At 61.7% G+C, this 55,070-nt stretch carries 57 protein-coding genes (2 of these 57 cut by a window edge); 30 read left to right on the forward strand and 27 right to left on the reverse strand.

What is annotated here, in order from left to right:
- Both ABIE28_RS12400 and ABIE28_RS12405 read right to left on the reverse strand, forming a co-directional pair.
- Positions 1–524: the 5' portion of a spermidine synthase gene (locus ABIE28_RS12400; protein ID WP_354063353.1), read on the reverse strand. Its footprint begins 154 nt before the window's first position; the window shows 524 of its 678 coding nt (coding positions 1–524); the start codon lies at positions 522–524; its stop codon lies beyond the left edge, outside the window.
- Positions 525–589: 65 nt separating this feature from the next.
- Positions 590–1,201: a biotin transporter BioY gene (locus ABIE28_RS12405; protein ID WP_354063354.1), complete on the reverse strand. Its 612-nt coding sequence runs from the start codon at positions 1,199–1,201 to the stop codon at positions 590–592.
- Positions 1,202–1,366: 165 nt separating this feature from the next.
- On the opposite strand from ABIE28_RS12405, the gene ABIE28_RS12410 reads away from it, so the two are divergent.
- The gene (locus ABIE28_RS12410) at positions 1,367–2,209 is read left to right on the forward strand and encodes an MBL fold metallo-hydrolase (RefSeq protein WP_354063356.1); all 843 of its coding nucleotides are present in this window, start codon (positions 1,367–1,369) and stop codon (positions 2,207–2,209) included.
- On the opposite strand, the gene ABIE28_RS12415 is transcribed toward ABIE28_RS12410, so the two are convergent.
- Complete coding sequence (locus ABIE28_RS12415; RefSeq protein ID WP_354063358.1) at positions 2,202–3,017, reverse strand: DUF1499 domain-containing protein; 816 nt, start codon at positions 3,015–3,017, stop codon at positions 2,202–2,204. The genes ABIE28_RS12410 and ABIE28_RS12415 overlap by 8 nt on opposite strands.
- A 425-nt stretch (positions 3,018–3,442) precedes the next feature.
- Positions 3,443–4,102, reverse strand: coding sequence for a pyridoxamine 5'-phosphate oxidase (gene pdxH / locus ABIE28_RS12420; RefSeq protein WP_502913386.1), 660 nt, complete (start codon positions 4,100–4,102; stop codon positions 3,443–3,445).
- 71 nt (positions 4,103–4,173) lie between these two features.
- Here pdxH and ABIE28_RS12425 point away from each other — a divergent pair, with 71 nt between their 5' ends.
- The gene (locus ABIE28_RS12425; protein ID WP_354063362.1) at positions 4,174–5,142 is read left to right on the forward strand and encodes a DnaJ C-terminal domain-containing protein; all 969 of its coding nucleotides are present in this window, start codon (positions 4,174–4,176) and stop codon (positions 5,140–5,142) included.
- 148 nt (positions 5,143–5,290) lie between these two features.
- On the opposite strand, the gene ABIE28_RS12430 is transcribed toward ABIE28_RS12425, so the two are convergent.
- Positions 5,291–6,223 (reverse strand): L-threonylcarbamoyladenylate synthase, encoded by a 933-nt coding sequence (locus tag ABIE28_RS12430; protein ID WP_354063364.1) that lies wholly within the window; start codon positions 6,221–6,223, stop codon positions 5,291–5,293.
- A 104-nt stretch (positions 6,224–6,327) separates the two neighbouring features.
- On the opposite strand from ABIE28_RS12430, the gene ABIE28_RS12435 reads away from it, so the two are divergent.
- From ABIE28_RS12435 to ABIE28_RS12450, 4 genes are all read left to right on the forward strand, one after another.
- Positions 6,328–7,275, forward strand: coding sequence for a histone deacetylase family protein (locus ABIE28_RS12435; RefSeq protein WP_354063366.1), 948 nt, complete (start codon positions 6,328–6,330; stop codon positions 7,273–7,275).
- A 10-nt stretch (positions 7,276–7,285) separates the two neighbouring features.
- Positions 7,286–7,528, forward strand: a complete 243-nt coding sequence (locus ABIE28_RS12440) for an exodeoxyribonuclease VII small subunit (protein WP_316359246.1) — start codon at positions 7,286–7,288, stop codon at positions 7,526–7,528.
- A 143-nt stretch (positions 7,529–7,671) separates the two neighbouring features.
- Entirely contained in the window at positions 7,672–8,274 is a 603-nt protein-coding gene (locus tag ABIE28_RS12445; protein ID WP_354063368.1) for an SCO family protein, read from the forward strand.
- A complete protein-coding gene (locus ABIE28_RS12450) occupies positions 8,271–9,005 on the forward strand; it encodes a TlyA family RNA methyltransferase (protein ID WP_354063369.1) in 735 nt (244 codons plus the stop codon). Before ABIE28_RS12445 ends, ABIE28_RS12450 begins: the two co-directional genes overlap by 4 nt.
- Before the next feature lie 138 nt (positions 9,006–9,143).
- On the opposite strand, the gene aroC is transcribed toward ABIE28_RS12450, so the two are convergent.
- The 3 genes from aroC to ABIE28_RS12465 form a co-directional block, all read right to left on the reverse strand.
- Positions 9,144–10,259: a chorismate synthase gene (aroC, locus tag ABIE28_RS12455; protein WP_354063371.1), complete on the reverse strand. Its 1,116-nt coding sequence runs from the start codon at positions 10,257–10,259 to the stop codon at positions 9,144–9,146.
- Positions 10,260–10,514: 255 nt separating this feature from the next.
- Complete coding sequence (locus ABIE28_RS12460) at positions 10,515–11,126, reverse strand: histidine phosphatase family protein (RefSeq protein WP_354063373.1); 612 nt, start codon at positions 11,124–11,126, stop codon at positions 10,515–10,517.
- A gap of 45 nt (positions 11,127–11,171) precedes the next feature.
- Positions 11,172–11,981, reverse strand: coding sequence for an enoyl-ACP reductase FabI (locus ABIE28_RS12465; RefSeq protein WP_354063375.1), 810 nt, complete (start codon positions 11,979–11,981; stop codon positions 11,172–11,174).
- 102 nt (positions 11,982–12,083) lie between these two features.
- Here ABIE28_RS12465 and ABIE28_RS12470 point away from each other — a divergent pair, with 102 nt between their 5' ends.
- On the forward strand, positions 12,084–13,499 hold the full coding sequence (locus ABIE28_RS12470) for an FAD-binding oxidoreductase (RefSeq protein WP_354063376.1): 1,416 nt from the start codon (positions 12,084–12,086) through the stop codon (positions 13,497–13,499).
- A gap of 202 nt (positions 13,500–13,701) precedes the next feature.
- On the forward strand, positions 13,702–14,259 hold the full coding sequence (locus ABIE28_RS12475) for a hemerythrin domain-containing protein (protein WP_354063378.1): 558 nt from the start codon (positions 13,702–13,704) through the stop codon (positions 14,257–14,259).
- Between the two features lie 192 nt (positions 14,260–14,451).
- Here ABIE28_RS12475 and ABIE28_RS12480 read toward each other — a convergent pair whose 3' ends face one another.
- Positions 14,452–15,183 carry an SOS response-associated peptidase gene (locus tag ABIE28_RS12480; protein WP_354063380.1) on the reverse strand — a complete coding sequence of 244 codons (732 nt, stop codon included), beginning with the start codon at positions 15,181–15,183 and terminating at the stop codon, positions 14,452–14,454.
- 67 nt (positions 15,184–15,250) lie between these two features.
- Between ABIE28_RS12480 and ABIE28_RS12485 the strand changes: the two genes are divergently transcribed.
- The 7 genes from ABIE28_RS12485 to ABIE28_RS12515 all read left to right on the forward strand — a co-directional run bounded on the left by ABIE28_RS12485 (position 15,251) and on the right by ABIE28_RS12515 (position 19,718).
- A complete protein-coding gene (locus ABIE28_RS12485) occupies positions 15,251–15,649 on the forward strand; it encodes an NUDIX hydrolase (RefSeq protein WP_354063381.1) in 399 nt (132 codons plus the stop codon).
- A gap of 127 nt (positions 15,650–15,776) precedes the next feature.
- A complete protein-coding gene (locus tag ABIE28_RS12490; RefSeq protein ID WP_354063383.1) occupies positions 15,777–16,142 on the forward strand; it encodes a TIGR02301 family protein in 366 nt (121 codons plus the stop codon).
- 114 nt (positions 16,143–16,256) lie between these two features.
- Positions 16,257–16,535: a hypothetical protein gene (locus ABIE28_RS12495; RefSeq protein WP_354063385.1), complete on the forward strand. Its 279-nt coding sequence runs from the start codon at positions 16,257–16,259 to the stop codon at positions 16,533–16,535.
- 60 nt (positions 16,536–16,595) lie between these two features.
- Complete coding sequence (locus ABIE28_RS12500; protein ID WP_354063387.1) at positions 16,596–17,150, forward strand: hypothetical protein; 555 nt, start codon at positions 16,596–16,598, stop codon at positions 17,148–17,150.
- Positions 17,151–17,623: 473 nt separating this feature from the next.
- Positions 17,624–18,454, forward strand: a complete 831-nt coding sequence (gene ygfZ / locus ABIE28_RS12505) for a CAF17-like 4Fe-4S cluster assembly/insertion protein YgfZ (protein WP_354063389.1) — start codon at positions 17,624–17,626, stop codon at positions 18,452–18,454.
- Positions 18,455–18,533: 79 nt separating this feature from the next.
- Entirely contained in the window at positions 18,534–19,136 is a 603-nt protein-coding gene (locus ABIE28_RS12510; RefSeq protein ID WP_354066447.1) for an HD family hydrolase, read from the forward strand.
- Between the two features lie 111 nt (positions 19,137–19,247).
- The gene (locus tag ABIE28_RS12515) at positions 19,248–19,718 is read left to right on the forward strand and encodes a hypothetical protein (protein WP_354063391.1); all 471 of its coding nucleotides are present in this window, start codon (positions 19,248–19,250) and stop codon (positions 19,716–19,718) included.
- Between the two features lie 38 nt (positions 19,719–19,756).
- Here ABIE28_RS12515 and ABIE28_RS12520 read toward each other — a convergent pair whose 3' ends face one another.
- From ABIE28_RS12520 to ABIE28_RS12530, 3 genes are all read right to left on the reverse strand, one after another.
- Positions 19,757–20,800: a cell wall hydrolase gene (locus ABIE28_RS12520; RefSeq protein ID WP_354063393.1), complete on the reverse strand. Its 1,044-nt coding sequence runs from the start codon at positions 20,798–20,800 to the stop codon at positions 19,757–19,759.
- 259 nt (positions 20,801–21,059) lie between these two features.
- Complete coding sequence (locus ABIE28_RS12525; RefSeq protein WP_354063395.1) at positions 21,060–21,614, reverse strand: hypothetical protein; 555 nt, start codon at positions 21,612–21,614, stop codon at positions 21,060–21,062.
- A gap of 74 nt (positions 21,615–21,688) precedes the next feature.
- Positions 21,689–23,953 carry a putative PEP-binding protein gene (locus ABIE28_RS12530; RefSeq protein WP_354063396.1) on the reverse strand — a complete coding sequence of 755 codons (2,265 nt, stop codon included), beginning with the start codon at positions 23,951–23,953 and terminating at the stop codon, positions 21,689–21,691.
- A gap of 118 nt (positions 23,954–24,071) precedes the next feature.
- Here ABIE28_RS12530 and ispH point away from each other — a divergent pair, with 118 nt between their 5' ends.
- Positions 24,072–25,043 (forward strand): 4-hydroxy-3-methylbut-2-enyl diphosphate reductase, encoded by a 972-nt coding sequence (gene ispH, locus ABIE28_RS12535; RefSeq protein ID WP_354063398.1) that lies wholly within the window; start codon positions 24,072–24,074, stop codon positions 25,041–25,043.
- A 67-nt stretch (positions 25,044–25,110) separates the two neighbouring features.
- Positions 25,111–25,554, forward strand: coding sequence for a ribonuclease HI (gene rnhA, locus ABIE28_RS12540; RefSeq protein WP_354063400.1), 444 nt, complete (start codon positions 25,111–25,113; stop codon positions 25,552–25,554).
- 160 nt (positions 25,555–25,714) lie between these two features.
- Here rnhA and ABIE28_RS12545 read toward each other — a convergent pair whose 3' ends face one another.
- A complete protein-coding gene (locus ABIE28_RS12545) occupies positions 25,715–26,695 on the reverse strand; it encodes a DUF808 domain-containing protein (RefSeq protein WP_354063401.1) in 981 nt (326 codons plus the stop codon).
- Positions 26,696–26,760: 65 nt separating this feature from the next.
- Here ABIE28_RS12545 and ABIE28_RS12550 point away from each other — a divergent pair, with 65 nt between their 5' ends.
- Positions 26,761–27,099, forward strand: a complete 339-nt coding sequence (locus tag ABIE28_RS12550) for a hypothetical protein (RefSeq protein ID WP_354063403.1) — start codon at positions 26,761–26,763, stop codon at positions 27,097–27,099.
- A 42-nt stretch (positions 27,100–27,141) separates the two neighbouring features.
- Here ABIE28_RS12550 and glyS read toward each other — a convergent pair whose 3' ends face one another.
- The 3 genes from glyS to ABIE28_RS12565 all read right to left on the reverse strand — a co-directional run bounded on the left by glyS (position 27,142) and on the right by ABIE28_RS12565 (position 31,713).
- Positions 27,142–29,166: a glycine--tRNA ligase subunit beta gene (gene glyS, locus ABIE28_RS12555; RefSeq protein WP_354063405.1), complete on the reverse strand. Its 2,025-nt coding sequence runs from the start codon at positions 29,164–29,166 to the stop codon at positions 27,142–27,144.
- A 66-nt stretch (positions 29,167–29,232) separates the two neighbouring features.
- The gene (locus tag ABIE28_RS12560) at positions 29,233–31,149 is read right to left on the reverse strand and encodes a DUF2207 domain-containing protein (RefSeq protein ID WP_354063407.1); all 1,917 of its coding nucleotides are present in this window, start codon (positions 31,147–31,149) and stop codon (positions 29,233–29,235) included.
- A 6-nt stretch (positions 31,150–31,155) separates the two neighbouring features.
- Positions 31,156–31,713 (reverse strand): LemA family protein, encoded by a 558-nt coding sequence (locus ABIE28_RS12565; protein ID WP_354063409.1) that lies wholly within the window; start codon positions 31,711–31,713, stop codon positions 31,156–31,158.
- A 307-nt stretch (positions 31,714–32,020) separates the two neighbouring features.
- On the opposite strand from ABIE28_RS12565, the gene rnk reads away from it, so the two are divergent.
- Positions 32,021–32,431: a nucleoside diphosphate kinase regulator gene (gene rnk / locus ABIE28_RS12570; RefSeq protein WP_354063411.1), complete on the forward strand. Its 411-nt coding sequence runs from the start codon at positions 32,021–32,023 to the stop codon at positions 32,429–32,431.
- A gap of 15 nt (positions 32,432–32,446) precedes the next feature.
- Here rnk and ABIE28_RS12575 read toward each other — a convergent pair whose 3' ends face one another.
- The 4 genes from ABIE28_RS12575 to ABIE28_RS12590 are packed head-to-tail and all read right to left on the reverse strand — an operon-like array spanning position 32,447 to position 35,323.
- Positions 32,447–33,370: a glycine--tRNA ligase subunit alpha gene (locus ABIE28_RS12575; protein WP_354063413.1), complete on the reverse strand. Its 924-nt coding sequence runs from the start codon at positions 33,368–33,370 to the stop codon at positions 32,447–32,449.
- A gap of 52 nt (positions 33,371–33,422) precedes the next feature.
- A complete protein-coding gene (locus ABIE28_RS12580) occupies positions 33,423–33,656 on the reverse strand; it encodes a hypothetical protein (RefSeq protein ID WP_354063415.1) in 234 nt (77 codons plus the stop codon).
- Positions 33,653–34,495, reverse strand: coding sequence for a S49 family peptidase (locus ABIE28_RS12585; RefSeq protein WP_354063417.1), 843 nt, complete (start codon positions 34,493–34,495; stop codon positions 33,653–33,655). The genes ABIE28_RS12580 and ABIE28_RS12585 overlap by 4 nt, the downstream gene beginning before the upstream one ends.
- Positions 34,496–34,543: 48 nt before the next feature.
- Positions 34,544–35,323 carry a tRNA1(Val) (adenine(37)-N6)-methyltransferase gene (locus ABIE28_RS12590; protein ID WP_354063419.1) on the reverse strand — a complete coding sequence of 260 codons (780 nt, stop codon included), beginning with the start codon at positions 35,321–35,323 and terminating at the stop codon, positions 34,544–34,546.
- Between the two features lie 176 nt (positions 35,324–35,499).
- Here ABIE28_RS12590 and ABIE28_RS12595 point away from each other — a divergent pair, with 176 nt between their 5' ends.
- Complete coding sequence (locus tag ABIE28_RS12595) at positions 35,500–36,435, forward strand: polyprenyl synthetase family protein (protein WP_354066448.1); 936 nt, start codon at positions 35,500–35,502, stop codon at positions 36,433–36,435.
- A gap of 99 nt (positions 36,436–36,534) precedes the next feature.
- Here the strand turns inward: ABIE28_RS12595 and ABIE28_RS12600 are convergent, their stop codons facing one another.
- The 3 genes from ABIE28_RS12600 to ABIE28_RS12610 form a co-directional block, all read right to left on the reverse strand.
- Complete coding sequence (locus ABIE28_RS12600) at positions 36,535–37,410, reverse strand: 4-(cytidine 5'-diphospho)-2-C-methyl-D-erythritol kinase (protein ID WP_354063421.1); 876 nt, start codon at positions 37,408–37,410, stop codon at positions 36,535–36,537.
- A 4-nt stretch (positions 37,411–37,414) separates the two neighbouring features.
- Positions 37,415–39,157, reverse strand: coding sequence for a tetratricopeptide repeat protein (locus tag ABIE28_RS12605; RefSeq protein WP_354063423.1), 1,743 nt, complete (start codon positions 39,155–39,157; stop codon positions 37,415–37,417).
- 106 nt (positions 39,158–39,263) lie between these two features.
- A complete protein-coding gene (locus tag ABIE28_RS12610) occupies positions 39,264–40,910 on the reverse strand; it encodes an electron transfer flavoprotein-ubiquinone oxidoreductase (RefSeq protein ID WP_354063425.1) in 1,647 nt (548 codons plus the stop codon).
- 122 nt (positions 40,911–41,032) lie between these two features.
- Here ABIE28_RS12610 and ABIE28_RS12615 point away from each other — a divergent pair, with 122 nt between their 5' ends.
- The 3 genes from ABIE28_RS12615 (at position 41,033) to moaB (ending at position 44,023) form a co-directional block, all read left to right on the forward strand.
- Positions 41,033–41,839 (forward strand): uracil-DNA glycosylase, encoded by an 807-nt coding sequence (locus ABIE28_RS12615; RefSeq protein ID WP_354063427.1) that lies wholly within the window; start codon positions 41,033–41,035, stop codon positions 41,837–41,839.
- A 344-nt stretch (positions 41,840–42,183) separates the two neighbouring features.
- Positions 42,184–43,509, forward strand: a complete 1,326-nt coding sequence (locus ABIE28_RS12620) for an MFS transporter (RefSeq protein ID WP_354063428.1) — start codon at positions 42,184–42,186, stop codon at positions 43,507–43,509.
- Positions 43,487–44,023 (forward strand): molybdenum cofactor biosynthesis protein B, encoded by a 537-nt coding sequence (gene moaB / locus ABIE28_RS12625; protein WP_354063430.1) that lies wholly within the window; start codon positions 43,487–43,489, stop codon positions 44,021–44,023. Before ABIE28_RS12620 ends, moaB begins: the two co-directional genes overlap by 23 nt.
- A gap of 42 nt (positions 44,024–44,065) precedes the next feature.
- On the opposite strand, the gene ABIE28_RS12630 is transcribed toward moaB, so the two are convergent.
- Positions 44,066–45,565, reverse strand: a complete 1,500-nt coding sequence (locus ABIE28_RS12630; protein WP_354063432.1) for an MDR family MFS transporter — start codon at positions 45,563–45,565, stop codon at positions 44,066–44,068.
- 417 nt (positions 45,566–45,982) lie between these two features.
- Here ABIE28_RS12630 and ABIE28_RS12635 point away from each other — a divergent pair, with 417 nt between their 5' ends.
- Entirely contained in the window at positions 45,983–47,131 is a 1,149-nt protein-coding gene (locus ABIE28_RS12635; protein ID WP_354063434.1) for a PA0069 family radical SAM protein, read from the forward strand.
- A 6-nt stretch (positions 47,132–47,137) separates the two neighbouring features.
- Here ABIE28_RS12635 and ABIE28_RS12640 read toward each other — a convergent pair whose 3' ends face one another.
- Together ABIE28_RS12640 and ABIE28_RS12645 are read right to left on the reverse strand one after the other, a co-directional pair.
- The gene (locus ABIE28_RS12640; protein ID WP_354063435.1) at positions 47,138–47,821 is read right to left on the reverse strand and encodes an HAD family hydrolase; all 684 of its coding nucleotides are present in this window, start codon (positions 47,819–47,821) and stop codon (positions 47,138–47,140) included.
- A gap of 93 nt (positions 47,822–47,914) precedes the next feature.
- A complete protein-coding gene (locus ABIE28_RS12645) occupies positions 47,915–48,502 on the reverse strand; it encodes a hypothetical protein (RefSeq protein ID WP_354063437.1) in 588 nt (195 codons plus the stop codon).
- Positions 48,503–48,582: 80 nt separating this feature from the next.
- On the opposite strand from ABIE28_RS12645, the gene ABIE28_RS12650 reads away from it, so the two are divergent.
- The 4 genes from ABIE28_RS12650 (at position 48,583) to ABIE28_RS12665 (ending at position 52,293) form a co-directional block, all read left to right on the forward strand.
- Positions 48,583–48,756, forward strand: a complete 174-nt coding sequence (locus ABIE28_RS12650; RefSeq protein WP_354063439.1) for a hypothetical protein — start codon at positions 48,583–48,585, stop codon at positions 48,754–48,756.
- Positions 48,757–48,781: 25 nt separating this feature from the next.
- Positions 48,782–49,438 carry a ribonuclease HII gene (rnhB, locus tag ABIE28_RS12655; RefSeq protein WP_354063440.1) on the forward strand — a complete coding sequence of 219 codons (657 nt, stop codon included), beginning with the start codon at positions 48,782–48,784 and terminating at the stop codon, positions 49,436–49,438.
- A 237-nt stretch (positions 49,439–49,675) separates the two neighbouring features.
- A complete protein-coding gene (locus tag ABIE28_RS12660) occupies positions 49,676–50,809 on the forward strand; it encodes a site-specific DNA-methyltransferase (RefSeq protein ID WP_354063442.1) in 1,134 nt (377 codons plus the stop codon).
- Positions 50,810–51,450: 641 nt separating this feature from the next.
- Complete coding sequence (locus ABIE28_RS12665; RefSeq protein ID WP_354063444.1) at positions 51,451–52,293, forward strand: NAD(P)H-binding protein; 843 nt, start codon at positions 51,451–51,453, stop codon at positions 52,291–52,293.
- Between the two features lie 200 nt (positions 52,294–52,493).
- Here ABIE28_RS12665 and ABIE28_RS12670 read toward each other — a convergent pair whose 3' ends face one another.
- Positions 52,494–53,546, reverse strand: a complete 1,053-nt coding sequence (locus tag ABIE28_RS12670) for an A/G-specific adenine glycosylase (RefSeq protein ID WP_354066449.1) — start codon at positions 53,544–53,546, stop codon at positions 52,494–52,496.
- Positions 53,547–53,728: 182 nt separating this feature from the next.
- Here ABIE28_RS12670 and ABIE28_RS12675 point away from each other — a divergent pair, with 182 nt between their 5' ends.
- Both ABIE28_RS12675 and ABIE28_RS12680 read left to right on the forward strand, forming a co-directional pair.
- Positions 53,729–54,241: a DUF721 domain-containing protein gene (locus tag ABIE28_RS12675; RefSeq protein WP_354063445.1), complete on the forward strand. Its 513-nt coding sequence runs from the start codon at positions 53,729–53,731 to the stop codon at positions 54,239–54,241.
- Between the two features lie 119 nt (positions 54,242–54,360).
- On the forward strand, positions 54,361–55,070 hold the 5' portion of the coding sequence (locus ABIE28_RS12680; RefSeq protein ID WP_354063447.1) for a thioredoxin domain-containing protein. The gene runs 79 nt beyond the window's last position; 710 of the gene's 789 nt are visible here — the first part of the coding sequence; its start codon is at positions 54,361–54,363; the stop codon falls past the right edge of the window.

Here is a 55,070-nt window from a genome sequence, read left to right on the forward strand (position 1 = left end):
TCGCGCAGTGCCCGCAGCGTGCGGCGCAGGCCGGACACCGTATAGAGCTTGTCGTTGGAATCGCGTGTCAGCCCCTCAGGGCCGTTATCAACATCGAGCAGGATGGCGTCGAACAGCTTTTCGCCATTCAGCACGGCGCCCACATCGGCCTCGCGAATCGTCACCCGTGGGTCGGAGAGGCTTTCGCCGAACACTTCGGCCATCGGGCCACGCGCCCAGGCCACGACCGCCGGTACCAGTTCGGCCACGGTAATCTTCGCATCGGCCGGCAACAGGGCCTGTGCCGCGCGCAGGGTAAAGCCCATGCCGAGCCCGCCGATCAGCATATGCGGCTTGGGCTGCTTGCTGATCCGCTCCCAGGAGAGGCTGGCCAGCGCTTCCTCGGAGCCGCTCATGCGGCTGTTCATCAGCGAGGTTGCCCCCGCCATGATGGAAAACTCGGTGCCGCGCCGCATCAGGCGCAGGTCGGCTTCGCCACCGGGCACGCTGACGGTATCGAGGAGTGTCCAGGGTTTGACCGGCATGAATGTCTCGCAAAAAACAGAAAGCCGGCCTGTTGGGCCGGCTTTCATCAAGAGGTTAGAAGCGTTCAGCGCTTGCCGAACAGGCTCCAGGCGCCCGAAACGGTCAGCGCAGCCAGAGCCATCTTGAGGATGTCCCAAACGATGAATGGCTGTACGGCACCGGCCCATGCGGACGCGACGACGTTGTTCTGGTCGATCCAGCCAGCATTTCCCGACAGGGCCAGCAGCCAGACAAAGCCCAGTGCCAGCAGCACAGCTTCGCCGAATACCATGGCAGCAAACAGGGTCAGTGGCTTGGCCGAAGCGCCCTTGTCGGCAGCGTAGCCAACGATGGCAGCCAGCACGAGGAAGCCGAGCAGGAAGCCGCCGGTCGGGCCGACGAGGTAAGCAAGACCGCCGCCAGTGGCGAACACTGGCAGGCCGAGCGCGCCTTCAAGCAGGTAAAGAGCGACAGTGGCAACACCGATGCGGAGACCGAAAGCGGCCGTAAGCGCAACAATGGCGAAGCTCTGCAGAGTAACTGGAACGGGCCAGACCGGCACGTTGATCTTGGCGCAGAGAGTGATGAGCAGCGTGCCGAGTACGACAGTTGCGAGATTGGATGCCAGCTTGGCTGCCTCGCCCTTGGGCTGGAAAACGCCGAGCAGCGTATTGGGCGTGGTCAAAGTCACTGCCATTTCATACCTTCCATGCTTTCTGAACCGGCGTCCCCTCTCGGGCCGCGCATGTCGTTCAAATCATGACTTGTTTAGTCTCTCGGTAAAGTGAGTGCAATGGCGTCGGCACCTACAGCTCTGGCCTTTGATAGAAGTTTTGTTCCTCAAACGGGGCAAGCGGTGCCTGTGGCCGATGGCATAACGCGCATCACCGCCCCCAATGCCAGCGCCTATACCTATACCGGCACCAACAGCTTTTTGCTGGGACATGAGCGCCTTGCGCTCGTCGATCCCGGCCCTGAAGACGCAGACCACAGCGCCGCTCTCATCCGCGCCATTGCGGGGCGACCGGTCGATTCCATCATCTTGTCGCATACCCATCGCGACCATAGCGCCGCCGCTGCCGAGATGGCCCGCACGCTGAACGCCCCCCTCTGGTTTGGCGGTCCGCACCGCCTGTCGCGGCCACTGCGGCGATTCGAACGCAACCCGATCCGCTCATCATGCGACTGGGATCTGGTGCCGGACCGGGTGCTGGTGGATGGTGAAACCATCACGGCCGGCGATATCGACATTATCGTTCGCACCACGCCGGGCCATTGCGCCAATCATCTGGCCTTCGGCATCGGCGACGATCTGCTGAGCGGCGATCACGTCATGGGCTGGAATTCAACGCTGGTATCGGTGCCCGATGGCTCGATGGCCGACTATTTCGCCTCGCTCGACAAGGTCATCGCCCTGCCCTATCGCCGCTATATCCCTGCGCATGGCGGGCCGATTGTCGATGGTCCAACCTATGCCACCGCCCTGCGCGAGCACCGCCAGTTGCGCAACAGCCAGGTGCTGGCCGCCATCGGCAATGGCGCCCACACCGTTCCAGCCATTGTGCGCGCGATCTATCCCAAGCAGTCGCTCGCCGTCCGCATGGCGGCGCGGATGACCATCACGGCACATGTGGAATACCTGGAAAGCCTTGGTTCCCTAACAGTCGCCCGTGGCCTGCCGGGCACGCGCATCACCCTTAGTTAGCGGGCGGGGCGGGCTCGTCATCATCGTCGTCTATGGGCTGATTGGCGTTGGGATTATCGCGCAGCAGCGTGGTCACGGCATCATCGAGCTGCGCCAGAAAATCGGTGATGCGCGTCCCGTTCGAGCCGAAATCATGCAGCGCATTGAGCGAAGCCGAGCGCATATCGACCACCGCCGTCGTCGCCGTACCTGTCACCCGCACGACCACCTCTTCGCGCCAGCCCGGCAGCGTCACGATCTGGGCGTTGAGCTGACCGACATCCAAACCCTCGACCGGCTCGCGCAGCATCTTGATGTCCCAGCCATTGCTTGCCACCAGCGAACGTACAATGCCAAAGGTCGGCACCAGCCCCAGCGGATAGGTGCGGGTTTCGACATTGGGAAAAATCACGGCGCGCTGGGCCGAGGTCAGCATTTTGGGTGTCGGCATGGATGCCGTGCCCGGCTCGAACACCAGTGGCATCGGCCCCCGATCGGCCGTCGCGATATCGGTGACGGCAGGATAGCGCAGCGCCAGATTGCCGTACCAGGCGAAGGGCATCAGGCACAGGCCGCCCAGCACGATCCCCATCAGCGCCCGGCTCCACCCCTGATCGCCGGAAAACCACAGGCGTCCCAGCGCCACGATCCCGGCAAGAACGGCCAGCGCCGCGACAAGCCCGGCCGACAGTACCGCCACCAGAAACAGGTCGCTGGTGATCAGGCGCAGATGATGCAGCAGCACCGAAATGACGAGCAGCGGCACAGCCACGCCGCCAAACCGGCGCGCCCAGATGGCCCATCTCGATGTTCTGATGACTATGCGCAAATGCCGAACCGCCGCGAATTCAGTTGGAGCGCGAGTTTAGCCGCAAGGTATTGCGCGAAATTGAAGATTTGGGCGGGGTGGGGAAAATGGGGGCACGCCCTCGTGGTTCGAGGCTTTGCAAAGAGCAAAGCACCTCACCATGAGGACTACTTTAGCTGAGGTGTATCAACAGCCCTCATGGTGAGGTGGGAGCGCAGCGACCCTCTGCCCAATCCATCAGTCGACCACCCTCCCCCTTGCGGGGAGGGAAGCGAGATAGGACTTAGCCCTTCGCTAAGTCCGTAATCGAGCAGGAAGGGGGTAATCTCTCCGAGAGCGAGGAGTCCGCGACTCACCCTCACCCTTGATCCCTCCCCGCAAGGGGGAGGGTGTCGACTGGGAATTCCGGGCCCACGACCTAGTGGTTGTGACTAGAGGCGTGCCCCCTACGGATACAACCGATCACTCACCCAGCCATCGCCATCGCGCTCAAACCGAACGCGATCATGCAGCCGGAACTCGCCGTCTTTCCAGAACTCGATGCTCGTCGGCACCAGCCGATACCCGGACCAGTGCGCCGGACGCACCACCGGTCCCTCACCGACTTCCGCCGTCAATGCCGCTACCCGGTTGAGCAGCGTCTGCTTGGAATCAAGCGGGCGCGACTGGTCCGAGGCCGAGGATGCAATCTGGCTGCCCACGGGTCGGCTACCGAAATAGGCATCTGCCTCTTCGGCCGTCACCACCTCGACCGGACCACGCATCCGAATTTGGCGGCGCAGCGACTTCCAGTGCATCACCATCGCGGCCTGCGGATTGACTGCCAGCTGGTTGCCCTTGGCGCTTTCGAAATTGGTGAAAAAGCAGAAGCCGCGGGCATCGCGCCGGTTCAGCAGCACCATGCGCACGTCAGGCAGGCCAGCCGCATCAGCCGTGGCCAGCGCCATGGCGTGCGGATCGTTGGGCTCGGCTTCCTTGGCGTGGGCGAACCATTCTTCGAATACGGCAAAGGGGTCGAGATCGGCGCGGTCGCCATCATCGAATAGCCGCTCGGTCAGGGTTTGGAGCAATTCGTTTTCATCCCATCGTTGCGCGAAACTGGACATTGGCAGGGTCGGTCGCCATATAGGACTCGAACCTTGGGCGAAGCAACGCCCCACACCTTTGAACGGACAACATGCGCGATCCCTATACCGTGCTTGGGGTACCAAGATCGGCGAGCGAGAAGGACATCAAGTCCGCCTATCGCAAGCTGGCCAAGAAGTATCACCCCGATCAGAACCCGGAAGACCCCTCGGCACACTCAAAGTTTGCCGAGGCGACAAATGCCTATGACCTGCTGAACAATACCGACAAGCGCGGCCAGTTCGACCGTGGCGAAATCGATGCGGACGGCAATCCCAAGTTTGGTGGGTTCAATCCCGGTGGATTCGGCGGCGGTCAGCGCGGCGCGCGGCCTGGTGCCGGAGCTGGTGGCGCAGGCGGCTTTTCGGCCGAGGACATCCTCAAAGAATTCATGAGCGGCTTTGGCGGTCAGCCACGCGGTGGCGCAGGCGCCGGTCGTGGCCCGGCAGGCGGCGCGCAGTGGGACCCGTTTGCGGGTGGCGCAGCGGGCGGCGCAGGCGCTGGTCGCAGCATGAAGGGCGAGGACGTCGTCGTCACCGCCGCCGTGTCGCTCGAAGACGCTCACAAGGGCGGCTCTATCCCGGTGCGCATGCCGTCGGGCAAGGTGCTGTCGGTCAAGCTGCCTGAAAAGGTCGAAGAGGGTCAGCAGATCCGCCTCAAGGGTCAGGGTTCGCCCGGCTTCGGCGAGCCCGGCGATGCGCTGGTCACCGTTCGATTCGAAAAATCCAAGCAGTTCCGTCGCGACGGCGCCGATATCCGCACCGATGTGGCCATCACGCTTTATGAAGCGGTGCTGGGCGCCAAAGTGCGCGTGCCGACGCTCGATGGTTCGGTTGAACTCAACCTGCCGCCCGGCATCGACACCGGCAAGGCCCTCCGCCTCAAGGGCAAGGGGCTCTACAGCGACGGCGATCTGTACGTGAACATCAAGGTTGTCCTGCCACCCGGCGGCGACCCAGACCTCGAAGCCCTGGCCCGCTTCATGCGCGACCAGAAGCCGTACAAGGTTCGGGATAACTAAACCCAGCATACATAAAGCGCTGCCCTCGGAGTTGATCCGAGGACAGCGCAGAGTTTGTCTTCCACGTAGAGCAAATGTTGTCGCCCCAATAACCCTCATAGTGAGGTGCTTTGCCCCTCGCAAAGCCTTGAAACCCGAGGGCGTGGCACTACCCTCTTGGCGCTGCAGCCCGCTGCAGCCGATCATTGATTGCCTCGCCAAGCCCCGTCTCCGGGATCGGCGCCACGGCAATCGCCCCAACGCCCAAGCCATCAAGCTCATGCAGCATCGAAAACAAGTTCCGCGCCGCCTCGCGCAGGTCACCCGTCGCCGACAAATTCCGCAACGGCCCTGTAAACTCCGGCCCAGCGCCGAACCCAAGATACGCCTCGCCATCACGCGGTTCGGCATTCAGCCGCATCGACGCGTTCGGCGCATAGTGGCTGAGCAGCATGCCGGGCGCTGAAATCGCCGCGCCCTCCTCGACGCTTTCAACCGTCACCCCAATCGCCCGCTCGATTTCCTCGCGCGCCACCGCCCCTGCCCGCAACTGCACCAGCCGGTCGCCATCGACCCGCACGATGGTCGATTCCACCCCCGCATGGCATGGCCCGCCATCGAGCACCGGCACCGCTCCGCCAAAGCCGCGCCGCACCTGCTCCGCCGTCGTCGGCGATAGTTTCCCCGATGGATTGGCCGACGGCGCGGCCAGCGGCCGCCCGACCGCCGCGATCAGCTCCAGCGCCATCGAATGATCCGGAATACGGATCGCCACCGTATCGAGCCCCGCCGTCGCCACATCGGCCAGTCCATTGCCAGCGTTGGCCGGCAGCACCAGCGATAGCGAGCCAGGCCACAGCGCTGCCACCCGGCGCGCCAGCGGCGAAAATTCGACCAGCGTTTCGGCCATAGCCAGATCGGCGCAATGGATGATCAGCGGGTTAAAGCGCGGACGGCCCTTGGTTTCGTAGATCGACAGCACCGCATCGACATTGGTCGCGTCGGCCCCAAGCCCATAGACGGTTTCGGTCGGGAAGGCGCACAGCTTGCCCGCCCGCAGCAATGCTGCGGCTTCCGCTACGGATTTCGGTTCATTGGACATCTAGAGACCGCTTCTACACATGGCTGTTGTTTGACAACGCCACCGTGGCACGTCAAGACGAAGGCCCCATATAGACGCCACCTGTAGTCGGAGACATCCCCCGCGTGACAACGCTGCTCGTCAGCCAGCCGAATTTTGCCGACCATGTTACGCCGCAGGGTCACCCCGAGCGCGCCGACCGCATCCACGCGGTTGAGGAGGCTCTGTCTCGCTCGCGTTTTGATGGCCTATTGCGCCGTGACGCGGTCAGTGGCGACCTGCATCTGGCAGAACTGGTGCATGACGGCAAATATCTGGCCCGGCTGCGCGAGGCGCGCCCGGCCGAAGGCATTGGCCAGCTTGATGGCGACACGTTCATTTCCGCCAATTCCATGGCCGCTGCCGCTACCGGGCTTGGCGGGGCGCTGTCGGCGCTCGATTCCGTGCTGCTGGGCGAAGTCGATAACGCCTTTTGCGCCATTCGTCCGCCGGGCCACCATGCCGAAATTCACCGGCCAATGGGCTTTTGCCTGATCAATACTGCCGCCATCGTCGCCCGCGAAGCGCAGCGTAAATACGGCGCCGAACGTATCGCCATCGTCGATTTCGACGTGCATCACGGCAATGGCACGCAGGACATTTTCAAAGCGGACCCGACGGTGTTTTATGCCTCTAGCCATCAGATGCCGCTGTTTCCGGGTACTGGCGCACCGACCGAAACCGGCGTCGGCAACATCACCAATGTCCCACTCGATGCCAATAGCGACGGCGAAGCCATGCGCGACGCCTATCTCACGCGCATCATTCCGGCCCTGATCAACTTCTCGCCCGACCTGCTGATCATCTCGGCCGGCTTTGACGCCCATGAGCGCGACCCGCTGGCGCAACTGCGCTGGACCTCGTCGGACTATAGCTGGCTCACGGGAAAGTTGATGGATGCGGCCGACCGCACCTGTGGCAATCGCATTGTGTCGCTGCTCGAAGGTGGCTATGACCTCAAGGGCTTGGCCGGGGGCGTTTCGCACCACGTGGCCATGCTGATGGACGGCGCCGTCGGGCGTCTGGAAGACTAGGAATCTCGCTATGGCCGACAATGACGACATCAAGACCCTGAGCTTTGAGGCGGCCCTCGCGCAGCTCGAAGAAATCGTCGGCAAGCTGGAATCGGGCCGGGCCCCACTGGCCGAGTCCATCGCCATTTATGAGCGCGGCGAAGCGCTGAAAGCCCATTGCGAGACGCTGCTGCGCACCGCCGAAGCCCGCATCGAAAAGATCACGCTCAGTCGCGACGGCAAGCCAACCGGCACCGAACCGCTCGACGCGTGATTGTGCCCGCCCTCGTGGTTCGAGGGTCGCTTCGCTCCCACCTCACCATGAGGGCTAATTTCGCCTCCGTGGTTTAGTAGCCCTCATGGTGAGGTGCGAGTTCTTACGAGCCTCGAACCACGAGGGCGTGCCACAGAGGCAAAATGACCAAGAAATCCCTTCGCAATTTCCGTATCATCCTGTGGGCGCTGGTGGCCGTTGTCGCGCTGGGCGCGACGGCGCTTTATGTGATCCAGCCCCCGAGCCGTCCGCTGGGCGTGACGGGCCAGGAATTTGCGCTCAACTCCTCCCGTGGCGGCGCCTTCACGCAGGCTGACCTGCGCGGCACGCCGAGCCTTGTCTTCTTCGGCTTCACCTTCTGCCCCGACGTGTGCCCAACCACGCTGGCGGAAACCACCGCCCTGCGATCCGAACTGGGCCTCACCGACGATGATCTGCGCATCATCTTCGTCTCGGTCGACCCCGAGCGCGATACGCTCGACATGGTCAAAAGCTATGTCGAAGGCTTTGATCCCTCGATCATCGGCCTTGTCGGCAGCAGCCTCGAGCAGACCGAGAATGCCAAAAAAGCGTTCGGCGTGTTTTCCGAGAAGGTCGAGAGCGAGCCCGGCGACCCCTATTATCTGGTCAACCACACCGCGCTGACCTTCCTGATCAAGGCAGACGGCACCTTCCAGGGCACCATTTCCTACGAGGAATCGCACGACACCGCCCTCGCCAAGGTCAAACGCCTGGTTCAGGGATGAGCGAGCGTATCCGCCTCGATCTGGCGCTGGAACAGCGCGGCCTGCTCCCCAGCCGCGCCCGCGCACGTGACGCGATCCTGCGCGGCACCGTCACCATCAACGGGATCACCGCCGTCAAGCAGAACCAGATGGTCGGCCGCGACGACAAGCTTGCGCTGAGCGATCCCGCCGCCAATTACGTGTCCCGCGCCGCGCTCAAGCTGGTTGCCGGCCTTGATGCCGGCAGTATCGATCCGACGGGCAAGATTTGCCTCGATGTCGGCTCCTCCACCGGCGGCTTTACGCAGGTGCTGATGGAGCGCGGCGCCAAGCGCATCTACGCCGTCGATGTCGGTCATGACCAGTTGCACCAGCGCCTCAAGGGCAGCGACCGCGTCGTCAGCATGGAAGGCGTCAACGCCCGCGACCTGACGGCAGAAACGATCCCTGAACAGATCGATCTGCTGGTATCGGATGTGAGCTTTGTGTCGGTCATCAAGGTGCTCGCCGCACCGCTCGCGTTGTGCACCGCGACGGCTGAGGCGGTGATCCTCTTTAAGCCACAATTTGAAGTGGGCCGGCAGAATGTCGGCAAGGGCGGGATCGTGTCGAGCGAAGCCGCCATCGAGACCGCACTGGTCGAAGTCATCGCCTTCATGCAGGAGCAGGGCTTCACGCATCGCCACTCGGTGACATCGCCAATTGCCGGCGGTGATGGCAATGTCGAGACGGTGCTGGTGTTTGGGCGGTAAGCGTTGCCACGCCCTCGTGGTTCGAGGGTCGCTGCGCTCCCGCCTCACCATGAGGTCTACTCTTGGTGAGGTATTTCAGTAGCCCTCATGGTGAGGTGCGAGTTCTTCACGAGCCTCGAACCACTAGGGCGTGCAACCTCAGTTCCGTTCAAACCCCACAGCGCCATCGCGCCCGGTCTGCCCACGATGGCGTAGCGCGTGGTCGGCCAGCACCAGCGCCATCATCGCCTCGCCCACCGGCACCGCGCGAATACCAACACACGGGTCATGCCGACCCTTGGTGATGATGTCGGTATCCTGATTGCCCGTCGTCACGGTCTGGCGCGGGGTGATGATCGACGAGGTCGGCTTGACCGCAAAGCGGCACACCACCGGATCGCCGTTGGAAATGCCGCCCAGAATGCCGCCGGCATGGTTGGACAGGAAATAGGGCCTGTCGGCCCCTGCCCGCATTTCGTCAGCATTTTCGACACCGGTGAGGCTTGCCGCTTCGAAACCCGCGCCGATTTCCACCGCCTTGACGGCGTTGATGCTCATCATGGCCGAGGCCAGGTCGGCGCTCAGCTTGCCATAGATTGGCGCGCCCCAACCGGCTGGCACGCCCTCGGCGACGACTTCGATCACCGCGCCAACGGAATTACCGTCCTTGCGGATGCCATCGAGATAGTCCGCCCACAGTGCTGCCGCCACCGGATCGGCGCAGAAGAACGGGTTCTGGTCGACCTGGTCCCAGTCGAAATTTTTGTAGTCGATCTTGTGCGGCCCAACCTGCACGAGGCTGGCGCGAATGGTGATCCCGGCGAGCACCTGACGCGCCACGGCCCCTGCCGCTACACGCGCCGCAGTTTCGCGGGCCGAGGTCCGACCACCGCCGCGATAGTCGCGAATGCCGTATTTGTGGTCATAGGTATAGTCGGCGTGGCCCGGACGGTATTTGTCGCGGATTTCGGCATAGTCCTTGGAGCGCTGATCGGTGTTTTCGATCACCAGCGAAATCGGGGTGCCGGTCGTGCGCGGGCCGTCGGTGCGCTCGTCCTCGAACACGCCAGAGAGGATTTTGACCTCATCGGCCTCGCGGCGCTGGGTGGTGTATTTGGACTGGCCCGGCTTGCGGCGATCAAGGTCGCGCTGGATGATTTCGGGGGTCAGCACGAGGCCCGGAGGGCAGCCATCGACCACAACGCCCAGTGCGGGCCCGTGGCTCTCGCCCCAAGTGGTGAAGCGGAAAAGCTGTCCGAAGGTATTGAAAGACATGGCGCGGCCCCGTTGTTGAGGGCTTTCTAGGGAGCGCTGGCCGTCAGGTCAATCAGCCTATTGGCCTCAGGTCCTGCTCACCAAAGCTTCCCTACCCACAGGACTTCCCCACCCACCGGGGCTTCCCTCGCGCTTGACCCGAGGGCCACTCACCGCCGCACCGTGCTGGCAGAGGCCCTCGGATCAAGTCCGAGGGAAGCGATTGTGGGTTGGCAACATAGTGCATGGCCGGGCACTCACGCCCCCATCGCCCCACTAACCCCGCAGCAATTCCATATTGCCGGGCGTAAAATGCATGATGGCATCCTGGGGCGGCGCCCAGTTGATCACTTCCAGCACGGGCGCATGTTCGATCAGTACGCGCAGTGTGCGGGCGATGCCGCCATGGGCCACGACCACCGACGGTCCCTTGAGCACGCTGGCAAATTCGGCCAGACGCGCTTCGACGTCGCGGTAGTTTTCGCCATTTTCAGGGCGATAGTCCCAATAGTCTTCGGTGCGATCGCCCGGTGCGATGGCCATATTGGCCGGCAGCTGCTCGAACAGTTCGCCTTCCAGCACGCCGAAGGAAATCTCCATCAGCCGCACGTCATACTGCACGTCGGGCAGATGCGCATCGAACCCGGCGCGGACGCGATCCATCGTTTCGCGGGTGCGTCCGAGTGGCGAGGCGTGCCACTCGAAGCTGTTGGGATCAAGGCCGCGCGCCGCAAACAATGCGGCGAGCGTCTTGCCGTTCTGATTGGCCTGGCCACGCCCTTTGTCGTTGAGCGGAATGTCCTTGCGCCCCTGATAGCGGCGCTCGGCATTCCATGGCGTTTCACCATGCCGGATGAAGTAGATTTCCGGCCAGACCAGGGCTGTCATGTGCAATCCCGCGCCGCTATGCCGACGCGTCCTATAAAGAGAAGTCTATTCGCCGGCGGCTGGCTCTACATTGTCGAGCAGCTTCATGCCGACAACGTTGAAGCCTGCGTCAACGTAATGGATTTCGCCGGTCACACCACTGGCGAGATCGCTCAGCAGGTATGTTGCAGCGCCACCAACGTCGTCGATCGACACGTTCTTGCGCATGGCCGAATTGGCTTCCTGCCAGTGCAGCATGTCGCGCAGGCCGGAGATACCCGAAGCGGCAAGGGTCTTGATCGCGCCGGCCGAGATGGCGTTGACGCGGATTCCGGCCTTGCCCAGATCGACGGCGAGGTAGCGAACCGATGCTTCAAGCGCGGCCTTGGCAACGCCCATGACGTTGTAGTTCGGCACATATTTGACGGCGCCATAATAGGTCAGCGTCAACAGCGAGCCGCCTTCGCTCATCAGCGCTTCGGCGCGCTTGGCGACGGCGGTGAACGAATAGACCGAGATGTTCATGGTCAGCGCGAAGTTGTCCGCCGAGGTGTCGAGGTAGCGGCCTTCGAGCTCATCCTTGTTGGAGAAGCCGATGGCGTGCACGACGAAATCGAGCTTGCCCCACTTTTCCTTGATCTGGCGGAACGTCTCGTCCATTGCCGCGTCATCAGACACGTCGCATTCGACGAGGAAGTCCGAACCGAGTTCGGCAGCCAGCGGCTCGACGCGGCGTTTGAGCGCTTCGCCCTGATAGGAGAAACAGATCTCGGCGCCCTGCGCGTGCAATTGCTTGGCAATGCCCCATGCGATCGAGCGGTTGTTTGCGAGACCCATGATCAAGCCGCGCTTGCCTGCCATCAATCCAGTGGCCATTGTTTAATCCCTTGCTGGAGTCGTTGCGCCGGTTGTGGCACATGGCGACCCACGGGGGCAAGTTCGCCGCCCGGCTATCCCATGCCAAACCCCGGTTTTTCCATGTCCGTATCTGCAGCCGAGATCGTTACACAGTTGACCGAACTCATCGGGGCGGATGCCGTTATCGGCGATCCCGGGCGGATGACCACCTATCTCAGCGAACCGCGCAAACGCTTCCACACCGGCGCGGCGGCCATTGCCACCCCTGGATCGGTCCCCGAGGTGCAAGCTATCCTGCGCTGGGCAAACGAAAAAGGCGTCGGCATCATCCCGCAGGGCGGCAATACCGGGCTGGTCGGCGGCCAGGTTCCACTGCGCGGCGACGAAGTCATTCTCAGCACCGCCCGGCTCGACCGCATCCGCGCCATCGACCCGGCAGCGGGCGCGATGACCGCAGAATCAGGCGTCATTCTCGCCAATGCGCACGAGGCAGCCGAAGCCGAAGGGGTGATTCTGCCGCTCTGGCTGGCCTCCCAGGGGTCTGCCCGGATCGGCGGCGTGCTGTCGACCAATGCCGGTGGCGTCAATGTGCTGGCCTATGGCAATGCGCGCGACCTCACCATGGGCGTCGAAGCCGTTCTGGCCGATGGCCGCCTCTATCAGGGCCTCAATTCCCTCAAAAAAGACAATACCGGCTACGATCTCAAGAACCTTCTGGTCGGTGCCGAAGGCACGCTGGGCATCATCACCGCCGCCACGCTCAAGATTTTCCCCAAGCCCGAAGATTACGAAACCGCCATTGTCAGCCTCTCGAGCCTCGATGCCGCGCTGCGCCTCTTTGAATACCTCCGCGAGCGCGCCCGCCGCCGCTTGAGCGCCTTTGAAATCGTGCCGCAGCTTGGCCTCGAAATGCAGCTGCGTCAGGGCATGCTCGACCGTGACCCTACCCCCGGCCCCTCCCCGTGGTATGCGCTGATCGAAGTCTCCCGCCTCACCAAGGGCGCATCGGGCACTTTGATGACCGCCATCGAAGCGGCGTTTGCCGCAGGTCTGGTCGACAATGCGGTGTTTGCCGAATCGCTCAGCGACCGCACCCGGATGTGGGCGTTCCGCGAGCAGATGAGCGAAGTGCAATCGAAGGAAGGCGCTTCCATCAAGCACGACGTGTCGGTCCCCATCGACAATGTGCCCGAGCTGATCACCGAAGGCATCGCCGTTGCCGAAAAGCTCATCCCTGGCATCCGCGCCGTGCCGTTCGGCCATCTGGGCGACGGCAATATCCACTTCAACTTCAGCCAGCCTGTCGGCGCCGACCCCAAGACCTTCATGGCCGAATCCGACGAAAAACTGCACGAAGCCATCTACGACATCGTCCTGCGCCTCGGCGGCTCCGTCTCGGCCGAACACGGCATCGGGCAGCTCAAGGTCGATCTGCTGCGGCAGGTGAAGGACCCGGTCGCGCTGCAAATGATGCGCTCGATCAAACAGGCGCTGGACCCCAAGGGCATTTTGAACCCGGGCAAGGTTTTGGGGTGAGAGGCTGCGTCACGTCCTCGTGGTTCGAGGGTCGCTGCGCTCCCACCTCACCATGAGGACTTCTCTTTGTGAGGTGTTCAAGTAGCCCTCATGGTGAGGTGCGAGTTCTTCACGAGCCTCGAACCACGAGGGCGTGCCCCAACGCACAGTCACCTATTTGTGCCGTCTTGCACCGCTTTGCCCACGGGCCCATCTACCCGTCATGCTGCTCAACATCCAATTCCTCGACGACGCAACCCGTCCGCCGGTGCAAAAGCTTGATGGTCTGACTGAGGACCAGCGCGAGGCCGGCCATCATTTGCGGATAATCCACGATCACCTGCGCGCCAATATGGTCACGCTCGGCAAGATGATCGACCGCGCCAATGCGGGCACCGTCACCCGCAGCGAGATTGCCGAAGAAACCAGCGCGCTTGCCATGGTCGCCAACTATCGGCGCTTCGGAAATCTCTGCGGCCAGCACTGCCAGATCGTCAATACGCACCACTCCATTGAGGACCATCACCTGTTCCCCGTGCTCGGCCGCCAAAGCCCCGGTTTCAAGGCCATCGCCGACCGGCTAACGGCCGAACATGTCGTGGTGCACGAATTGCTGGAACGGCTGGTCGACGCACTAAACGCATTGGCCAATGAACCATCACAATCCCGCTTCGACGACGCCAAAACCGTCTATCACGCCCTCGAACGCGTCCTGCTCTCCCACCTCGGCTGGGAAGAAGAAGCCATGGGCGATGCGCTCGGGTATTTCGGGATCATGTAGGCCGACCTTGCAGTCGACACCCTCCCCCTTGAGGGGAGGGATCAAGGGAGGGGGTGAGTCACAACCACCGCACTCTTGGATAGATACCCCCACCCTACTCGATCACGGACTTAGTTGAAGCTAAGTCCTATCTCGCTTCCCTCCCCTCAAGGGGGAGGGTGGACGACTGAAAAACCTCTGCAAGATAGTCTATCAAAACAAATCCAGCTGCCCGCCACCACCCGCCACCTTCTTCACCCTTGGCTGCGGCTTGGCGATTTCCGCCCGCTCGATCAGTCCCGGATCATCATCCCGCGCTGAGTTCACCCGCGTCGATACCGGATGAAACTTCAGCACCCCATCAGCCAGCGGCAGCGCCAACTGCCCGGCCTCGGCCGCCCGCACGTCGCGCACATTGAGCCAGTCATCGACCGCCGCGCCTTCCAGAATCACCGGCATCCGGTCGTGGATTTCCGACAGCTGTGGATTGGCCGGCACGGTGATGGTCGCGACGCTGTCGATCTCTTCCCCGTTCGGTCCCATCCACGTCGCGTAAAGCCCCGCCAGCGCCATCGGGCGGTCGTCGCTCATGGTGATGTAATAGGGCTGTTTGGATTTATCGGGATTGGTGTGCCACTCGTAATAGCCGCTGGCCGGGATGATGCAGCGGCCGTGCTTGAGCGTGTCTCGAAAGGCCGGCTTTTCGGCCATGGTTTCGGCGCGGGCATTGATCAGCAGTGGAAATTCGCGCGGGTCCTTGACCCAGCCGGGCACCAGACCCCAGCGCGCAAAGTGCCCCTCGCGCCGCCCCTGCGCCTCCCAGATGGCCGCAACAGGCTGCGTCGGCGCGATATTGTAGCGCGGCACAATGTCGATGCTCTTGAGCAGCTTGAACAGCTCAACCATCATTTCTGGCGGCAGCGTGGAGGCGTAGCGTCCGCACATGATCCAATCTCCTCGATTAACGAAGTAGAGGTAATCTCTGCGCATACGAATCGCAAATGAGCCAGAAGTGACCGATCTCCCGAACGCCGCCAGTGTCGCAATCGTCCGCGAGGGCAAGGTGCTGCTGATCAAGCGCGCCTATGCCCCGTACCAGAATTTGTGGACCCTGCCGGGCGGTCGACTGGAGCCGGGCGAGACCATCGAACAATGCGCCATCCGCGAAATTTCCGAGGAGGTCGGCCTCACCATTCGCAATCCGCGCCTCGTGATGGAGCAGGAACTGGGCCGCGAAGGCACCTATCGTCTGGCCGTGTTCGTCACGCGTGATTTCTCGGGCCAGCTTCGCGCCTCCGATGAGGTTGCAGACCACAAATGGATGGACCCGACGGCGCTGATCGCGCTGCGCACCACCAGCCGCCTCGATGACGTGCTCGCGAGGGCCTTCGCCGTTCTGGCGCAAAACTGATATGGAAAAACAGAACCCTCAATGGCCGTCATTGCCCGGCTCGTCCGGGCAATCCATCTTCTGCCATCGCGCAGTGTGGATCGCCGGGCCAAGCCCGGCGATGACCAAGGAACGGTGAGACCTCAGCGTGCGAAAACTAATCACTGCCATCGCCGCTCTGCTCGCTTTGTCCACGGTGCCGAGCCTGGCCATCGACCCGCCCTATCAGCGGCAGATGGAGCGGCTGGCCGAGATCATGGGCAGCCTTTATTTCCTGCAGCCGCTCTGTCAGGCCGGTACGCAGGACTGGCGCGAGCAGATGTCGGAACTGATCGATCTCGACGAGCCCGATGAGGATCGTCGCCAGCGGCTGGCCGGGGCATTTAACGTCGGCTACACCGCCTATTCGCGCTTCCACCGCGCCTGCACGCCCGCCGCTCGCGAGGCTTTGGGGCGGCTTCTGGTCGAAGCCGAGCGCAATGCGCGCGACATCCATACGCGGTTTGCCGAATAGCGGCGTTAACGGATGCAGGGTAGGTATCCGCCTCCTTACAATCGCGCACTTCCCGTTAACCTTCGGGTTACTTCCTGCGCGCCTCCCCTGTTTCTCCGTGCTAACCCCAGCGTCATGACAACGACCAAAACCATGTTTGCGCCCGCGTCCGGGCATACTGTTTTTGACCGCGACCAGGGGGAGCGCCAGCTTGCCCTTGAGTATCTGGCCGAGGCCTGGAACGAGGCCGAAGATGACGGCGTGCAGAGCGCCGCTCTGGCCCATGCCTCGCTGTTTGCGGCGCTGGCCACCTTTGTCAAAATGCATGGCGACGATGCCACCGCCGAGTTGATGGCGCTGCTGCCCGACCGCATCCGGTCCGGCGAATACAACCTCGATCGCATCCTGCAGTAGCCCTGCCTTATTGAGCGCAAACACGCCGCTATAGTCGAAGTCCTTGAGGGAGATTCGACTATGCGCATGATCACAACAGCACTCGTCGCTCTATTGCTGTCCGGCCCGGCTTTGGCACAGGAAGCAGTCAGCACCAATCCCTATGACGATATGGTGGTGAGCGACGACCTTTCGGCGCTGCCCGAAGCTGTGCGCGCCATGCGCCAGCAGCTAATCGATGCCACCAAATCAGGCGATATCGAAAGCCTTCAGGCCATCATCGACGCCCAGGACACTCCGCCCACTGTCAGCTTCGGCCTGCCCGATGACCCGGTCGCCTATCTCAAGGAACAGTCCGCCGATCCAGAAGGCCGCCAGATCCTTGCCGTGCTGCGCAATGTGCTCGAAGCGCCCTATGCCAAGATCGACGCCTCCAGCGAAACGCCCAGCTATGTCTGGCCCTATCTCGCCGTGGTCCCCGATATTTCAAACCTGACACCCGCCCAAACCGTCGACGCCTATCGCCTCGTCAGCGACGAAGACCTCAAAGGCATGACCGAATTTGGCGGCTGGTTCGCCTGGCGCGTCTTCATCGGCACCGACGGCGAATGGCAAATGTTCGTCTCGGGCGACTGAGGGAGAATGCAGATGCCAAGCAACTGAACCAGTTGCTTCGACCTATCAGTCGATACCCTCCCCCTTGCGGGGAGGGATCAAGGGTGGGGGTGATGCTTCCGCCAACGCGCATGGGGGAGATACCCCCTTCCTGCTCGATCACAGAGTTAGCTGAAGCTAACGCCTATCTCGCTTCCCTCCCCGCAAGGGGGAGGGTGTCGACTGCGACGCCAGTGCATTTTAGACACGTGGCCGCAATCAGACGTTAGAGCACACCACCTTCACCTCGCCCCTCAGGGGAGAGGTCGCCCCGCAGGGGCGGGTGAGGGGTGCGATTCATCCGCGCCACTCATTTCCCAGCAGGCCACCATGCCGCCACCCCGCACACCGCACCATTCTTGAAAATCGCCTCTGACTGCGCCATGTCTGGGGTCCCACCCGCCAATACAATTTTGGCCGATTGAGCGGACCGTTTGTCCGGGAAGCAAGAGACCATGACCATCCACCTGCGCGCCGACCGTGCCGTGTTCCGTTTTTCCGGCCCAGAGGCGCACAAGCTGCTCAACGATGTCGTCACCGGCAAAATCCCGGACAGTGACACCGGCACGGCCGCATGGTGGGCGCTGCTGTCGCCACAGGGCAAAATCCTCGCCGAAGGGCTCGCGGGTTGGACTGACAACGCAATCTGGCTCGATGTGCATCAGTCCGTGGCAGACGATTTCTTCAAGCGCATGAAAATGTACCGGTTGCGCGCCCAGGTCGTGATCGACGATCTGCGCGAAAGCCACCGCGTCGGTTTCTCCGATGCCGCCGCGCCAGACCTGATCAGCCATGCCGACCGGCTTGGCCCCGTCGTCATCGGCTATCGGATCATCGCCCCGGTTGACGCCACCGCCGCTTGGGTTGCTGACGACACCGCCTACCGCGCCGCGCGCATTGCCGGCGGTCTGCTCGAACAGGGTGCCGACTTCCCGGCCAACGACACATTCGCCCACGATATCGGTCTCGATATTCTCGAAGGCATCGACTTCGTCAAAGGCTGCTATGTCGGGCAGGAGGTGGTCAGCCGCATGAAGCATCGCGGCACCGCGCGCCGCCGTCCGGTGCTGGTAAGTGGCATCGATGCGCCAGCCGGCACGCCAGTTATCAGCGGCACCCGCGAAGCTGGTAGCATCGGGCAGGTCGTTGATGGCAACGCCGTCGCCATTGTGCGGCTCGACCGCATCACCGATCTCGGCGCCGTCACGGTCGATGGCAAGCCAGTGACACTCACCCTCCCCTCCTGGGCCACATATTCGTTCGGCGACACCGCGCCGGAGGACTGATCGCGCGTAACGCGTCTGTCGAATCGAGCGGCGATTGGTTACTCTCGATGCTAACAGTCTGTTAGCATTTTGGGGCATGATGGCACGTACGAGTGCACGCGCGTGGCAACGTATGTTGTCGGGGCGCCGACTAGATATTCTCGATCCTTCGCCAATGGATGTCGAACTCTCCGACATCGCGCATGGCCTTGCCCGCGTCGCTCGCTGGAATGGCCAGACTGAGGGGGATTACCCGTTTTCAGTGGCGCAGCATTCGGTGCTGGTGCTCGAACTGTTTCGCGCCCACGAGCCCGACAGCGACGCCATCAGCCAGGCCCAGGCCCTGCTGCATGACGCGCCCGAATATGTGATGGGCGACATCATATCCCCGTTCAAGGCGGCAATGGGCGGCAATTACAAAGACGTCGAAAACCGCCTGCTCTCGGCAATTTTCCTGCGCTTCTCGCTGCCCGCCAACATGACCATCGCCTTGGCAAAGCAAATCAAAAAGGCAGACCGGGAAGCCGCGTTCTTCGAGGCGGTGCACTTGGCAGGCTTTGAGGATGGCGAGGCACGCAAGCTGTTTGGCGAGCCGAGCCTTCCCGCCTTTGACGTCGATGCCTTCGACCGTCTGATCCGCCCTTGGCCGACCCGCGAAGCGCATGACCGGTTCATCGCCGCATTCGAGTCGCTGTCGGTCTGAGCCGCCGGGGGATTAACCTTAATAGACAATTAAATTTGCCCCTCCCGTACCGTTATGGTTTCTGATTGGTTAACAAATCAAAGCCTTACGGTTCATTTCGGGACAAAAGCCATGAAACTGCCAGACGGACATTTGCTGCTCGGCATGCTCTTGGGCGCCATCTCGGCAACGGCTCTGGCAACCATGGGTCCCGGCATGGTGGTGCAGGCCTTTGCCGATGCCAGCGTTGGGGGGATAGATCCGTCCCGCCTCGTGCGTTTTGAAGAACGCGACTACACCGTCGACTATGAGGACTGGGTGGCGACCGATCCCCTCTCCACCGCGATGGTCAAGAAAATCGAGGGTGGCAAGGTCAGCTACGTCAACATCACGACCACCGCGACCGGCACCTATTCGACCGACGCGATGTTTTCAAAGCATGTGCTCTATCCGGGGATAACCGTGTCCCAGGTGCCAGACGAGCGCGATTACAACCGCTTCTCGTACTGGACCAATGATGGCTGGACCTCGTTTGGAACCAGCAACGGCAAGTCGTTCATCTACCTGCGCAGCGGCAACGCCACCATGTACTCGCGCAACTAGGCTGGCGCGGGGCATAACTGCCCCACCGCCCTGCCAGATTAGCCGAACAACCAGCCGCTCTTGAACTTGTAGAACACGTGCAGGCCGATCTGGGTGACCCGGTTCATACGGGGCGCCCAGGCGGGGCGCACATATGTCGCGTGGTAGTGCGTCGCGTCGCCGACTTCGGTCAGATAAAGCTCGCCATTGGTGAATTTCTTGGAGATGTCCTCGGCCTGCGCCCAGGATGCGCGGTCGTTGATGGTGTCGGGGATACCATCGCAGGCAAACGAGAACTGGCAGGCATTGCGGCGATGCTGGTTCTGATAGACGACGCCGCAAATGGTGTTGGGATAACGGTGATCCTTGACGCGGTTGAGCACAACCTGCGCCACCGCAACCTGGCCGCGATAGCTTTCGCCACGGGCTTCAAAATAGATCGCTGTCGCCAGGCACCACAATTCCTTGTCGGACACCGACATGGCATTGCCGGTGACATAGCCATCGGAAATCGGGGCATTGGCGCGGGCATAAGCCAATTGCTCGGACGCTAGAGCCGGCAGCGGCGTCTGCATCGATGGCGCGATACCAGCGATTGCGTCGAGTGCGGCAGCCGTTGCCGGATTGATCGAGGCCAGCGACATGCGCGGGCCGATCTCGACATCGCCGGTGGCGCCGGTTCCGATAGCGGCAATCTGGGACTGGCCGAGGCCAATCGCATCGGCGGGGATACCGCGCAGGGTGGCAAGTTGCAGGCGCGCTTCATCGAAGCTGCGCGACATGGCAACCACGTCGACCGGCGGTCGCAAACGGTCGGTCTTTTCGGCGCGGTTGGGGCCGTTAAAGCTTGATGTTTCAAACAGATGATCGACCGAACCGGTGATCACCGGATCGACGCCTGAATAGCTGAGGCTGGCGGAAACGAGGTTGATGTTGGCTGGCAGGCCGTCGGACAGATCGCCTGCGGGGCCGACAGCACCGCTGGTCAGACCTGCATAGCCAAGGCCGCCAATGATCCCGACCACCAACAGCTTGGTGAAGGAATGCCGGCGACGAACCGCTCTAACCGGACGCAACTGCGCCGGCCGGTGTGGATGGGCCATGAATGCTTACTCAACGCTTACGCAACAAAACAACTGATCGGCGAAAGTGACGCTAGAATGCCGACATCTGTAATGATGTCTTATTAGGGTTAGCAGCGAGTAAACGGGCAATACGGCGCAGCAATGAGTTAACCATGGCGCGCATCAGGCAGCATTGTGGACGGCCGATTTGCCGCAGTTGAGCGGTATCGACCGTCCCATAGTGCAACTGGACGGAAAGGCTGTTCTTGAATGGGACAGCGCGATTGTGGGCTGTTGGTTACCCGCAGGCGGCAACGACCGGCGCGACGTCCTGCACGAAGCCCTGCACCTGGAAGCGGACCGACAGCGAGCGCGAATTGACCGGCGTGACGCGAACCGTAAGGTTGGTCGCCCCGGCAAGACCATCAAGGAAAGACGCTGAATCTGCGGTCGTATTGAGCAGGATCGCGGTGTTTTCAGGGTTCACAGGCAGCGTGCGGCTGCGGCCGGCCTGCAGGTCGTATTGCAGGGTTATGCCCGCATCGCGGCCCAGCGCCGACATGGTGTTGCCCGCAAAACCGAAGGCGACGCGCAGAACGCCGGCTTCGCACATCACGGTGATGGTAGCAGGCGCACGACCGGTTGGGCGGGCGGGGATAAGCTGTTCGGACTCCAGCACGACGCGGATGGTATCGGCATCAGCATCTGGCCCCAGGAACAGGGCGTCGTAGCAGGCAAGACGTTCGGTGTCGGCGGCGAGCGTGACGCATTGGGCGAGGCCCGATTGAGCCATGACGGCGTGAGAGGGCATTGCGAAAAGCGGCAAGAGCGCCAGAACCGGCAAAAATTTCACGTCGGTGTGTTCCTATCCCTGTTGCTGGTGACGCCCAGCATCGTCCCCTTCATATGGGGATTGTTGGCTGACATTTAAGCAGAAGCTTGCGCCAAGGTCAGCCTTGCGATGGGGACACGATAGGGTGAGCAGCTCACATAGTCGACGCCTAGCCCCGCAAAGAACTTCAAAGAAGCGGGATCACCGGCATGTTCGCCGCAAATACCGATCTTGAGGGCCGGATTGGCGGCCCTGCCCCGTGCCACAGCGATGGATATCATTTCGCCCACGCCCTTTTCGTCGATGGTGACGAAGGGGTCGCGTTCATAGATCCCCTTGCGCTGATAGGAAGCGAGGAATGTCGGCGCGTCATCGCGGGAAATACCGAAGGTGGTCTGCGTCAGATCGTTGGTACCGAAGGAGAAGAAATCGACCATCTGGGCGATGTCCCCTGCCCGTAGGCAGGCACGCGGCAGCTCGATCATGGTGCCGAACGAGAATTTGACCCGGTCGGTACGAAGCAGGCCCGAATAGGCGGCGATGTCATAGACGCGCTCGCGCACCCAGGCGACTTCACTGGCCGTCGAGACGAATGGCACCATGACCTCCACCGAAACCGGCTCGGTCTGAGTTTCGCTGGCGGCCCGCACACCGGCCATCACCGCCTGCATCTGCATCTGCAGCATCTCGGGATAAGTGATGGCGAGACGGACACCGCGATGGCCAAGCATCGGATTGACCTCGGCAACGCGATCGAGATGCTGTCGCAAAGCCCGGACGGCAAGCCCAAGCGAGGCCGCGGTTTCCTCGATTTCCTCGTCGCTACGCGGCAGGAATTCGTGCAGCGGCGGATCGAACAGTCGCACCGTAACCGGCTTGCCGTTCATGGTCGAGAACAGCGCCGAATAGTCGCCGGTCTGGTAGTCGACGAGGCCGTTGATGGCGCGATTTCGGTCGTCTTCGTCCTCGCTGAGGATAACCCGGCGCAGCGCCACCATGCGTTCGGGCGAAAAGAACATGTGCTCGGAACGCGCCAGACCAATGCCTTCTGCGCCAAAGCTGAGTGCGGTCAGAGCAGAATCGACGGTTTCGGCATTGGTGCGGACGGAGATCTTGCGGCTGGCATCGGACCAGCCGAGCAGTGTGCTGATGGCGCCGCCAATGTGAGGCTGGGCCAGCGGCAAAGTGCCGGCATAGACTGAGCCATCACTGCCATCGATGGTCAGGCGGTCACCAGTGCGGAACTCGCGATCACCGATGCGGCAGACCATTTCGGCGGTATCGACCGAAAGGGTGCGCACGCCAGCAACGCAGGGCTTTCCGGTGATGCGGGCGATCACGCCGGCATGGCTCGACATACCGCCGCGCGCGGTCAGAATGCCGGTCGCGGCCTTCATGCCCTCGATATCGGCTGGGCCGGTTTCGTTGACGACCAAAATGCAGTGCTTGCCGCGCGCCCGCAGCCGAGCCGCATCGTCGGGATTGAACACGATGACGCCACTGGCGGCGCCGGGCGAAACGCCAAGGCCGGTCGCAATAGGTGCGGCGCCCTCGGCGGATTTGAGGCGTGGGTGCAGCAATTGCACGAGCCGGGTCGGATCAACGCGCGTGACGGCGTTTTGCGGCGTCCAGACCTTGCGATTGACGCGATCCACCGCCGCTTCAAGTTCAGCCGCAGCCGAAACCTGAACGGGCCGCGCCGACAGAAAAAGCACCTGGCCACGCTTGATGGCGACGAGGCAGTTCATGTGCCGACCGGCCTTGGCGTCGAGCAGATTGACCAGCGCGTCGATACGCTCGGACATGCGCGGCAGCGGCGCGCCATTGACTGGCGACGGGCCCAGCGTACCTGTTGTGGCATTGCGCGTTAGGAACTGATCGATTTCGCCATCGGCGGCGGCCTGAACCAGCACGATCTGGCGACCACGATCTTCGTCGGCGCGTGCCGTCCAACCTTGGCCAAATCCATAGCTATCGAACGCCGCCTTGATCGCCTTGGCGAGCGCGCGGGTCGGATCGACAGAATCTTCGGGATTGGTAGGCGCGGTGATACCCATCTTGGCGGGCATAAGTCCGCCATTGTGCGTGGCTGCGGACGTACGCACTGCCAACAGCGGCGGCTCGTTGTCCTTGCCGACCAGCTTATAGAGGCAGGCGACCCAATGGGTGCGCAGGCGGACGTCCTTGCGGGCCCGTTCGCCCTGCAGGGCTTCCCACGCCGCACGGGTCAAGGCGATGGTCGGAACGGTGGGGAAACCGGCCTCGGCGACGCGGAAAATCCAGCGCGCCTTGCCGCTCAGCAGCTTGAGCTGACTGGCGGACAGGTTCGCCTTCCCCATGGCTGGGGCGATCGCGAACATTTCCTGAGCCAAACTCACCGTTAAGTCCTTGCCATAATTGCAAATGCATAATGCCTGTGCGGCTAGGCCGCTGCAACAAGACTTGACTTGCTGCGACGACGAAAGCATCTCATCTCATATGGAAAAGCGGCCACAACTAGACATTCTGCTCTGTGCCCCTCGCGGATTTTGCGCGGGCGTCGATCGAGCCATCCAGATTGTTGAGCTTGCGCTCGAAAAATACGGCGCGCCGGTCTATGTGCGCCACGCCATCGTGCACAACAAATACGTGGTCGATGGCCTGCGCGACAAGGGCGCAATCTTTGTCGAAGAGCTGAGCGAAATCCCGGAAACCGGCGCTCCTGTGGTGTTCTCGGCGCATGGCGTGCCCAAGTCAGTGCCAGCTGATGCCAAGAGCCGCAACATGTTCTTCCTCGATGCAACCTGCCCGCTCGTGAGCAAGGTGCATGTGGAAGCGCAGCGCCATTTTGCCGAGGGTCACGAAATCGTGCTGATCGGCCATAAGGGTCACCCCGAAGTGGTTGGCACGATGGGGCAATTGCCGCCCGGCGCCATCACGCTGGTCGAAACCGTGGCCGACGCGCTGGTGTTTGAACCGAAGGACCCGCTGACGCTGGCCTTTGTGACGCAGACCACGCTGTCGGTGGACGACACCCGCGAAATCGTCGGCGCGCTGAAGGGCCGGTTCCCGGCCATCAACGGTCCGCATAAGGAAGACATCTGCTACGCCACGACAAACCGGCAGGAGGCCATCAAGGCCGTAGCGCCTGAGGTTGATGCGATGATCGTGGTGGGTTCGTCAAATTCGTCGAACTCGCTGCGTCTGGTGGAAGTCGCCGAACGCGCCGGCTGCAAGGTTTCCATGCTGGTCGACCGTGCCGCCGAGATCGATTGGTCGCGGCTCGAAGGCATCAAGACACTGGGCGTTTCAGCGGGTGCTTCGGCTCCCGAAAAGCTGGTCGATGAAGTGATCGAGGCCTTTGCGCAGCGCTACGACATCAAGGTCGAGGCCCGTGTGACGGCCAAGGAAAACATCGCCTTCAACATTCCCCGCGAGCTGCGCACCATCGAAGCTGCCGTCTCTCGCTAATCGACTTATCCCCGCGCATGTCCGCCTGCAGTAAGCTGTGGCCGTCGCGACGACTTGGAATTTGCTCATGACCGACACCGTCATCATCCACACCGACGGCGCATGCTCGGGCAATCCGGGGCCCGGCGGATGGGGCGCGATTTTGCAGTATGGGGATAAGTCCAAGGAGCTCAAGGGCGGCGAGGCACTGACCACCAACAACAAGATGGAGCTGACCGCCGCCATCGAAGCGCTCAACGCGTTGACCCGGCCCTGCACCATCGAGCTCCATACCGACAGCCAATACGTCAAGAACGGCGTCCAAAGCTGGATGCATGGCTGGAAGAAGAACGGCTGGAAGACCGCCGACAAGAAGCCGGTCAAGAATGTCGAGCTATGGCAGGCACTGGACGAAGCCACCAAGCGCCATCAGGTATCGTGGCACTGGGTGAAGGGCCATGCCGGGCATGATCTCAACGAGCGCGCCGATGAGTTGGCGCGTGAAGGCATGGCGCCGTTTAAGGGGCGGTGATTTTGGAGCACGCCCTCGTGGTTCGAGGGTCGCTGCGCTCCCACCTCACCATGAGGGCTACTGGAACATTGAGCCAGAAGTAGCCTTCAAGATTGAGCTAAAAGTACCCCTCATGGTGAGGTGCGAATTCTTACGAGCCTCGAACCACGAGGGCGTGGCACTAGGCCCGCTTGGGCAAAACGCCCTTGATCGCCTTCCACGCTGGCGCGATGAGATAGCCCGCCACCGGGATCATCAAAAACCCGAAGGCCAGCCCGCCGATACCGTCGATCAGCGCCGTCATGGCCCATCCGGCGAATCCACCGATGGATGGCACCAGATGCGCAGCCCATTCGGCAGCCGCTTCGACGATGTGTTCGGGGCCGGTGATACCGAAGCTCACCAGACCATGGGCGAGGATGCCGCCACCGACCCAGATCATGGCGGCCGTGCCGACAACGCCAAGCACCTGCATGAACACGGGCATGCCTTTGACCAGCCCGCGACCTATCGCGCGGCCAGTATGGGTGCGACCGTTTTTGGCGAGCCACAACCCGGCATCATCGGCCTTTACGATCAGCGCCACACCACCATAAACGACTAGCGTAATCCCGATACCGACGATGGCCAGAATGATGGCGCGGGTCCAAATATCGGGCGCTTCGATAGCAGCCAACGCGATGGTCATGATCTCGGCCGAGAGAATGAAATCTGTCTTGATCGCGCCGGAAACCTTTTCCTCCTCAAGCGTCACCGCATTGAGGGCAGCAGGCTCCAGCGAGGCTTCATGCGCCTCGGCGTCATGCGGACGCAAGGCGTGGAAGACCTTTTCGGCCCCCTCATAGCAGAGATAGGCGCCGCCGATCATCAGCAGTGGCGTGATGGCCCAGGGCAGGAAAAAGCTCAGGATCAGCGCTGCAGGCAGCAGGAAGATCAGCTTGTTCTTGATAGAGCCCCAGGCGATCTTGCCGACGATGGGCAGTTCGCGGTCAGCAGTAAAACCGTCGACATAACGCGGAGTCACCGCCGCATCGTCGATCACTGCGCCGGCGGCTTTGACACCGGCCTTGGCCGCCTGCCCCGCAATATCGTCGAGCGACGCCGCCGCCACTTTTACCAGCCCAGCAACATCATCGAGCAACGCAAGCAAGCCAACGCTCATGGATTTTTCCTTTGGTCGCGCCAGATTGATTTTGCATTGGGCGTGGCGAAGCGCAACATCTGGTGATGATCAAACCATTTGTCATCGGCCTCGCTGCCCTCGCGCTGACAACACTGCCAGCGCTGGCCCAGTTCCCGCCGCCGGGAATTTATCAATGTGTCGACATGAGCGGCCGAGCGTTTGGCACGCTGACGCTACTGGTCGCGGGCGACTATGATTTCCAGAGCAAGGTCACTTTGGGTGGCACAGGCCAGGTGGCCTCATCCGGCAACAGCGTCTCGGCCGTCAGCGGCCCGCTGGCCGATATCGACCTTAAGGGCAGCTTCACGACCGAGGCAAATGGCGAAGCTTCGTTCATGTTCACCACCACGCTTGGCAGCGTGCTATGCGCGCTGCCGGCGTGAGACCTCGTGGTTCGACAAGCTCACCACAGGGTCGACTTTTAGCTAGCCGGCCACCTTCGAGAAGTCGGCAACCAGATGCATCGTGTCGCGCAGTCGGGCCAGAAGGTTCAGGCGATTGATGCGAACGACCGGGTCGGCGTCGTTGACCAGAACGGCGGTGAAGAACGCATCGACCGGGGCGCGGAGGGTGGCGAGTTCGGCCATGGCGCCCTTGTAGTCGTTCGCAGCGACATGGCTTGAAACAGCGGCATGAACGGCATCGACGGCGATGGCCAAGGCGGTCTCTTCCGGCAGTTTCAGCGCATCCTGATCGACAGTGCCGGAGAACGGCTTGCCGTCCTTCTTTTCCTCGGCAGCAAGGATGTTGGCGCCGCGCTTGTAGCCGGCCAGCAGGTTCTGACCGTCAGCCGACGACAGCAGCGCCGAAAGCGCCTCGGCGCGCTGGGTGACCTGCAGGATGTCATTGCTGTCGGTGGAGATCACCGCATCCACCAGATCGTGGCGAGCACCAGCGTCGCGCAGGGAAACCTTGAGGCGATCGTGGAAGAAGGCCAGCAGGTCGGGCTCCACCTGAAGCGGCAGCTTGAGGTTGTTTTCCGAGATGATGCGGATGACGCCCAGCGCAGCACGGCGCAGGGCGAAGGGGTCGCGCGAGCCGGTGGGCTTTTCGTCGATGGCCCAGAAGCCGGTCAACAGGTCGAGCTTGTCGGCCAGCGCAACTGCAATCGAGGTTGGCTCGGTGGGCACGCGATCGGTGGGGCCGAGCGGCTTATAGTGCATTTCGACGGCCGTCGCGATGTCGGCTGGCTCGCCCTGTGCGGCGGCATAATAGCGGCCCATCAGGCCCTGCAGTTCGGGGAATTCCCCGACCATGCCGGTGGTCAAATCGGCCTTGGCGAGCATGGCGGCGCGCTTGGCGCGTTCTGGATCGGCACCGACCTGCGGGGCGATTTCGGCGGCGAGCTTGACCAGGCGTTCAACACGGGCGAACTGGCTGCCGAGCTTGGCATGGAAGACGGTTTCTTCAAGCTTGGGCAGGCCATGCTCGAGCGGCAGCGCCAGGTCACCATCGTAGAAGAACACGGCATCGCTCAAGCGGGCGCGAATGACGCGCTCATTGCCGGCGGTGATCACCGCGCCGCCATCGGTGGCCTCGGTATTGGCCGTGATGATGAAGTTGGGCGCCAGCTTGCCATTGGCATCGCGCAGGCAGAAGCATTTCTGATTGGCGCGAATGGTGGCGATGATGACTTCTTCGGGCAGGCGCAGGAAATCGGGATCGAACGAGCCCATCATGACCACCGGCCATTCGACAAGCCCTGCGACTTCCTCGAGCAGGCCTTCGTCATTGATGACGGTCAGACCCTGCGCAAAGGCCAACTGCTCTGCATCGGTCTTGATAATGTCCTTGCGGCGGTCGATGTCGAGCACGACCTTGGCGCGTTCAAGCGCTGCCACATAGTCGTCAAAGCGGCGTACCCGGATTGGCTCTGGCGCGAGGAAACGGTGGCCGTAGGTGGTCTGGCCAGAGGACACCTGATTGGTGCCGAATGGGATAACGACCGGCTCTTCGTTTTCAGCTCCGAAAGTGGCGGTGATGGCGCGTAGCGGGCGGACCCAGTTGAAGCTGCCATTGCCCCAGCGCATCGACTTGGCCCATGGGAAATCGGTCAGGATCTTTGGCAGAATGCCCGACAGCAGCTCGACCGCTTCGGCACCGGGTTTGTTGATATGGGCGACGTAGAAATCGCCCTTTTTCGGATCGCTTTCGACCTTGGCCTGGTAAATTGAGCTTAGCCCGGCCGCGCGCAGGAAGCCGTCGATGGCGGGCTGTGGCGCGCCAACCTTGGGGCCCTTCTTTTCTTCGCGCGTATCGGGCGAGCGAGCCGGCAGGCCGGTCACGGTCAGCGCCAGACGGCGCGGCGTGACAAATGCCTTGGCGCCTTCATAGACCAGACCCGCATCCACCAGAGCGTTGGTGACCGCTTTTCTGAGATCATCGGCAGCACGACGCTGGAAGCGGGCCGGGATTTCCTCGGAGAAGAGTTCAAGCAGCAGTTCGGGCATAGCAATACCAAGGGTTAGAAAGCGCGGTTTTGCTTAGCTTGGGGAAGGCGCGATGTCTATTGGCGATTACCAGCCGCCACCACCGCCGCCGCCACCGCCGCCACCGGAAAAACCACCACCGCCGCCTCCGCCGCCTGAGCTGAAGCCGGATGAGCTGGCCTGAACCGGCTGTGCCGCGACCATGGCTGCCGTCATGCCCGCCGCTGCGGCACCGATGGAATTGGAGATTTTGCCGGGCGAGAAGGACCCAGCGCTGCCGCTGTACCAATAGGGGCTATAGACCGTGCCGCGTTCGATATCGCTGACGGCGTTGCGCGCCAGTTCGGCCTCGAAGTGTTCGGCCCAGGGCTTTTCGACGCCGAGCGCAATGGCATAGGGCAGAAGGCGCTCGAAGCGGCTGATGGTCATCGGCGGTTCGCCGACAATGTTCATGCGGTTCTTTTCGGCTGTATCGAGATAGAGCTTTAGCCCATCGATCTGGTCCATGACCTTGCGGCCCTGAATGGTCGGGGCGCGCATTAGCACCGCGAAGATGACGGTGATCAGCACAATGGATGCTGCTGCAACGCCTGCGGTGTTGATCGTGATGTGGGTGAAGGCTTCAAGCCCGCCGCCGATGAAATTGAGGCCTGCGATCACGACCCAAAGCAGGATGAAGAACTTGCTGAAGGCGTTGCCCTTCCACAAGGCTTCGGCGACCGTGCTGAACAGGCCAAGCACCACGCCGACAACGATACCGACGATCAGCCAGATCGGTTCGAGCACATCGAGCCAGACCATGGCCACCAAAATACCGGCGGCGAGAATCACGCCGAAGATGGCAAAGCTGGTGTTGTGATTGAACCAGACGCTGCGGTTTTCGCTTTCGATGGCCGACTGGAACGCCGCGCGCTGCTTGTTCAGCTCGACCCCGTTGTCCTTGTCGACCGACACTGTGCCCTTGGTCTTGAGGTAGTCGAACAGGTTCTGCTCGCCACCCGGCAGCGGTGTTTTTGGCGCGGTGTCGGTGACCGTCACTGACAAACCGTTTTTGGGATTGTCGATCTTGACCAGCCCTTTGACGCCAAGGTCGAACAAAGCCGAGGTGAAGGCCGTCCAACCCTTGAAACCCCAGTTGTGCACGTAGTGCGTCAGGGCCGGGGAAAAGTCCTTGGGGGCATGAAACAGTGGGATGATCGTGCCCTTGGGCGGATCGCGGCCAACCCGGTTCCAGGCCGTGACGTTATAGCCGAGCACCAGCACCACGCCGAGAATCGGCAGGAACACCTCGCGCATGTCGGACAGCCATTGCAGCAGCGCATCGATGCCGGTGGGAGCGATAAGGATGCCCTTCTGGAACTTGATCGCGAAGCTCATCCCCTCGCCTGCCGCTAGCGGGCGGTCGGTGCGAAAGGTTGCAGTGTTGTCGGAGGTGCGCGTGATGGTCACCGCCTGTTCGGTCGAGCCGACATCGCCGGTATAGGCGACCAGATCGGAAATCACCGCGCCTTCGGGCAGCGTGACACGGGCGACCGAGCGAACGATCGGGAAAATCCAGTAATTGCCGGTGGCGTTCCAATAGAGTTCGTCGTGATCGTCAAAGCTGCGCGCCATGCGGGCCATGGTGTAGGTGACGACGTAACGGTGTTTGCCACGCGTGACGAACTGGTCGCTGTCGCCGATCCAGATGCGGACGAAATCGCCCATTCGTTCAGTGCGATAAGGCTCACTGGCGCCGTCGCGGGTGACGGTGGCCACGTCCAGTTCCGAGCGGATCTTCTGGCCGGATATCGACAGCTGAACCGTTGGAATATCGCGATAGATGCCGCGCCTGATGTCTATGCCTTCGGCGTTGATGTCGATGGTTTCAATGACACGGACCGAGCCATCGGTGCGCAAGGTGACATCGGCCGCAAAGCCTGAAATCTCCTCACGCGCAGCGACCGGCAGGGCCAGTGTTAGCGCAATCAACGCACCGACGACGAAGCGAAGCAGCAGGCGCATGGCAGATCAGAACTTGACGGAAGGAACGGCGCGGTCGGCCTCGTTCTCGAGCTCGAAATACTGCGCCTTCTGAAAGCCGAATGGACCGGCGATAAAATTGGACGGAACCGATTCGACCATGACATTGAGGTTACGCACGGCGCCATTGTAGTAGCGGCGGGCCATCTGGATCTCGTCTTCGACAGTTTGCAAAGCAGCCTGGAATTCAAGGAAGGTCGTGTTGGCCTTGAGGTCCGGATAGGCCTCGGCGGTCGCGATCAGGCGACCCAGGGCAGAGGACAGCTGGCCTTCGGCGGCAGCACGTTGTTCGGGCGTGCCATTGGCGGCACTTGTGGCTGCTGCGCGGGCATTGGTCACTGCTTCGAGCGTTTCGCGCTCGTGGCTCATATAGCCTTTAACGGTTTCCATCAGGTTGGGGATGAGGTCGGTGCGGCGCTTGAGCTGCACGTCGATGCCGGACCAGCCCTCTTCCACCATCTGCCGGTTTTTGACCAAGCCGTTGTAGATGGTGACCGCGTAGAGCGCCGCGACGACGATTACGCCAAGAATAATCCAACCGAACATATGCTCAACCCCCGCAAGCAATTCAAACTATTGGGCGGACATTGGCACTCCGCCAGCAAGCACGCAATGGCCGCCGCTTGACTTCTGCCAAAGCCGCACTAGCTTATGTGCATGATTAGAAGCGCTGAACATTGGCTGGAAAATCCTCTCGTAGGATCACACCCCTAAGCATGCCCGCAGCGCCGGCGCCTGCTTAGGGTAGGCTCGCCGCGTTCATCGCGCGATCTGGCGCATCATATTTTTCAATCATTCCCTGCCGAGACGGCGCGCAATCGTGCGCGACGACGGCTATTCGAGACAATCTAAAATGACAGACACACAATCTAACGACCTGAACCCAGCCATCGTGCTGAGCGCAGCAGACCACCGCCAGCTCAACATTCTGGCCATGGCGGGCCTGACCCACACCCCCGATCAGTCCGACGACCTGCTCTATGAGCTGGAGCGCGCGCAGATCGTGGACGACACGCATGTGCCCAACGATATCGTGCGCATGGGCTCGACCGTCAGCTACCGCACCGATACCGGCCAGGAGCCGAAGGTGACGGTGGTTTATCCGGTGGATGCCGACATTGCGGCAGGCAAGATTTCCATCATGACGCCCGTGGGTACGGCCCTGATCGGGCTGCGCGTTGGCCAGTCCATCACCTGGCGCAGCCGGGATGGCCGTCGGCATATGCTGACAGTGCTGACAGTGACCCCGCCAGTCGAAGGCTAGGCTTTACCCAAAGGGTCAGGCGGCGCCGCCGCCTGCCGTGTGCAGCCAGGCTTCGCCGCAGGCCTTGGCCAATTCGCGAATGCGCAGAATATAGCTCTGGCGCTCGGTGACAGAAATGACACCGCGTGCATCGAGCAGGTTGAAGTTGTGCGCAGCTTTGAGCACCTGCTCATAGGCCGGGATTGCCATGGTCTGGCGATCGCCAACCGTGCCCTTGGCCAGCACGGCGCGGCATTCCTTTTCCGCATCGGCGAAGTGGCGGAACAGGATTTCGGTGTCGGCGGCCTCGAAATTGTAGCGGCTCGATTCCTGCTCGTTCTGCAGGAACACGTCGGCATAGGTGACCTTGTTCTCACCAGTGCCGCCATTGAAGTTGAGCTCCATGATGGAGTCGACGTTCTGTAGATAACAGGCCAGACGCTCCAGACCATAGGTCAGTTCGCCCGCAACCGGATTGCATTCAAAGCCGGCGACTTGCTGGAAATAGGTGAACTGGCTGACTTCCATGCCGTCGCACCAGACTTCCCAGCCCAGGCCCCAGGCGCCAAGCGTCGGGTTTTCCCAATCGTCTTCGACAAAGCGCAGATCGTGCACCTTCGGATCGATGCCAATGGCATAGAGCGACTTGAGGTAGAGGTCCTGAATGTTGTCTGGTGATGGCTTGAGGATCACCTGGAACTGATAATAGTGCTGCAGCCGGTTCGGGTTTTCGCCATAGCGGCCATCCTTGGGGCGGCGCGACGGCTGGGCGTAAGCGGCGTTCCAGGGCTTTGGCCCGAGCGCGCGCAAAACGGTCGCCGTGTGGGACGTGCCCGCACCCATTGGCATGTCATAGGGCTGCAAGATCACACAGCCCTGCTCCGCCCAGAACTGCTGGAGCGTGAGGATCAGACCCTGGAACGAGTTCTTCGGGTCCATATGCGACGGGCGGTTGGTCATGTGGCAGTCCCTAATATGCGGGACAAACCTCTAGTTTGACCGTCCGTTATGGTCAACGGCGTTTGTCGTCGTCGCCGGGGCGATATGTGCCGTCTTCGTCGCGTTTGAGGTCGATAACGCCGGGTTGTTCACGTTCGCGAAGGTCGCGTTCGCGACGCAGGCGCTTGACCTCTTCGTCTTCGGCCTTGAACTGGCCGGTCCAGTCACGCCAGATCTTGCGGACGCCCAGCCAGATGGCGATGCCAATGATGACAAAGATCAAAACACGCAGCAACATGCCGGTCATAGCCCAAACCTCGCCCAGACGGAGCGATCCTCAACGGTGGCCGAGATGTCGCCTGCCAGACCCGCCGCAAAGCCGATGCGTGGCACGCCAAACCAGGGGCGTTTGGGTTCAATGACTTTGAGCTCGATATCCTTGCCATAGCGAGTGTGGAGGACTTCGTGGATGTCGCCGATGGAATCGGCGAGGCCCAGATCGACGGCACGGATGCCCGTCCACCACTCGCCGGTGAACAGCGCATCGTCGGCAGCCCTAAGCTTGGCGCCGCGACGGGTTTTCACGACGTCGATGAAGACGTTGTGGATATCGATTTCGAACTGCTTGATGCGTTCGATGTCGCTCTGCTTTTCGGGCAGGAACGGGTCAAGCGTCGACTTGTTGTTGCCAGCAGTATGAACGCGGCGTTCTATGCCCAGCTTTTCGAGCGCACCGACAAAGCCGAAGCCAGCCATGATGACGCCGATGGAGCCAACGATCGAGGATGGGTCGACGATGATTTCGTCTCCTGCCACCGCGATGAAATATCCGCCGGATGCGGCTGCATCTTCGACGAAGACCAGCACGGGCTTGTTGTGCTCGTCGGCAAGATCGCGGATGCGCTTGGCGATCAGCCGGCTTTGCACCGGCGAGCCGCCGGGCGAGTTGACGATGATGGCAATGACTGGCGCCGACTTGACGGAAAAGGCGCGTTTGAGCAGCGGCGCGACGCTGGCAATATTGAGCCGCCCCTGACGCTGTTCGGCAGCGATGACGCCATGCAGGCGAATGACGGGAATGGTGGTTTTGCTGCGCCCGATCAGGCGCTGCAGCCAGTTTCTTTTCGGCGTGGTCGGTTCGGCCATGCTCGATCCTTCTTGCTTCGCGCCAGATTTAGGGCGTCGCGCCGTCGATTACCAGACGAGGCGGGCCGTCCCACGAAAGATTGCGTCAAACTCGGGCGCAAAATCGCGCCCCGCCGCCTCGTGCAAGGCGCGGCTGGCCAACAGCGTTAATGGCGCGCGAGAGCCCTTGATGCCCCGGATCAGTATGCGGCTGGCGGGCTCGCCCGGACGTGGTGTGAGCGGCAGGACGGTGACATTGCCAAAGCGCTGGGTGAAACCGGAGAGCAGCGGCGCAAGGCTTTGGGCTGGATAGACAAAGATGATTTCGCCCCCCGCGCTGGCGGTGCCCGCAGCGGTCTTGATCCACAGATCGAGCGATGTCGCATCGAGATGGCGGGCCCCTGCCCGGCCCGGATCGGCGGCAAGCGTGCCATCAGTAAAGAATGGCGGATTGGCGATGACGCTGTCGAAGGCGTTGTCAGCGAGCCCGGCCGCGTGACGGTCCGCGCCTTTCCCGGTGACATTGGCGAGGAGGACTGTAGTTCGGTCGCCGAGGCCGTTTTCGTCGGCATTGCTACGCGCCAGCGCTGTCGCGTCCTCGTTCTGGTCGGCGAGCGTGCCTAAAAGCGAAGCGTTGTGCGTCATCGCAACGAATGCGGCGGTGCCGACGCCGCAGCCCAGATCGAGCAGTTTTTTGCTGCCGAGCGACACCGCAGCGCCCAGCAAAACGCTATCAAGCCCGGCCCGAAAGCCGTGACTAGGCTGCGACAGAGTCAGCCGACCACCCAAAAAGGCGTCGCGCGTAACGGATTGGTGTTTTACAAAGGCTATGGGCTGGTCTAGGGACATCGCACCCCGAATGGCCGGTTTCGACGCGACCTTATATGCGCGGGTGCACAAGGCTCAACCAGATTTGCCCGATGTCGGCAAACGAGGACGGAACAACAGTGTCAGTTCTGACGCAGATCAAAGAAGAGCCGGTGAGCAATCCGGTCGAACGGCTTCTGGTGGCGACCGCCACTGATATGAGCCGCGTAAACGAGCTGATTCTCAGCCGTGCGCATTCCCATGTCGATATGGTGCCGGAACTGGCGCGCTATCTCATCGAAAGCGGCGGCAAGCGCCTGCGGCCGATGTTGACCGTGGCCGCTGCCCAACTGTTCAAAAAAGGCACTGGCAGCGCGATCAATTTCGCAGCAGCCGTAGAATTTATGCACAACGCCACGCTGCTGCACGACGACGTGGTGGACGAGAGCGATATGCGCCGCGGCAAGCCTGCGGCCCGCATGGTCTGGGGCAACAAGGCCTCGATCCTGGTCGGCGACTTCCTGCTCGGCCAGGCCTTCATGATGATGGTGGAAACCGGCGACATCGGCGCTTTGGGCGTGCTCTCTGCAGCATCGGCCGTGATGGCCGAAGGCGAAGTGTTCCAGCTCTCCAAGACCGGCGACCTGACCACCACACCGGCCGACTATGCCGAAGTGATCCGTGCCAAGACTGCAGTGCTGTTCCAGGCGGCGTGCGAAGTTGGCGCCATGTCCGGCGGCGCCGATGCGGCCGGACGTCAGGCTTTGGCGCGCTACGGCCTTGAGCTGGGCAACGCCTTCCAACTTGTTGACGACGTGCTCGACTATGGTGGGCAAGCCGGCACGCTTGGCAAGAACACCGGCGACGATCTGCGCGAAGGCAAGATGACACTGCCGGTGATTCTGGCGCTGTCGGAAGGCACCGAGGATGAGCGCGCCACCATCGGCAAGGCACTCGGCGATGCCGAAGCTACCGACGCACAGGTCAACGCCGTCGTCGCCATTATGGAACGCTACAAGACGCTGGAACGTACGCTGGAACAGGCCCAGGGCCATGCCCGCGCCGCACAGCAGGCACTTGAGATTTTGCCCCAGTCCGAAATGCGGGCGCTATTGGGTGAAGTCGTCGAGCACAGCGTGGCTCGGGCGTTTTAGTCGCTAGCGAGTATACACCCTAGCAAGGCCCCCTCACCCGGCGCTACGCGCCGACCTCTCCCGCAAGGAAGAGGTGAAGCAGGCACTTCTCTTACCCTTTCAGGGCACAATCACCGGCGCTGCCGCAACCCAATGGTCTGGGTTATGGGCGCGCATAACCTGTGCGGCCTGATGCGCTTGCCCGGCGGAGCCGAACAGGCCGAAGACTGTCGCGCCAGAACCTGACATGCGGGCAAGGATGCAGCCTTGGGTGGCGGCGAGTTGTTCGACGATGTCACCGATTATCGGCACCAGCTTGACGGCGGGCGGCTGCAGGTCGTTGCGGGTTTCGGCGAGCCAGATGCCGAGCTGTGCGGGGCGTGTCAGGGGCGTCGGCAATTCGGGCAATGGATAATTGTCGTGGGCGCGCAGGCGGCGGAAGACGTCGGCCGTGGCCAGTGGCACCATCGGATTGACCAGCACGATATGGCAGGCCGGGAACTCGGGCAGAGGGGTCAGCACCTCGCCGACACCGCGCGCCACCAGCGGCATGGAAACGAGGCAGGACGGAACGTCTGCCCCAAGCGCTGTCGCAATGTCGGCCAGTTCGGCCATCGGCACAGGATGCTCAGACAAGCTCGCCATCAAGCGCAATGCAGCCGCCGCGTCGGCTGAGCCACCGCCAATGCCCGCAGCAACGGGCAGGTTTTTGACCAGCCGCAGCGACAACGCAGTTTTGACGGCATCGGGCCAGCGCGCCCGAAATGCAGCGACGGCACTGGAGACCAGATTGGATTCGCCTGTGCCCAGCGCCTTGGCGAAGGGGCCACTGATGCTCAGCGAATCTATATCGGCAGGCGTCGCCGAGAGCTCGTCGGCCACGTCGGCGAAGACGACGAGGCTTTCGAGATCGTGGTAGCCGTCTTCACGGCGACGCGTAACGTGCAGGGCCAGGTTGACCTTGGCCGGCGCGAGCTGGACGATTGGTTCGGGCATCCAGCTATTGAGTTGCGTTGGCTTCGGTGAGCCCGTCGACAAGTTTGGGAGCGACGCGTTCCTTGACGTTGCCGACGGTGTCGACCGAGGCCGCAACGCGCCACTGGAACTTGGCCTCAAGCTTGCGCCCGGCCTTCCAGTAAGCATCGCCCAGATGGTCGTTGATCTCGGCATCGTTGGGCCGCAGCATGGCTGCCTTTTCGAGCGTGGTCACCGCTTCGTCGATCCGGCCGAGCTTGTAGAAAGCCCAACCCAGCGAATCGACGATGTAGCCATCCTGTGGCTGCGCCGCGACAGCCTTTTCGATCATCTCCAGCGCGGGCTCGAGATTCATGTCCTGATCGATCCAGCTATAGCCGAGATAGTTCAGCACGGCTGGCTGGTCGGGATTGAGTTCAAGAGCCTTGAGGAAATCGGCTTCGGCTTTTGGCCATTCCTTGGCGCGCTCATAGGCGATGCCGCGCACGTAGTAGAAGCGCCAATCGGATGGGCGCTCGCCGCCGGTCAACTTGAGCGCCTTGGTGTAGGCGTCCGCTGCCGGAATATACTGCTCGTCGTAGCGCAGCATATCGCCGAGCACCGACACAGCATCGAGGTCTTCGGGCTGGCTGACCACAATGTTGTTGAGGCGGCGCAGGGCTTCTTTACGATCGCCAATGGCATCAAGGTTTTGTGCGACGCGCACGACAGCCGTTGGCTTCATGGCCGAGGTGGGCGGCACTGCTTCATAAATGGCGTTGGCGGCGGCATGCTGGTCGGCACCATCGAGCAGCTGGCCTAGCACCAGTGAGATCACATCGGCGGATGGGTCGAGGTAGAGGCCCAGACGCAGGAAGACCAACGACAGATCGAGATTGCCATCGCGGGCCAGGGCAACGCCGATGCCGTGGAACATTTCGGCCGAGCCGACCTGAACATTGGAGGCGAAAATGCCGGGACGCTGACCGGCTTCGATCTGGTCTTTGACAACGGTGACGATGGGGTGCGTGGCACCCTGCGCTTCAAAATCGTTGATGACTTCGAGCGCTTCATCGAAGCGACCGGCATTGGCCAGCGTGCGGGCATAAACTTCGGTAATGCGGGCGACGTAGGGCTCGGCTTCGTGAGCGCGGCGGGCCAGATCGATAGCGCCGGCGCTGTCGCCTGCCACTTCGGCCATCAGTGCGCGGTGGAACACCAGGAAATCGCCGAGGCCGGTTTTTCCTAAGCGATCCATAACCGCGTCGGCATCAGCCTTGCGGTTGTCGCCGATCAGAGCCCAAGCGCGCAGAATGCTGGCGGTGATGCCGGTAAAGCTATCGGGGCTGATAGTGTTGAGCAGCCGTTCGGCGGCGCCATAGCGGCGCTCCTTGAGCGCCTCGGCGGCGACAACGAGTTCGGCCAGTTCATTATTGCGGTCGAGGTCCAGCAGATGCTTGGCGGTCGAAGCCGCCTGCCCGATCTGACCATCGGCGGCATAGGCGATGAAGGCGCGCTCGACGAGCAACGGATTGTCCCAGTCACTGATGGCCGCCTGAGCGAAATAGCGCGCAGCTTCTTCGGTGCGTAGATCCTGCAACGCCTGCTGGCCGGCCATATAAGCGCCAGATACGCTGCTGCGGAACAATGGCATGACGTTGAAACGGGCCAGCGGGTCTGACTGCGCGGTCAGGACTGGCTGCGCCATTGTCGTGCTCGACATGACGGTCGCTGACAGTAGCAGGGCGACTAGCGCCGGACGCGCGAAGCGGTTCAGAAGCGATTTCACGAGACTGGAAACTCCCTTGGCCTATTGGGCCCGTTCTGGGCGCGAAGATTGTCCGTTTTGGGACTGCGCCGCAAGGGCGCGCCACATAGCGTGATCCATCTATGGGTCACATTCCGCTGTAGTTGGGGCCACTGCCCCCTTCGGGAGGCACCCAGGTGATGTTCTGGGCCGGGTCTTTGATGTCGCAAGTCTTGCAGTGGACGCAGTTGGCAGCGTGGATGCGGAATACCGGCGCGGCGCCTTCTTCGGCCATTTCATAAACCCCTGCAGGACAATAGAGCGGCGCAGGTTCGCCAAATCTGGGCAGGTTGTCGCGGACGGGCACGGCCGGATCAGCCAGCAAGAGATGGACCGGCTGGTCTTCGTCATGCGCCAGATTGGCGAGGTAGACGGAGGACGCGCGGTCGAAAGTTAGTTTGCCGTCTGGGCGTGGGTAAGTGATCGCGGGTAGCGCGCCCTTGGGCTGCAGGCCCTGATAATCCTGTTTTTCGTGATGGAGCGTGCCAAGCAGCGAGCGGCGGAAGATCGCCGAGGTCCAAAGTTCGACGCCAGCAGCGAGCGCGCCGACCACGGTGCCGAGCTTGGTCCAGAGCGGCTTGACGTTACGCACGCCTTGCAACTCGGTCGAGATACCGGTGGCCATGATGCGTTGACCGAAATCGGCGATGAGATCGTGCTGGCGGCCCATGCCGATGGCGTCAGCCACCGCGTCTGCCGCGCCGATGCCGGACAGAATGGCGTTGTGGATGGCCTTGAGGCGCGGCGCGTTCATGAAGCCTGCCGCACAGCCGATCAGGCCTCCGCCGGGGAAAGCAAGCGTAGGAATGGACTGCCAGCCACCGGCGGTGACGGCGCGGGCGCCATAGCTGATGCGGGTGGCACCTTCTAGCAGCGGCGCGACCGAGGGATGGGTCTTGAAGCGCTGGAATTCGTCGAAGGGCGACAGCGTCGGGTTCTTGTAATCGAGGTAAGTCACGAGCCCGACGTAAAGCTTGCGGTCTTCGGCGTGATAGACGAACCCGCCGCCGGATGTGGCATTATCGAGCGGGAAGCCAAGATAGTGGTCTACCTTGCCGGGCCGGTGGCGGTCGGCGGGGACTTCCCAGACTTCTTTGATGCCGAGCCCGTATTTCTGCGGTTCGCGGGCCAGGCTGTGCGAAGCGATGACATGTTTGGCCAGCGAGCCACGCGCGCCTTCAGCGATCAACGTGTACTTGGCCTCGAGCGCGATGCCTTCGGCAAAGCCGGGCTTGGGGTCGCCGTTGTGGTCGCGGCCGAGATCGCCGGTGATGATGCCGCGCACCGGGCCATTGCCGGAACTCAGGACATCCACCGCAGCGGTCATAGGGAAAATGTCGACGCCAAGTTCGGCCGCCTGTTCGCCGAGCCAGCGCACCAGATTGCCAAGGCTGACGATGACGCCGTTCGGAGTCTTGAGCTGGGGCGGCATCAGGGCGTGCGGCAGCGCCAGATCGTGCTTGGCGGTGAGGAAATGGTAGGTGTCGCTGGTGACATCGGGGCCGACAGGCGCGCCTTTTTGCCGCCAGTCGGGAATCAGTGCGTCGAGCCCGACAGGGTCCATAACGGCGCCCGACAGGATATGGCCGCCGATTTCTGCAGCCTTTTCAACGACGGTGACGGCGATTTCGGGGTGGCGTTGCTTGATGCGGATAGCGGCGGCCAGACCCGATGGACCCGCGCCAACAATCAGCACATCGGTCGAAAGGGTTTCGCGCGAACCGGCTTCTGCCATATAGAGTGCCTCTGTCGTCCAGTTGAGGTATCGCGCTGTCGAACCGTAACCGGGCCCACTTTTCCTGACAGCGTTCCGAGCGCGGCTGGCCGCGCCAAACGGGCTGTGACATAACAGAGAACATGGCTGAAACGCGACCGCTAAATCACGACGAAATGCTCGCCGTGCTCGACTGGTATCGAGCTGCGGGCGTTGACGTTGCCGTGGGCGAAGAGCCAATCGACCGCTTCGCGCAGCGTCCGCCGCAGCGGGTGATGCCTGTTGTCGCATCGGCAAATGCTTCAACAGAGCAGCGTCCTGTCGAAACACTACCGCTGGGCGGCGATCCGTCTGAAGCGCGCAGCCTTGCGGCATCGGCGAAGACGCTCGACGAATTGCAGACCATTTTGGGCAGCTATGATGGTTGCGGGCTCAAGCTGCGCGCCACGCAGCTGGTATTTGCCGACGGCAATCCCGAAGCCGACATCATGCTGATTGGCGAAGCGCCGGGAGCGGAAGAGGACCGGCAGGGTAAGCCATTTGTCGGCAAATCCGGGCAGTTGCTCGACCGCATGCTGGCCGCCATCGGGCTCGACCGCACCAAGGTTTACATTGCCAATACCGTGCCATGGCGGCCGCCGGGCAACCGCACGCCGACCCCTGAAGAGATGGCGCTGTGCCTGCCTTTCCTCAATCGACAGGTGGAGCTTGTTGCGCCCAAGCTGGTGATGACGCTGGGTGGCCCCGCCATGCAGACGGTGTTTTCGACCACGGCGGGCATCATCAAGATGCGCGGCAAGTGGTCGAGCGTGACCATTGGCAATCACACGGTCGAAGCCATTCCGACGCTGCACCCGGCCTATCTGCTGCGCAACCCGCCGGCCAAGGAGCAGGCCTGGGCGGATCTTTTGGCGTTGAAGGTGAAGATGAGCTCGGTGGGGCTGGGCTGACGGATTTGCACCTTCCCTACCATAGTTACCCCTAACCTAACCTAACCTAACCTAACCTACGCCCCTCCTTGATGATCGCGTTGCTTCCGCAAAGCGGGAAGCTCCCGATCAATTCGCTGTCCGAAGTGGGATTGCCGTTTCTGCGGGAATGACGCTGTGGGTGTGTGAACGAGGAAACCTTCGGCAGCGCGGGAGGTAAGGGCTTCCGCACGCGGCAGATTCCGCAGCAAAAACAAAATCTCGCCGCGGGGGCATTTCCGCTCTGCCATTCTGGGATCGCCGCGTTATGGTCATCGTCATGTGATTTGCAACGTTCCTCCTGATCCTGCACCGCCGAAAGCGTCATGGCCTCTGTAATCAAGATCTACGCTCTGTTCCTGGGGTCCGCGCTGCTGATGTTTGGCGGCGGCTTGCAGGGGCTGCTGTTGTCGGTTCGCGGCGCGGAAGAAGGGTTTTCACTGCTATCGCTGGGCCTGATCGGCACCGGCTGGTCGGTCGGCTTTGTGGCCGGGTCGATAACGGTACCGCTGGTGGTGCGCAAGGTTGGCCATATCCGGGCGTTCTCGGTGATGGCGGCCATCGGCACTGTCACCATTCTGCTCAACCTGTTGCTGATCAACGATGTCAGCTGGATCTTGCTGCGCGCACTATCGGGCTTCTGCTTTGCCGGCGCGGCGATGATCGTTGAAAGCTGGCTCAACGAAGTTGCCGAAAACAAGAGCCGCGGAACTATCTTTTCGATCTATGTGACGATCAATATGGCGGCCTCGACCATGGGCCAGATCGCCATGTCGGTGACCGGAACGGCCGGTTATCTGCCGTTCGTTCTGGGCGCCATCAGCTTTATCTGCGCGGTGCTGCCGACGGCGCTGACCTCGAGCCCGCAGCCGCGTCCCCTTGCCTCGGCCAAGATTGACGTGGTGTTGCTCTACAAAACCTCGCCAGTGGCGGCGATTGCTGCATTTTCGGTGGGCATGGCCAATGGTGCCTTCGGCACGCTGGCTCCGGTCTATGGCTATGAGCAAGGGCTGGATGCGAGCGGCATTGCGCTGCTGTTTGCCGTGGCCGCAATTCTCGGCGCGGTCGCGCAAATCCCGTTTGGGCGATTGTCTGACCGAATCGACCGCCGCATTGTGCTGATTGGATTGGCTGGCTTCGCAGCCGTTGTTGGCGCTTTGACCGTGCTCATCAATCCCGAGGCGGGATGGGTCATGTATGTGCTGTTTGCGGCCTATGGTTTTGCCGCCAACCCGATTTATGCGGTCGCGGTGGCTCATGCCAACGACTTCGCCAAGGACGGCGATTTCGCCAAGATCGCTGGCGGCATGCTGCTGATCTTGGGCATTGGCCTGGCGATTGGCCCGGCCGTTGCTTCGCTGATCATGGGAGCATGGTCGCCAGTGGGACTGTTCCTTGTGACGGCGACGTTCCATGGCGCGCTAGCCGTGACGGCATTCCTGCGCATGCGTGTGCGTAAGAGCAAAGACGCGGCCGATCGCGCGCCGTTCCAGCCCATGGGCAATGACAAGCAGGTGACGCCAGAAACTATTGTGCTCGATCCGCGGGCTGATAGTGATAGCCCCGAGATGGGCCATGCCGAGCGGCCGGTGCCCGAAGAGTTGGCAACGCCCCCCGAGGAGAAGCGCGATGTTCAAGACGGCACAGTTTGAGGACCGGGACTTCAAGCCCCTTTCCATTGCCGTCATCGCTGTCTCGGATACGCGGACGCTTGAGACCGATACGGGCGGCGCGCTGCTGAAATCACTTCTGGAAGCCGATGGCCATCGCTGCGCCGAGCGCGTTGTGGTGCGGGACGAGATCCAGCTCGTGCGCAAGGCAGTGCAGGGTTTTGTCGCCGATCCAGACGTAGACGTGGTGCTGACGACGGGCGGCACGGGATTTTCAGGCCGAGACATTACGCCAGAGGCTGTCGAGCCGCTGTTCGACAAGCGCATGGAAGGTTTTTCCGTGCTGTTCCACCAGTATTCGGCGACGACGGTGGGCACCAGCTCGATCCAGTCACGCGCGACCGCTGGCCTGATCGGCACGACCTTCGTGTTCTGCCTGCCGGGATCGCGCGGCGCTTGTCGGGATGCCTGGGAAGGCATTTTGAGCCACCAGCTCGATTATCGACACAAGCCCTGCAACTTCGTCGAATTGATGCCTCGGCTCAACGAGCGCTGAGGCGCATACAAAAACGGCGCCCCGTAAGGCGCCGCTGAATGCTTAGTGGCCGTGGGTCATTCCGGGTGCGCCGCCTTCCGGCTTGCGCACGAAAAAGGCCGCGATCACTGCAAAGACCGAGATGATGGCGCCGACGAAGAAGGCAAGGCGAATACCGCCGGCCATCGCCGCAATCGGCTCGGTGCCGCCTGCAACAAGGCTGGCCGTCTGGAGCGTCATCAAAGCCACGAACAGTGCCGTACCGGCCGCGCCGGCGACCTGCTGGGTGGTGCCGATCATGGCGCTACCATGCGAGTAGAGGTTTGGCTTTAGCGAACCGAGGCTTGCGGTGAACAGCGGCGTGAACATCAATGCCAGACCGATGCTGAGGGTCAGGTGACCGGCAAGCAGCAGCCAGATCGGGGTATCCTGCTGTACGAAAGTCAGGCCCCACATGACGATGCTGAGCAGGATGGCGCCCGGAACGATCAGCGGCGTTGGACCATAGCGATCAAACAGACGACCAACGAAGGGCGCGCAGAGGCCCATCACCAGACCGCCAGGCAGAAGCATCAGGCCAGTCTGCAAGGTGGTGAGACCAACCACACTCTGCAGGAAGATCGGCAGCAGGATCATGGTGCCAAACATCGACATCATGAGGATTGCCATCATCACCACCGAGACGGTGAAGTTCTTGGACTTGAGCGTGCGCAGATCAAGCAGCGCCTTGTTATCCTTCTGCAGCGAAAGCTGGCGGAAAACGAACAGGGCGATGAATACGACGCCAATGACCAGTGGAATCCAGGCTGGCAGGCCTGCCGAGACTTCGGCATCCGCGGCATGCAGCGCGCCTTCGCCCAGTCCGCTCAGCCCATAGACGAAGCCGCCAAAGCCAATGATCGACAGCAGAACCGAGACGATATCGAGCGGCGCCTTGGTCGGAACCGTGACATTCTTGATCAATGTCGAGCCCAGCGCCAACGCGCCCAGAGCGATCGGTAGCACGAGGATAAACATCCAGCGCCATTCCAGGACCGACAGGATCAGGCCGGAAATGGTTGGGCCGATAGCTGGCGCCACGGAAATGACGATGGAGATGTTGCCCATCGTCTTGCCGCGCGACTGCGGTGGCACCAGGTTCATAACCGTGGTCATCAGCAGCGGCATCATGATGGCCGTGCCCATGGCCTGAACCACGCGACCGACAATCAGCAGCTGAATGCCGGGGGAGACGGCACAGATCAGCGTGCCGAGCGAAAACAAGCTCATCGCCAGGGTGAAAACCGGGCGCGTATTGAGGCGCTGCAGCAGATAGCCGGTGATTGGAATGACCACCGCCATGGTCAGCAGGAAGCCGGTGGTGAGCCACTGGGCGGCATTTGCGGAAATGCCCAGGTCGCCCATCAGATGCGGCACGGCTACGCCCATAATGGTCTCGTTGAGAATGACCACGAAAGCGGAAACAAGAAGCAGTGCAATGACCAGCCTGTTGCGCGCGGCATTGTCCTCAGTGACTGGGGCGCTCACAGGTCCGGCGTCGAATGTGGCAGCATCAGTACTCATGATATTTCCTAAATCTAGATTTGCGTCGCTAGCAGGACGACGAACGGCGCCGGCGGAGACCGACAGCACCTTGAATGATTTTTGCGACAGTGAATGTCAGCAGAGTGGGTCGTTAAGTTTTTTATTCAGCAAGTCGGAACAGGCCAACGCGAGATGAACGATCTAGCGTTGCGCAGCATTTTCCCCGAGCCCCAAACGGTCGATCTGTTTATTCCCACACCCGGGCCCCGTCCACCCGCAGAATTGCACTTCTGGGTTGCAATTAAAGGGTTAGTCACCGTTGAAAGTCGCGACCCATGCCCATATGTGATACGGGAATGACATTGTGTTCTTGTTTTGTTCCATCGCGACTGTTACATCCTGAGACATGTTTTGCAGTCACGATTCGACTGCCAAGCGCCCGGCAGGAGAAGTCTCATGGCCCTCTATCAGGCCCCATCGTTTGAAGCTCTTGAAATGCTCAGCCGCAGCCGCGACGCCGATCTGGCGCGGCGCGAACTGCTCAACCCTGACCGTATTCGTGGGCGCGGCGCGCAATCCAATGTCAGCGGGCGATTTGAGAAGCAGAAGCGCGAGAGCTTTGACGACGGTTGGGACAATGTGGAGCCGCTCTCGATCTTTGAGACGGTGGAACATGTCGAACGCGCCAAGACGATCATCACCACCAATGACAGCCCGGACATTGGTTTCGAGCGCTCGATCAATGCCTATCGCGGCTGCGAGCATGGTTGTTCCTATTGCTTTGCGCGGCCCACGCACGCTTTCCTCGGCCACTCGGCGGGCATCGAGTTCGAGCGCGACATCTATGTGAAGGTCAACGCCGTCGACGCGCTGCGCAACGAGCTGGCGGCCAAGAGCTACAAGGTCAAGCCGATCGCCATGGGCACCAATACGGACCCCTATCAGCCGGCCGAGCGCGAGCACAAACTGACGCGCGGCATCCTCGAAGTCATGCTGGAGACGAAGCATCCCGTGATGATCACGACCAAATCGTCGCTAATCATTCGTGACCTCGATATCCTCACCGAACTGGCCAAGCTGGGCCTGGTGAAGGTGGCGATTTCCATGACCTCGATGGATCACAAGCTGAGCCGCCGGATGGAGCCCCGCGCATCCTCCCCTGCCCGCCGGCTGGAAGCGATCCGGCTGCTCAGCGAAGCAGGCGTTCCGGTAGCGGTGTTCGCCTCGCCGATGATCCCCGCGATCAATGATATGGAACTTGAGCGCATTCTCGATGCCGCTAAGGCGCAGGGTGCGGTCAGCGCGTCGATGATCTTGCTGCGGCTACCTGGCGAAGTCCGCGACGTGTTCCGCGAATGGCTGCTGCGCCATTTCCCGGACAGGGTTCGCCATGTGCTGTCGCTGGTGCGCGACACGCGCGGCGGCAAGGATTATGACTCGCGCTGGGGCACCCGCATGACCGGTGAAGGCCCCTATGCAACGCTGCTCCGCCAGCGCTTTGATAAAGCGCGCGAACGCTATGGGCTGGACGTGAAGCTGCCCGGACTGCGCAACGATCTGTTCGTGGCGCCAAAGCTTGAAGAACGGCAGATGAGCCTTTTCTAGGAAGGCCTAGACCGTAGCCATGGCGATGCGCGCCGCAATGAAATCGAGCAGAGACTGCTCGTCATAGCTTGCCGTGGTGATATCGGCACCAACAGCCCGGAGGTCGACGTCTTCGAGGCTAGTGCGGATGCCGACGGTTGCGAGACCTGCAGCAACCGACGACGCGATGCCAGTGCGCGAATCTTCGAAGGCCACCGACAGCTCGGCCTTGGCATTGAGAAGGCGCAGCCCCTCCAGATAGGGCAGCGGGTGCGGTTTGCCGTGTGGTAGTTCGGCGCCGATGACGATGGCGGCAAAACGCTGGCGGATGCCGAGCCCGTCGATGATCAGATCCGCATTGGCACGAGGCGCGTTGGTGACGGCTGCGATTGGCAAACCGGCCGCTTCAGCTAGGTCGAGCAGGTAGAACAGGCCGGGTACTGCGTGAATTTCGGTATGGGCCAGTTCGCGGAACACAGCTTCCTTATGATCCAGAACCGCCAGCCCTTCCTGAGGCGACAGCTGCGGCAGCAGGCGTCGTGCGATGTCGACATTGGCAAAGCCCTGCAGCTCGCGGATGAAGCGTGGCCGGTCGAAGAACTCGCCAAACGGCTCGAAGACGCGATTGAAGGCTTCGAGATGGACCGGATCGGTATCGGCCAGAGTGCCGTCGATGTCGAAGAACAGGGCAGCGCCAGGAGCAAATTGCATAGGAGTAAAGCCTAGGAGGGAAGCGGGGCGAACCGACAGCAAATCGGCTGATCAGTCAACGTGTGTTGTGCGGCGGCGTATCGCTGTTGGCTTTTAGTATTGCGCCACCCGACGCGCATAGGTGGCCATGAAATCGATCGATGCGGCGACACCACGCAGGGACAAGGCCACATCCTTAGCTGGGACGACGTCGATCAATGGGACGGAGAGCGTTACGGCTTCACTATCGCGCATGGCCTCGAGCAAGGCTTCCTCGCGCAGAGGGTCGCGGATGAAGAACTGGTTGGCGGTGTCGTAGCGTGTTTCGAGATCGTTGATAAAGTCGAAGTTCGCGGGCGTCTCACCGGTCATTGCCAGTTCTATGGGGCGCGTCTGATCGATGGCGACGTCGTCCGCGGCTACCGTTATGGCGATATCGAGATCGCCGTTGAGGCGGTTGCGGAACACGGTGAGTTTGTAAGCTGGAAGGCCAGCGGCGTTTTTCTCGTTACTGCCGGTGCTGGCGAAACAGGAAATTCCGTAATAATCGACCGCGTCCTCATCGATCTCGTCGGGGCACACGGCGAGCCAATCGCGATTATATTCGCGCCACTCACCAAAAGGGTGGTGAAATGGCTCAGCCTGAATAGACGACGCCGCCGCAGCAATCAGGACAACAGCGCAGAACACTCTGCCGATCATGTAGTTTGCTTCCCCTTACGGCTTAGGCTAGCTGATATATAGCGCCAACAAGGCGACAATACAGGGACAGCGCGGATAAAATGCTAGTTGGGGTGAAGACGAGCATTCTCGACGATCTGACGCTGCTGGAGCTGGACGCCGATGGTCCGATATTGGCGACGGACCAGGACGCACCAGACCTGATCGGGGCGGCATTCAGTGCCAGTTCGCGCAACGCTGCTGGCGAGGCTTTGATTGCGCGGCAATTGACTTGATGCCCGCCAGAGCCATGCTGCTGGCATGCTTTTCGATTCGACTATCCAGACCACTCCCGACTATTCCCACGAGCTCGCGCTGCAGGCGCGGGGCGCGAGAATTGTTGCGGGCGTGGACGAAGCCGGGCGCGGTCCGCTGGCCGGGCCTGTAGTGGTTTCCGCCGTTGTGCTGGATGCGAGGACCATTCCGGCAGGGCTCAATGATTCCAAGAAGCTGAGCGAAGAACAGCGCGAGGTTCTATTCGAGCAGATCATGGTATCGGCGCTCGCTGTTTCGGTGGTGGTGGCACCGCCATCCATCATCCTGAGCCACAATATTCGCGGGGCAACCTTGTGGGGCATGGCGCAGGCGGCATCGAGCCTGTCACTGCGGCCAGACCGCGTGCTGATCGATGGGCGCGATGTGCCAATGGGGCTGCCCTGCGAGGGGCTGGCGCTGATCGGTGGTGACGGGCGCAGTGTGTCGATTGCGGCAGCGTCGATTGTCGCCAAGGTCACCCGGGACCGGATGTGCCAAATCATGGATTGCGATGCGCCCCATTTCGGCTTTGCCGGGCATAAGGGTTATTCGACTGCGAAACATATGCGGGCGCTGGTGGAGCATGGCCCTTGCCGGCACCACCGCGAGGAATTTGCGCCGGTGGCGGAAGCCTGGGCTCGGGTTCGGATGGCGGTGGCTTAGGGATGCACGCCCTCGTGGTTCGAGGCTCGTGAAGAACTCGCACCTCACCATGAGGGCTACTGGACGTTAAATGTATCGACAGCCCTCGGTGTGAGGTAGGAGCGAAGCGGTCCACAACGCACCGCGCCTTTGCCGCCTCAACGGGCGCGTCTTAACCCCTCGCTAACCCCTTACAAACGCTCCATTAACCCTGGCGCGCTATAACGGGTTTGTTAGTACTGCGTTAGGGTTAAGTGTATGTTGCGTACCGCGCGTACGGCTCCAGAAGCCGCTGCGGAGGAGACCCAGCGTCTCCCGATCGATACCATTCTTGTGGGTGACTGCATCGACCACATGAACGCCTTGCCAGCTGGCTCGGTTGATCTGATTTTCGCTGATCCCCCATATAACCTGCAGCTGGAACAGAGCCTCACCCGCCCTGACCAGAGCAAGGTTGATGCGGTGGATGACGAATGGGACAAGTTCGAGAGCTTTGCCCATTACGACACTTTTACCCGGGCGTGGCTGAAGGCCGCGCGGCGGGTGCTCAAGCCGGATGGGGCCTTGTGGGTCATCGGCAGCTATCACAATATTTTCCGCGTCGGGACGGCGCTCCAGGACCTCGACTTCTGGATGCTCAACGACGTGATCTGGCGCAAGGCCAACCCAATGCCGAACTTCCGCGGCACGCGGTTTACCAATGCCCATGAAACCCTGATCTGGGCTGCGCGCAGCCAAAAGAGCAAGGTGACGTTCAACTACGAAGCCTTGAAGCTGGCGAACGACGACACGCAGATGCGCAGTGATTGGCTGTTCCCCATCTGCACCGGCGCCGAGCGGCTCAAGGACGAGGACGACGAAAAGGTCCATCCGACCCAGAAGCCGGAGGCCTTGCTGTTCCGTATTCTGAACGCCACGACCAAGCCAGGCGACATCGTGCTCGACCCGTTCTTTGGCACGGGAACGACGGGCGCCGTTGCGCGGAAGCTTGGCCGGCACTTCATCGGCATCGAGCGCGAAGAGAGCTATATCAATGCCGCTCTCAAGCGCATCGCCACGATCCGGCCCGGCGTGTTCGAGGCGCTGCAATCGGTGACGCCCAAGCGCAAGGAAGCACGCATTCCCTTCGGCTCGCTGCTGGAGCAGGGATTAATTGAACCGGGCGCGCAACTCTTCGACTTGTCGCGACGTTATTACGCCATGGTTCGTGCAGACGGGTCGCTCGTCTCGGGATCCCATCAGGGTTCCATCCACAAGGTGGGTGCCTTGGTTCAGGGTGCTGAGTCATGCAACGGGTGGACTTTCTGGCACCACGAACAGAACGGGCGCATCGACCCGATCGACGATCTTCGCACGGACATTCGTGCAAAACTTGATTTGCTTTCTGCCTGATCCTGACCTCCAATCATCAGGCTCTTGAACTGGCCGCCGGTTTGCCCCGGCGGCCTCTTTGTTTTTGCAGTTGCCGGTTTTGGGGCAGCAAAAAATGCCGCCCGGCCTTTTGGCGTCGCGGTTTCACTGTAACGGGCGGCCGTTGGACCTGAAAAGTCAGTAGAGTGGCCCAAGGGCCGCCCGTCACGATCCGCTCTTTGGGCGAGGTCCGGTTCAGGCGGTACCATTCTTGCAGGTCCGGCTGCCGAGTTTCCAACCCCACTGGAGAAGCGCCCCTCTCCCACGGTCACCCCGCCCGACTTTGCGTGAAGCCGGTGACTGGCGGGAATAGGCACATTGTGCGGCAGGTTTGCGAGGCGGGGATAAGTTTATGGAGGGGCACTGTGAGCTTGGCGGGGGAGGGACAGGGCCGATGGCAGCTCCCGCTCCCATTTCGGACATAGCCGGTGAAGATCGATAGTCCCAACAGCAGACATGAGGAGGCGCAACCCGGTCAACTGGTCAGGTGATCTTGACCTGCGGCGAAGGCTGTTCGATAAGACCACTGTGACAAGAGTTTTCTTCTGACTGATCGCTGACAGTGAAGCCACCGCGTTGCGGGGTGTGCACTGTCGTATCCATATCGTCAGAAGAGTTTTCAAATGACATCAATTGCTATTTCCGGCGCTAGCGGAAAGCTGGGCCGCATGGTGCTCCAGTCGCTGCGCTCAATCACCAAACAGCCGCTCGTCTTGCTTAGTCGGACGCCCGACGCACTTGCAGGAATGTACAGCGACCTGGAGCCGCGGTTCGCAGATTTCGACCAGATCGAGAGCCTTCAACAGGCCATGACTGGGGTGGACCGGCTTATCCTCATCAGCACCAACGCTTTAAGTCCAGATGGCATACGTATCCGCCAACATCGAGCTGCAATAGACGCAGCAATTGGCGCGGGCGTCAGTCACATCGTCTATACGTCGTTTTTGAATGCAGACAGCAGCCCGCTTTCGCTGATGACTGCCGATCACGCCACGACCGAGGCAATTCTCAAAGAGAGCAGCATTGGCTACTCGATATTGCGAAACGCCTTCTATGACGATTTGGCACGGCAATTTCTTGAACGTGCTGACGATGACGGTTGCTTCGTCCACGCGGCGGGCGCAGGCGGTGTAGCCTATGTGACGCGTGAACAATGTGCAGACGCAGCAGCATTCGCCGTTTCCGATGGATTTTCGGGTAGGCGTACTCTCGACATCACTGGACCCAAAGCCATCACGATGCCGGAGTTGGCGGAGTTGGCCCGCACTAGTCGGGGCCGCTCATACTCCCCCGTTGAAGTCTCAAAAGAAGCACTTGTGGAGCGCATGGTAGCTGCATCGGTCCCGCCAGAGAGTGCCGCAATGCTTGCCTGGATAGACGACGGTTTAGCGAGAGGCGCAGGTGGACCGGCGTCTCAGGATTTTGAGAGACTTACTGGCCGCGAACCACCAGTCCTAGCGCTTTGAGCATTTGGGCCGGCCTTCATCAGGTTGGCCCTTTTTGATGATCGCGCACCGCGCCAACCTGCTTATTCGCGACACTCAAAAGGCTGCTATTTGCTTGCAGCTACCCGAAACCCGCCAGTCCGCTAGCCACCCCATTCTTGCCCGCAACCGCAGTGAAACAAGGGCTTGCACCCCACGGAGCCCAATGGCGTTGGGTGAATTTAGTCGAAACCTGCTTGCGCCAGCACCTTTTTGAATAATGTGGGTAGCGCTTCGCCTTTGAGAGCAGTTCGTTCGGACCACCAACCGCCGTCGAGGGTTTCGGGGGGGACGGTTGCGGACCACACTTCCAGTTCCAGGCGGAAATGGGTGAAGATGTGGACGATCTGGCCGCGATGGCGCCATTCGCTTTGGATTGGGTAGTTGGGTTCGGCGAGGTCGGTACCCCAGTCTGACCCGGGCACTTCGGTCATGCCGCCGAGCAGGCCCTTGGCGGGACGGCTTTGCAGATACACATCGCCGGCCGCGTCGGTCATGACATAGGCGTGGCCCTTGCGGACGGGACGGTCGGCTTTGCTAGGCTTGATTGGATAGATGGTTGGATCTGCGGATTTCGTCGCGGCGCAACCGGGCTGGATCGGGCACAGCATGCAGACGGCGGTGCGGGGTGCGCAGATGGTGGCGCCCAGATCCATCATGGCTTGAGCGTAGTCGCCGGCCCGCGCGGGCACCGAGGCTTGGAGGGCGGCGCGGAGTTCGTCCTTGGCATCGCGGACCGGGACGGGCAGCGCGTAATAGCGGGCGAGGACGCGGTCGAGATTGCCATCGAGCACGGCCACGCGCTCGTCAAAACAGATCGCCGCAATGGCGGCGCTGGTATAGGCGCCGATGCCCGGCAGGGTTTGGAGGCCAACCGATGTGTCCGGAAAAACGCCGCCATGGTCGCGCACCACCGCTTCGGCGCAGGCGTGCAGATTTCGGGCGCGGGCGTAATAGCCGAGGCCAGCCCATTCCTTGAGGACGCTATCAAGCGGCGCGGCCGCTAGGTCCTGCACGGTGGGCCACAGACTGGTGAAACGGATGAAGTAATTTTTGACGGCCGTCACCGTGGTTTGCTGCAGCATCACCTCGCTGAGCCAGACGCGATAGGGATCGGGCTTGTGCCCGGCAGCGCGGTCCGCGGGCGAGACGCGCCATGGCAAATCGCGGGCGTGGCGATCATACCAGGCGAGAACGGCCGGGGCATCGATGGGGGCGGAATTGGCGAGCTGCATTGCCATCGGATACCTCTGGCGGGTGGCAGGCCACAAGGGGGCCGCATTCACTTCATCCTACGGATGTGGCGTTTCGCTGGATCATCGTGCCGAGACATACTCATGCCCCTCACCGACGAGGGTAGCGGGAACAAGACCCGATCCCTCTTGTTGATGCGCGGTACTGGGGGTACTTCAGCACTATGGCCAAGGATGATCTGCCCGTACCGAAACGTCGCAATCGCACGATGAACATCGCCGATGTGCTTTCGGGCGCGCTTGATCCGGTACTCAAAAAGCGTGGCTTTGCCAGCCGAGATATCATCGCGCATTGGTCGGTGATGGCACCCAAGCCTTATGACGAGGTCGCCATTCCCGACAAACTGACCTGGCCGCGCGGCGAGAAAAGTGCTGAGGGCGCAACGCTGTTGCTGCGCTGCGTGCCAGGCCATGCACTGGCGATTGCCCATGAGGGGCCCAAAATCGCGGCGGCGATCAATCGCTATTTTGGTTTCGTGCTGGTGGGCACGGTGAAACTGTCGGCCGAAGCGTTCAGGCCCGGTTCAGCGCAAAAGGTCGAGAAAAACATTCAACCGAGCCAGAGCGTCATCGCAAAGGTCGGGGCCCAGGTGGCCGATATCGAGGACGATGTTCTGAGGGAAGCGTTGCGGACATTGGGTCACGCGCTGTCCAGCAGATCGGGGCGAGACGGGTGAGCGGCTTTCAATGTCCACTTAATGCAACCAGAGTGTTCACTGTAGGTTGATGAATGTGCCCACTTGCCCACACATTTGCCCCGTGTAGTGTCGCGCACAACAAAACAGGAGCGTTAGCCGTGAACTTTACCCGCCGTGACACCCTTATGCTGGCCGCAGCTGCATCGGCTTTGAGCCTATGCGGGGTAGCCACCGCCAGCGCTGCTGAAGGCGACATGATCGACATCGCCAAGCTGATGGCACCTGCCGGCGGCGTTGCGGACCATGTCAAGGGCAGCGAATCCGCTCCTGTTACGGTCATCGAATATGCTTCGCCGACCTGCCCGCACTGCGCGACCTTCTCCAACACCGTGCTGCCAGACTTCACCACCCGGTATATCGACACCGGCAAGGTCAAGCTCGTGCTGCGCCCATTCGTGCGCAACGTGCTCGACGCCGCCGTTTTCATGCTGGCGGAAGCGTCGGGCCCGACCAATTACCACAACGTGGTGGCCACCTATTTCAAGACCCAGAACACCTGGGCCGCTTCGGACACGCCACGCGATGCGATTCTGGAAATCGCCAAGCAGCTGGGCTTTACCCAGGAAACTTTCGACGCAGCATTGACGAATCAGGCGCTGTTCACCGGGATGGAAGCCTTGCGCGAGCAGGCGCTGAACGATTTCGGGCTGACGGGTACGCCGACATTCTATGTCAACGGCAAGACACTCACTGGTGACAAGACGCTCGAGCAGCTTGCAGCTGAAATCGATCCGCTTATCCCTGCCGATTTCGTGGCCACCGACGCCTCGGCCGCCGCTCCCGCAGCGGCCCCCGCTGCTCCAGCAGC

The sequence above is a fragment of the Devosia sp. 2618 genome (assembly GCF_040546815.1).
Lineage (GTDB): Bacteria > Pseudomonadota > Alphaproteobacteria > Rhizobiales > Devosiaceae > Devosia.

What these genes read in the sequence shown, in the direction of transcription:
- ABIE28_RS12405 (WP_354063354.1), bottom strand. Translation starts at nt 1,201, where the DNA reads ATGGCAGTGACTTTGACCACGCCCAATACGCTGCTCGGCGTTTTCCAG.
- pdxH (WP_502913386.1), bottom strand. Translation starts at nt 4,102, where the DNA reads ATGTCCAGTTTCGCGCAACGATGGGATGAAAACGAATTGCTCCAAACC.
- ABIE28_RS12425 (WP_354063362.1), top strand. Translation starts at nt 4,174, where the DNA reads ATGCGCGATCCCTATACCGTGCTTGGGGTACCAAGATCGGCGAGCGAG.
- ABIE28_RS12430 (WP_354063364.1), bottom strand. Translation starts at nt 6,223, where the DNA reads ATGTCCAATGAACCGAAATCCGTAGCGGAAGCCGCAGCATTGCTGCGG.
- ABIE28_RS12440 (WP_316359246.1), top strand. Translation starts at nt 7,286, where the DNA reads ATGGCCGACAATGACGACATCAAGACCCTGAGCTTTGAGGCGGCCCTC.
- ABIE28_RS12445 (WP_354063368.1), top strand. Translation starts at nt 7,672, where the DNA reads ATGACCAAGAAATCCCTTCGCAATTTCCGTATCATCCTGTGGGCGCTG.
- ABIE28_RS12450 (WP_354063369.1), top strand. Translation starts at nt 8,271, where the DNA reads ATGAGCGAGCGTATCCGCCTCGATCTGGCGCTGGAACAGCGCGGCCTG.
- aroC (WP_354063371.1), bottom strand. Translation starts at nt 10,259, where the DNA reads ATGTCTTTCAATACCTTCGGACAGCTTTTCCGCTTCACCACTTGGGGC.
- ABIE28_RS12460 (WP_354063373.1), bottom strand. Translation starts at nt 11,126, where the DNA reads ATGACAGCCCTGGTCTGGCCGGAAATCTACTTCATCCGGCATGGTGAA.
- ABIE28_RS12465 (WP_354063375.1), bottom strand. Translation starts at nt 11,981, where the DNA reads ATGGCCACTGGATTGATGGCAGGCAAGCGCGGCTTGATCATGGGTCTC.
- ABIE28_RS12470 (WP_354063376.1), top strand. Translation starts at nt 12,084, where the DNA reads ATGTCCGTATCTGCAGCCGAGATCGTTACACAGTTGACCGAACTCATC.
- ABIE28_RS12475 (WP_354063378.1), top strand. Translation starts at nt 13,702, where the DNA reads ATGCTGCTCAACATCCAATTCCTCGACGACGCAACCCGTCCGCCGGTG.
- ABIE28_RS12480 (WP_354063380.1), bottom strand. Translation starts at nt 15,183, where the DNA reads ATGTGCGGACGCTACGCCTCCACGCTGCCGCCAGAAATGATGGTTGAG.
- ABIE28_RS12495 (WP_354063385.1), top strand. Translation starts at nt 16,257, where the DNA reads ATGACAACGACCAAAACCATGTTTGCGCCCGCGTCCGGGCATACTGTT.
- ABIE28_RS12500 (WP_354063387.1), top strand. Translation starts at nt 16,596, where the DNA reads ATGCGCATGATCACAACAGCACTCGTCGCTCTATTGCTGTCCGGCCCG.
- ygfZ (WP_354063389.1), top strand. Translation starts at nt 17,624, where the DNA reads ATGACCATCCACCTGCGCGCCGACCGTGCCGTGTTCCGTTTTTCCGGC.
- ABIE28_RS12510 (WP_354066447.1), top strand. Translation starts at nt 18,534, where the DNA reads ATGGCACGTACGAGTGCACGCGCGTGGCAACGTATGTTGTCGGGGCGC.
- ABIE28_RS12515 (WP_354063391.1), top strand. Translation starts at nt 19,248, where the DNA reads ATGAAACTGCCAGACGGACATTTGCTGCTCGGCATGCTCTTGGGCGCC.
- ABIE28_RS12520 (WP_354063393.1), bottom strand. Translation starts at nt 20,800, where the DNA reads ATGGCCCATCCACACCGGCCGGCGCAGTTGCGTCCGGTTAGAGCGGTT.
- ABIE28_RS12530 (WP_354063396.1), bottom strand. Translation starts at nt 23,953, where the DNA reads ATGTTCGCGATCGCCCCAGCCATGGGGAAGGCGAACCTGTCCGCCAGT.
- ispH (WP_354063398.1), top strand. Translation starts at nt 24,072, where the DNA reads ATGGAAAAGCGGCCACAACTAGACATTCTGCTCTGTGCCCCTCGCGGA.
- rnhA (WP_354063400.1), top strand. Translation starts at nt 25,111, where the DNA reads ATGACCGACACCGTCATCATCCACACCGACGGCGCATGCTCGGGCAAT.
- ABIE28_RS12545 (WP_354063401.1), bottom strand. Translation starts at nt 26,695, where the DNA reads ATGAGCGTTGGCTTGCTTGCGTTGCTCGATGATGTTGCTGGGCTGGTA.
- ABIE28_RS12550 (WP_354063403.1), top strand. Translation starts at nt 26,761, where the DNA reads ATGATCAAACCATTTGTCATCGGCCTCGCTGCCCTCGCGCTGACAACA.
- glyS (WP_354063405.1), bottom strand. Translation starts at nt 29,166, where the DNA reads ATGCCCGAACTGCTGCTTGAACTCTTCTCCGAGGAAATCCCGGCCCGC.
- ABIE28_RS12560 (WP_354063407.1), bottom strand. Translation starts at nt 31,149, where the DNA reads ATGCGCCTGCTGCTTCGCTTCGTCGTCGGTGCGTTGATTGCGCTAACA.
- ABIE28_RS12565 (WP_354063409.1), bottom strand. Translation starts at nt 31,713, where the DNA reads ATGTTCGGTTGGATTATTCTTGGCGTAATCGTCGTCGCGGCGCTCTAC.
- rnk (WP_354063411.1), top strand. Translation starts at nt 32,021, where the DNA reads ATGACAGACACACAATCTAACGACCTGAACCCAGCCATCGTGCTGAGC.
- ABIE28_RS12575 (WP_354063413.1), bottom strand. Translation starts at nt 33,370, where the DNA reads ATGACCAACCGCCCGTCGCATATGGACCCGAAGAACTCGTTCCAGGGT.
- ABIE28_RS12580 (WP_354063415.1), bottom strand. Translation starts at nt 33,656, where the DNA reads ATGACCGGCATGTTGCTGCGTGTTTTGATCTTTGTCATCATTGGCATC.
- ABIE28_RS12585 (WP_354063417.1), bottom strand. Translation starts at nt 34,495, where the DNA reads ATGGCCGAACCGACCACGCCGAAAAGAAACTGGCTGCAGCGCCTGATC.
- ABIE28_RS12590 (WP_354063419.1), bottom strand. Translation starts at nt 35,323, where the DNA reads ATGTCCCTAGACCAGCCCATAGCCTTTGTAAAACACCAATCCGTTACG.
- ABIE28_RS12595 (WP_354066448.1), top strand. Translation starts at nt 35,500, where the DNA reads ATGAGCCGCGTAAACGAGCTGATTCTCAGCCGTGCGCATTCCCATGTC.
- ABIE28_RS12600 (WP_354063421.1), bottom strand. Translation starts at nt 37,410, where the DNA reads ATGCCCGAACCAATCGTCCAGCTCGCGCCGGCCAAGGTCAACCTGGCC.
- ABIE28_RS12610 (WP_354063425.1), bottom strand. Translation starts at nt 40,910, where the DNA reads ATGGCAGAAGCCGGTTCGCGCGAAACCCTTTCGACCGATGTGCTGATT.
- ABIE28_RS12615 (WP_354063427.1), top strand. Translation starts at nt 41,033, where the DNA reads ATGGCTGAAACGCGACCGCTAAATCACGACGAAATGCTCGCCGTGCTC.
- ABIE28_RS12620 (WP_354063428.1), top strand. Translation starts at nt 42,184, where the DNA reads ATGGCCTCTGTAATCAAGATCTACGCTCTGTTCCTGGGGTCCGCGCTG.
- moaB (WP_354063430.1), top strand. Translation starts at nt 43,487, where the DNA reads ATGTTCAAGACGGCACAGTTTGAGGACCGGGACTTCAAGCCCCTTTCC.
- ABIE28_RS12630 (WP_354063432.1), bottom strand. Translation starts at nt 45,565, where the DNA reads ATGAGTACTGATGCTGCCACATTCGACGCCGGACCTGTGAGCGCCCCA.
- ABIE28_RS12635 (WP_354063434.1), top strand. Translation starts at nt 45,983, where the DNA reads ATGGCCCTCTATCAGGCCCCATCGTTTGAAGCTCTTGAAATGCTCAGC.
- ABIE28_RS12640 (WP_354063435.1), bottom strand. Translation starts at nt 47,821, where the DNA reads ATGCAATTTGCTCCTGGCGCTGCCCTGTTCTTCGACATCGACGGCACT.
- ABIE28_RS12645 (WP_354063437.1), bottom strand. Translation starts at nt 48,502, where the DNA reads ATGATCGGCAGAGTGTTCTGCGCTGTTGTCCTGATTGCTGCGGCGGCG.
- ABIE28_RS12650 (WP_354063439.1), top strand. Translation starts at nt 48,583, where the DNA reads ATGCTAGTTGGGGTGAAGACGAGCATTCTCGACGATCTGACGCTGCTG.
- rnhB (WP_354063440.1), top strand. Translation starts at nt 48,782, where the DNA reads ATGCTTTTCGATTCGACTATCCAGACCACTCCCGACTATTCCCACGAG.
- ABIE28_RS12660 (WP_354063442.1), top strand. Translation starts at nt 49,676, where the DNA reads ATGTTGCGTACCGCGCGTACGGCTCCAGAAGCCGCTGCGGAGGAGACC.
- ABIE28_RS12665 (WP_354063444.1), top strand. Translation starts at nt 51,451, where the DNA reads ATGACATCAATTGCTATTTCCGGCGCTAGCGGAAAGCTGGGCCGCATG.
- ABIE28_RS12670 (WP_354066449.1), bottom strand. Translation starts at nt 53,546, where the DNA reads ATGCAGCTCGCCAATTCCGCCCCCATCGATGCCCCGGCCGTTCTCGCC.
- ABIE28_RS12675 (WP_354063445.1), top strand. Translation starts at nt 53,729, where the DNA reads ATGGCCAAGGATGATCTGCCCGTACCGAAACGTCGCAATCGCACGATG.